The sequence below is a fragment of the Frankia sp. Mgl5 genome (assembly GCF_023242985.1).
Classification (GTDB): Bacteria; Actinomycetota; Actinomycetes; order Frankiales; family Frankiaceae; genus Parafrankia; species Parafrankia soli.
Genome location: NZ_JALKFY010000797.1, coordinates 1 through 41,299 on the forward strand (window position 1 = coordinate 1; position 41,299 = coordinate 41,299).

Annotated in this window: 33 protein-coding genes, 1 tRNA gene and 1 pseudogene; 14 read left to right on the plus strand and 21 right to left on the minus strand. The window is 71.9% G+C overall.

Annotation, left to right across the window (positions count from 1 at the left end; genetic code table 11):
• Positions 1-1,089 (plus strand): HNH endonuclease signature motif containing protein (locus MXD62_RS28040; RefSeq protein ID WP_248832392.1); only part of this gene is annotated, 1,089 nt, incomplete at its 5' end.
• Between the two features lie 20 nt (positions 1,090-1,109).
• Here MXD62_RS28040 and MXD62_RS28045 read toward each other — a convergent pair.
• Positions 1,110-1,415, minus strand: coding sequence for a DUF6221 family protein (locus MXD62_RS28045; protein WP_248832393.1), 306 nt, complete (start codon positions 1,413-1,415; stop codon positions 1,110-1,112).
• Positions 1,416-1,490: 75 nt separating this feature from the next.
• The gene (locus MXD62_RS28050) at positions 1,491-2,834 is read right to left on the minus strand and encodes a DUF1254 domain-containing protein (RefSeq protein ID WP_248832394.1); all 1,344 of its coding nucleotides are present in this window, start codon (positions 2,832-2,834) and stop codon (positions 1,491-1,493) included.
• A 376-nt stretch (positions 2,835-3,210) separates the two neighbouring features.
• Between MXD62_RS28050 and MXD62_RS28055 the strand changes: the two genes are divergently transcribed.
• Positions 3,211-4,431 carry an SfnB family sulfur acquisition oxidoreductase gene (locus tag MXD62_RS28055; RefSeq protein WP_248832395.1) on the plus strand — a complete coding sequence of 407 codons (1,221 nt, stop codon included), beginning with the start codon at positions 3,211-3,213 and terminating at the stop codon, positions 4,429-4,431.
• A 39-nt stretch (positions 4,432-4,470) separates the two neighbouring features.
• Here MXD62_RS28055 and MXD62_RS28060 read toward each other — a convergent pair whose 3' ends face one another.
• Genes MXD62_RS28060 through MXD62_RS28070 form a run of 3 tightly spaced genes read right to left on the minus strand, consistent with a single transcriptional unit; the run spans position 4,471 to position 9,148 of the window.
• Positions 4,471-4,875: a substrate-binding domain-containing protein gene (locus MXD62_RS28060; RefSeq protein WP_248832423.1), complete on the minus strand. Its 405-nt coding sequence runs from the start codon at positions 4,873-4,875 to the stop codon at positions 4,471-4,473.
• Positions 4,802-5,245 carry a hypothetical protein gene (locus MXD62_RS28065; protein ID WP_248832396.1) on the minus strand — a complete coding sequence of 148 codons (444 nt, stop codon included), beginning with the start codon at positions 5,243-5,245 and terminating at the stop codon, positions 4,802-4,804. The genes MXD62_RS28060 and MXD62_RS28065 overlap by 74 nt, the downstream gene beginning before the upstream one ends.
• Positions 5,246-5,290: 45 nt before the next feature.
• A complete protein-coding gene (locus MXD62_RS28070) occupies positions 5,291-9,148 on the minus strand; it encodes a DUF4062 domain-containing protein (RefSeq protein WP_308301341.1) in 3,858 nt (1,285 codons plus the stop codon).
• A gap of 104 nt (positions 9,149-9,252) precedes the next feature.
• Between MXD62_RS28070 and MXD62_RS28075 the strand changes: the two genes are divergently transcribed.
• Positions 9,253-9,756, plus strand: a complete 504-nt coding sequence (locus tag MXD62_RS28075; RefSeq protein WP_248832397.1) for a GNAT family N-acetyltransferase — start codon at positions 9,253-9,255, stop codon at positions 9,754-9,756.
• Positions 9,757-10,008: 252 nt separating this feature from the next.
• Entirely contained in the window at positions 10,009-10,929 is a 921-nt protein-coding gene (locus MXD62_RS28080; protein ID WP_248832398.1) for an alpha/beta hydrolase, read from the plus strand.
• A gap of 136 nt (positions 10,930-11,065) precedes the next feature.
• Here MXD62_RS28080 and MXD62_RS28085 read toward each other — a convergent pair whose 3' ends face one another.
• The 6 genes from MXD62_RS28085 to MXD62_RS28110 form a co-directional block, all read right to left on the minus strand.
• Positions 11,066-12,019 (minus strand): ABC transporter ATP-binding protein, encoded by a 954-nt coding sequence (locus MXD62_RS28085; RefSeq protein ID WP_248832399.1) that lies wholly within the window; start codon positions 12,017-12,019, stop codon positions 11,066-11,068.
• Positions 12,016-13,023 carry an ABC transporter ATP-binding protein gene (locus MXD62_RS28090; RefSeq protein ID WP_248832400.1) on the minus strand — a complete coding sequence of 336 codons (1,008 nt, stop codon included), beginning with the start codon at positions 13,021-13,023 and terminating at the stop codon, positions 12,016-12,018. Before MXD62_RS28090 ends, MXD62_RS28085 begins: the two co-directional genes overlap by 4 nt.
• Complete coding sequence (locus MXD62_RS28095; protein ID WP_248832401.1) at positions 13,020-13,916, minus strand: ABC transporter permease; 897 nt, start codon at positions 13,914-13,916, stop codon at positions 13,020-13,022. Before MXD62_RS28095 ends, MXD62_RS28090 begins: the two co-directional genes overlap by 4 nt.
• Positions 13,913-14,887 (minus strand): ABC transporter permease, encoded by a 975-nt coding sequence (locus MXD62_RS28100; RefSeq protein WP_248832402.1) that lies wholly within the window; start codon positions 14,885-14,887, stop codon positions 13,913-13,915. The genes MXD62_RS28095 and MXD62_RS28100 overlap by 4 nt, the downstream gene beginning before the upstream one ends.
• Positions 14,888-14,891: 4 nt before the next feature.
• Entirely contained in the window at positions 14,892-16,427 is a 1,536-nt protein-coding gene (locus MXD62_RS28105) for an ABC transporter substrate-binding protein (RefSeq protein ID WP_248832403.1), read from the minus strand.
• A gap of 133 nt (positions 16,428-16,560) precedes the next feature.
• Positions 16,561-17,721 (minus strand): LLM class flavin-dependent oxidoreductase, encoded by a 1,161-nt coding sequence (locus MXD62_RS28110; protein ID WP_248832404.1) that lies wholly within the window; start codon positions 17,719-17,721, stop codon positions 16,561-16,563.
• 167 nt (positions 17,722-17,888) lie between these two features.
• Here MXD62_RS28110 and MXD62_RS28115 point away from each other — a divergent pair, with 167 nt between their 5' ends.
• Positions 17,889-18,593: a TetR/AcrR family transcriptional regulator gene (locus MXD62_RS28115; protein ID WP_248832405.1), complete on the plus strand. Its 705-nt coding sequence runs from the start codon at positions 17,889-17,891 to the stop codon at positions 18,591-18,593.
• 72 nt (positions 18,594-18,665) lie between these two features.
• On the opposite strand, the gene MXD62_RS28120 is transcribed toward MXD62_RS28115, so the two are convergent.
• From MXD62_RS28120 to MXD62_RS28145, 6 genes are all read right to left on the minus strand, one after another.
• Positions 18,666-20,402: an ABC transporter ATP-binding protein gene (locus tag MXD62_RS28120; protein WP_248832406.1), complete on the minus strand. Its 1,737-nt coding sequence runs from the start codon at positions 20,400-20,402 to the stop codon at positions 18,666-18,668.
• A complete protein-coding gene (locus MXD62_RS28125) occupies positions 20,399-21,253 on the minus strand; it encodes an ABC transporter permease (protein WP_251082435.1) in 855 nt (284 codons plus the stop codon). Before MXD62_RS28125 ends, MXD62_RS28120 begins: the two co-directional genes overlap by 4 nt.
• The gene (locus tag MXD62_RS28130) at positions 21,250-22,200 is read right to left on the minus strand and encodes an ABC transporter permease (protein WP_248832408.1); all 951 of its coding nucleotides are present in this window, start codon (positions 22,198-22,200) and stop codon (positions 21,250-21,252) included. Before MXD62_RS28130 ends, MXD62_RS28125 begins: the two co-directional genes overlap by 4 nt.
• Positions 22,200-23,840 carry an ABC transporter substrate-binding protein gene (locus MXD62_RS28135; RefSeq protein WP_248832409.1) on the minus strand — a complete coding sequence of 547 codons (1,641 nt, stop codon included), beginning with the start codon at positions 23,838-23,840 and terminating at the stop codon, positions 22,200-22,202. The genes MXD62_RS28130 and MXD62_RS28135 overlap by 1 nt, the downstream gene beginning before the upstream one ends.
• 52 nt (positions 23,841-23,892) lie before the next feature.
• A complete protein-coding gene (locus tag MXD62_RS28140; protein ID WP_248832410.1) occupies positions 23,893-24,933 on the minus strand; it encodes an LLM class flavin-dependent oxidoreductase in 1,041 nt (346 codons plus the stop codon).
• A gap of 86 nt (positions 24,934-25,019) precedes the next feature.
• Positions 25,020-26,477 (minus strand): DHA2 family efflux MFS transporter permease subunit, encoded by a 1,458-nt coding sequence (locus MXD62_RS28145; RefSeq protein ID WP_248832411.1) that lies wholly within the window; start codon positions 26,475-26,477, stop codon positions 25,020-25,022.
• Positions 26,478-26,556: 79 nt separating this feature from the next.
• On the opposite strand from MXD62_RS28145, the gene MXD62_RS28150 reads away from it, so the two are divergent.
• The 3 genes from MXD62_RS28150 to MXD62_RS28160 all read left to right on the plus strand — a co-directional run bounded on the left by MXD62_RS28150 (position 26,557) and on the right by MXD62_RS28160 (position 30,937).
• Positions 26,557-27,261 carry a TetR/AcrR family transcriptional regulator gene (locus MXD62_RS28150; protein ID WP_248832412.1) on the plus strand — a complete coding sequence of 235 codons (705 nt, stop codon included), beginning with the start codon at positions 26,557-26,559 and terminating at the stop codon, positions 27,259-27,261.
• Positions 27,262-27,374: 113 nt separating this feature from the next.
• Positions 27,375-27,518, plus strand: a complete 144-nt coding sequence (locus MXD62_RS28155; protein WP_248832413.1) for a hypothetical protein — start codon at positions 27,375-27,377, stop codon at positions 27,516-27,518.
• A gap of 80 nt (positions 27,519-27,598) precedes the next feature.
• A complete protein-coding gene (locus MXD62_RS28160; RefSeq protein WP_248832414.1) occupies positions 27,599-30,937 on the plus strand; it encodes a DEAD/DEAH box helicase in 3,339 nt (1,112 codons plus the stop codon).
• Between the two features lie 25 nt (positions 30,938-30,962).
• On the opposite strand, the gene MXD62_RS28165 is transcribed toward MXD62_RS28160, so the two are convergent.
• A complete protein-coding gene (locus MXD62_RS28165; protein WP_368862461.1) occupies positions 30,963-32,225 on the minus strand; it encodes an acyl-CoA synthetase in 1,263 nt (420 codons plus the stop codon).
• 215 nt (positions 32,226-32,440) lie between these two features.
• On the opposite strand from MXD62_RS28165, the gene MXD62_RS28170 reads away from it, so the two are divergent.
• Together MXD62_RS28170 and MXD62_RS28175 are read left to right on the plus strand one after the other, a co-directional pair.
• A complete protein-coding gene (locus tag MXD62_RS28170; protein ID WP_248832416.1) occupies positions 32,441-32,977 on the plus strand; it encodes a flavin reductase family protein in 537 nt (178 codons plus the stop codon).
• A gap of 49 nt (positions 32,978-33,026) precedes the next feature.
• Positions 33,027-33,839: a GntR family transcriptional regulator gene (locus tag MXD62_RS28175; RefSeq protein WP_248832417.1), complete on the plus strand. Its 813-nt coding sequence runs from the start codon at positions 33,027-33,029 to the stop codon at positions 33,837-33,839.
• 76 nt (positions 33,840-33,915) lie between these two features.
• Here the strand turns inward: MXD62_RS28175 and MXD62_RS28180 are convergent, their stop codons facing one another.
• Complete coding sequence (locus MXD62_RS28180) at positions 33,916-35,298, minus strand: LLM class flavin-dependent oxidoreductase (protein ID WP_248832418.1); 1,383 nt, start codon at positions 35,296-35,298, stop codon at positions 33,916-33,918.
• A 405-nt stretch (positions 35,299-35,703) separates the two neighbouring features.
• Here MXD62_RS28180 and MXD62_RS28185 point away from each other — a divergent pair, with 405 nt between their 5' ends.
• The 3 genes and pseudogenes from MXD62_RS28185 to MXD62_RS41015 all read left to right on the plus strand — a co-directional run.
• Positions 35,704-37,212, plus strand: a complete 1,509-nt coding sequence (locus MXD62_RS28185) for an MmgE/PrpD family protein (RefSeq protein WP_248832419.1) — start codon at positions 35,704-35,706, stop codon at positions 37,210-37,212.
• 28 nt (positions 37,213-37,240) lie between these two features.
• Positions 37,241-38,134, plus strand: coding sequence for a methylisocitrate lyase (prpB, locus tag MXD62_RS28190; RefSeq protein WP_248832420.1), 894 nt, complete (start codon positions 37,241-37,243; stop codon positions 38,132-38,134).
• Positions 38,134-38,304, plus strand: a pseudogene (locus MXD62_RS41015) (citrate/2-methylcitrate synthase); the annotation flags it as partial. The gene prpB and the pseudogene MXD62_RS41015, both read left to right, overlap by 1 nt.
• Positions 38,305-38,341: 37 nt before the next feature.
• Here the strand turns inward: MXD62_RS41015 and MXD62_RS28195 are convergent.
• On the minus strand, positions 38,342-39,931 hold the full coding sequence (locus MXD62_RS28195) for a hypothetical protein (protein ID WP_248832421.1): 1,590 nt from the start codon (positions 39,929-39,931) through the stop codon (positions 38,342-38,344).
• Positions 39,932-40,006: 75 nt separating this feature from the next.
• On the opposite strand from MXD62_RS28195, the gene MXD62_RS28200 reads away from it, so the two are divergent.
• A tRNA-Phe gene (locus tag MXD62_RS28200) sits at positions 40,007-40,076 on the plus strand.
• Positions 40,077-40,175: 99 nt separating this feature from the next.
• Here MXD62_RS28200 and MXD62_RS28205 read toward each other — a convergent pair.
• On the minus strand, positions 40,176-41,299 hold a 1,124-nt coding region (locus tag MXD62_RS28205; RefSeq protein WP_248832422.1), incomplete at its 5' end, for an IS110 family transposase.

Genomic DNA, 41,299 nt, shown 5'->3' on the forward strand with positions numbered 1-41,299 from the left:
CTCGAACAACTCCCCACAGTGCGGGCGGCGTTCGCCGACGGAACGATCTCCTACTCGAAGGTCCGGGCGATCACCCGAATCGCCGACCCCACCACCGAGCTGCTCTGGCTCGAGCACGCCCTGCACTGCACCGCGAGCCAGCTGGAACGCCTCGTCCGCACCCTCCGGCAGGCCACCGCCGACCCGGCCGACCGTGCCAGGACGCAGGCGGCCCGGCGGGTCTCCTGGCGCACGGACGACGACGGCCTGCTGCACCTGACCGCGGTCCTGCCTCCCGACGAAGGCACCCAACTCATCACGGCACTCGACGCCGCCCGCGCCAGCCTCGACACCACCACCGGCACCAGCCAGTCGCCTCCCGCCAGGGACATCGCCGCCGCCCCACGGGACCGCCGCCGCGACGCCGACGCACTGCTCGCACTCGCCGAAGGATTCCTGCAACAGCCCGCTCCCGGGCTGACCTCACCCGCCCACACGATCACCGTGCACATCGACGCGGCAACCCTGCTCGACACCACACAGCCACACCCCCCACAGCCCGGGCCCGGGTCCCGTGCGGAGATCTCACCCGGAATCGGCCTGTCCCCCACAGCCCTGCGCCGACTCGGCTGCGACGGGCTGATCCGCACCCTGCTCACCGACACCCACGGCAACCCACTGCGGCTCGGCCGACGCCGCCGACTACCGAACCGGCAGCTCCGCGACGCCGTCCACGCCCGAGACAAGGGCACCTGCCAGTACCCGGGCTGCGCCCACACCCGATGGCTGCACATCCACCACCTCATCCCATGGATCGAGGGCGGCGGCACCGACATCGAAAACCTGACCCTCGTCTGCGGCGAACACCACCGCACCCTGCACGACGAGAACATCAAGCTCCGCAGAACCACCACCGGGCGGATCACCGCCCTGCTCCCCGACGGCCGCACGCTCGACCCGGCGCCGCCCACCAATCCAGGGCCCCGACCCGCCGAGGTCCTCACCGAGGCCACCCGGCACGTGGCACCAGAAACGATCGCCACCCGGAACGGCGGCCCGTTCCACCTCGACGACTCGATCCGCGCACTCCTGCGAGATCACGCCGCGTGACCGCCACCCATCCGCCTACCTCATCGGCCCGGGGTGATGCCGAGGGTTCGGGCCACAACGGACAAAGTCGGGCAGGGATATACGTCGAGGCAGGCGGCGCACTTCCCGTCGACGTCGTGGTGCAGCTCGGTGAGCTCGCGGGCGCCGCTGGTCCAGGGGAGGGTGCGTGCCGGGCTCCACTGGGCGATGTGCTCGGCGACCGCGGGCGCGACCCCGGTCATGCCCGCGACCTGCCGGGCGTTCCAGATGGACGCCCCGGGAACATCGCGAGCGGTCTGTTCGAGCTGATCCAGGCGGGCGAGAACATGGGCGCGCAGATCCGTCACGACAACGATCCTGCCGGGGGCCGAAGTCCGGGACGCCGGACCTTCGGCCCGTCGGTGGGATCCGCCGGGGAGCTGTCAGCCGGGGCGGCTCGCGGCCTTCCGTACCGCGGGCGGTGACCATGCTCCGCACAGGACCGCGGGGTCGGGTTCGTAGAGCCGCATCGTGACACCCAGCGGGCCGAGCGGGGCCGGCAGCCAGTTCGATTCCCGAGCGGATCCGGGGGACGCATGCTGGATATGGAGATCGAGCGATCCGTCAGCGTTGTACGTCAGCGGATCCCTGTCTCCGAGGGCGAACCGGTTGAGCCGGTTGGCCACCTGGAAGCCGTGTTCGTCGTACATCGTGATCGACCAGAACGCGGAGACCGGAGGGAGCTCGTCGCGCTCGAAGCGGAGCACGTAGTCGACGGATCCGTCGAGCGGGTCGCCGTCCGCGTCAGTGAGCAGCAGTGGGTAGACGGCTTCCTCCGCGGGGTTGGCGCCGAGACCGATCATCGCGACGGCGGCCCGTTTCATGTAGTAGTTGCCGTAGACGCCGATCGAGTCCGTGTTGGTCTGCCATCCGTTGGACACGGTCGCCATTGTCGAAACTCGCGCGGTCATCGCTTCCTGAGCGGTCCGGGGCACCGCCGCGATGGCATCCCGAACGGCCCGGCCCTGGCGGTTCGGGTCGAAGGACTCGCCGGGAACCAGGCCGAGCACGCGCATTCTCCGGATCTGTGACCAGTCCGTGACATGTGGCGGGTGAAGCTTCATCAGCTCTGCCGCGCGCCTGAAGAACTCCTCGCCGGTCATGGCGTTGATGACGTCCAGGGGCGGCGTCGTCATGTCGATGTCCGGGTCGACAGCCCGGGCGGTCGCGGCGATCGGAGCGCGCCCCCAGTCCGCGAGGTGGGAGAGCTGGAATCCGTCCTGCACCTTGTGGACGGCGTCGTAGTCGGCCTCGCCGTTGGTCTGCGTCCGGCCGATGATCCAGACGTGCGGAGTCGGCGCGTCGATGCGTCCCACGCCCGCCGGCAGGCGCCCGCTCCACCCGGCCGGCACCAGCGCCCAGTCCGCCGCGGCCGTGCCGCTGGAGCGCTTTCCGGGGGTGGCGAAGACATCCGTCCACATGTCGAGAACGGGCAACATGTAGTAGCGATCATCCGTGTCGGGTGCGGAGACCACCACCGGTCCTTCGGTCAGATCCACCCAGGCCGAGGAGTAGAGGGTGTCGAAGTTCGGCCGGACGACCATCCTGAAATCGGCGTCGGGAAACTCCCGGACATGTGCGAACTGGTTCATCGGGGCCCGGCCCGGCGCCGCTCCGGGCTCGACATTGGTGGCTTGGAGTCGGGTCAGCTCCATGGTCACGAGCGGATAGGCGAAAATGTACGCTTCGACTGCGATGGCAGCCACCTGATCCCGCTGTCCGGTCATGAGTTCCTCCCCATTCCGGCTGGCCACCAGACGATGACGGAACGATTCCCCGACGATCTGGGTATCAAGTCTTCCGGCGACGCCTGATCTTCGACATGCCCCTGGTCGCACGCGGGGCATGATCGTCCGCTGTCGGTGGGCACCGGGGCACCGGGGCACCGGGGCACCGGTGCAGCGGGGCAGCGGGGCAGCGGGGCAGCGGGGCAGCGGGGCAGCGGTGGGCGGATGTTGCGGGATCGCCGCTATTGGTGACATGATGCTGTCGTAAATTTTGTCGATCGGAATTAGGGGGATTGATGTATCCTGAGCGTTACGTGACTGACCGGGTCACGTTCGGGGGGCCGCTCCGGACCAGGGTGAACGGTGCCATGTCCCGATGACCGGCTCGTCAGCGGAGGCGACGGCCATCCCGGTGATCGGATCGGACGCGGAGGCGGTCGCCGCGGCACGGCGCTACGCGGAGTCGATCGCCGACACGGTGATCGAACGGGACCGGTCGGCCGCCGTGCCGGTCGAGGCCCTGGCGGCGCTGGACGCCAGCGGTCTGCTCGGCATCACAGTGCCGGCCGAGCACGGTGGCGCGGAGGTGTCACCAAGAACCCTCGCCGAGGTCATCCGCACGATCGCCGCGGTTGATCCGGCCATCGCGCAGATTCCGCAGGGGCACTTCCTGTTCGTCGACGTGCTGACGGTCTGGGGGACGGCGCCACAGCGGCGGCGGCTGTTCGCGGAGATCCTCGCCGGTGCCCGGCTCGGCAGCGGGCTGGCCGAGCGCGGTGGGCGGCACGCACAGGACCTCGGCACCAGGCTTCGCCCGGACGGCACCGGGCTGCGGCTCGACGGGACCAAGTACTACAGCACCGGGTCGATCACCGCGCGGTGGATCGGCGTCAGCGCGCTCGACGAGGCTGACCGCCTGGTGCTGGCGTTCGTCGAACGCGACGCCCCCGGAGTGTCGGTGGACGACGACTGGGACGTCATGGGCCAGCGCGCCACGGTGAGCGGCACGACGACCCTGCGGGCCGTACCGGTCGACCCTTCGCTGGTCATCCCGTACCACCGAGCCTTCGAGGTTCCCCAGCAGTTGGGGGCCCGGGCCCAACTCGTGCACGCCGCGATCCAGGTCGGGATCGCCGGCGGCGCCCTGCGGGACGCCGGTGAGTTCGTCCGCACCCGGGCCCGGCCGTTCTTCGAGGCCGCGCGTGGAGGCTGGGTCGATTCGGCGGCGCAGGATCCGCACACGATTCTGCGCTACGGCCGGCTGGCCACCCGGGTGCGGGCCGCGGAGGAGCTGCTGCGTTGGGCCGCCGACCGGTTGCACGAGGTCGGGCGATCCCCGCGGGACGTGCGGCAGGCCGCGGAAGGCTCGCTCGCGGTGGCCCAGGCGAAGGCGTTCGGCAGTGAGGTAGCCGCCGAGGTGGCCAGCGATCTGTTCGCGCTGTCCGGCGCCAGCGCCACCGACGAGCGCCACGATCTGAGCCGGCACTGGCGCAACGCCCGCACCCACGCCAGCCACGACCCGGTGGACTGGAAGTACCACCACGTCGGGAACTTCCTCCTCAACGACGTGCTGCCCCCCAACCACGGCCAGCTCTGAAGTGGCGACGTCCGGCAATCCCGGCCGGTCCGGAGTGCTTCAGCCAGCGGAGTACAGATGGATTGGTAGCAAGTTGTGTCGAGGGACGTCCTCACCACGTATGAGGCGTTCCATCAGATCGACCGCGCTCTCGGCCAGCCGCGTCGGCTCCTGCACGACCGTGGCCCGTAGCAGGCTGCCAGCGTCGATGAGGGCCCGTGCCTCGCGAGTGCCGTCGACTCCGACAATGGTGGTGATATGGCCGTCCGGTCCCGCCCGGGTGATGGTCATCGCGTCGAGAGCACCGAGGGCCATCTCATCGCTGGTGCAGAAAACGACGTCGACCGGCCGGGATGAGTCCGCGAACTCGGCGAGACGCCGCTGGACGATGTCACGGGCACGGCGGCGGGCGAACTCCCCGGTGTTGTCGACGACAACGTCGACATGACGGTACCGTTCCCGCAGGTCCGCGACGAACCTGTCCTGCCGACCGGTCTGCGTCCGGGATCTTCAGGACGAGATCGTAACCCCTTCGGTCGAGCGACCGCTCGATGTTTCGTAGCAGTTCCGCGAGCCAGTGTTTCTGACTGAACGCCGAGACCACCAGAAAGATCGTGCGCCGCGGCCGGGTAGCCGCCAAGGCCCGGAGGGTCATGATTACACTCCCGACCAGCACGATCAGCGAGCCGAGAAACAGCGCCAGCGGCACCTGCAGGCGGAAGATTTCAGTGTTCGCCAGGCGCGTGACGCCGCTGGTCACGGCCACGAGCGCCAACCCGCCAAGGACGGACGTCACCACCGCGAACGTAATCGGATTCCGGTTCGGATTGAGCATCGCCTCGCCGTGTCCCCCATCCCGCCCTGTCCCGGTCGAGCTGAACTACTGCTCTGACTCCCCGGGGCACCGAAAATCGATGACCTCACTGGATTGGACGGGTCCGGTCACATATGCCAACAGGTGCGTGCCGGCACCGCCGGCTGCCGCGAGAACGGTCCCGTCCGGATGCCAGGCAATCCAGAGCAGCGGGCCTGTCACACGCAGGGCGCAGCGGCACCGGCCGTCCGCGACGTCCCAGATTCTGATCATGCCGTCGCTGCCGGCTGTCGCGAGAACAGTACCGTCCGGAGAGAAGGCGCAGCATTCCACCCAGTGGGTGTGACCGGCGAGTGTGTGGATCACGCGGCCGGTGGCGACCTCCCACAGCCTCGCTGTGTGGTCGTCGCTGGTGGTGGCGAGAAGGGATCCGTCCGGGGAGAAGACGCACCCCATCGGAGCGTCCGTGTGCCCGTTCAGGACGGCGCTTTCGGTGCCGTCCGCGGCGTTCCAGAGCCGTACCGTCCCGTCGCTGCTGGTCGTGGCGATCAGCATTCCGTCCGGGGAGAAGGCACAGCAGTAGACCACGTCCTTGTGACCGATGAACACGACGCGCGGGTCACCGTCCGCGACGTTCCAGACCCGTGCCGTCCAGTCCTGGCCGCTGGTCGCGAGCATGGTTCCATCGGGGGAGAAGGCGCAGGTCCGGACCCAGCCGGTGTGGCCGGTCAGACGCGCCTTCTCCCGCCCGCCGGGAAGTTCCCACAGCCGGGCCGTGCCGTCGTTTCCGGTGGTGGCGAGCAGCGCGCCGTCGGGGGAGAAGGCACACCCCCTGATTCCTTCGGCGTGGCTGTCGAAGGAGGCGACCTCCACCTGGTCGGCGAGCCGTCGCAGCTGGACGGCGCCGTCGATCGTGGCGGTGGCGAGCAGGGAGCCGTCAGGCGAGAACGCGCACGTGGTCGCTCGGCTGGTCTGGCCGGTCAGCACTGCCCGCACCGAGGCGTCCGCGACGTTCCAGATCCGGACCGTCTGGTCGTGGCTGGTGGTGGCGAGCATGGTTCCGTCGGGGGAGAAGGCGCAGCCCCGCACCGAGCCGCCGTGCCCGGTGAGGACCGCCCGTTCGGTCGCGGCCGTGAGGTTCCAAAGCCGGGCTGTTCCGTCATACCCGGTGGTGGCCAGCAACCGCCCGTCCGGAGAGAAGGCACATCCCCAGACCCGGCTGGTGTGGGCGGCCAGCACCGCGGACACTCCGCCGTCAGCGATGTTCCAGATCCTGGCGGTCTGATCGTCGCTGACGGTCGCGAGCACGGTGCCGTCCGGGGAGAACACGCAGTCGCGGACGGCACCCTGATGGCCGTCCAGCACCCGGGCCGGGGAGCCGTCGGCGACGTTCCACAGCCTGACCGACCGGTCGCTGCCGACGGTGGCCAGCAGCCGTCCGCCCGGGGAGAAGGCACAGCCCCACACGTCACCGTCGTGCCCCGCAAGGGCCCGGAGCTCATGGCCGCCTGCTACCTCCCACAGCCGCACCGCGCCGTCCTGGCCGGTCGTGGCGAGCACGGTGCCGTCCGGGGAGAAGGCGCAGCCGGTCACGGGACCCGGATGGGCCAGCACCGAGCGCGCGCTGCCGTCGGCGAGGTCCCACAGCCGTACCGAGTGATCGGCGCTGGCCGTCGCGAGCAGGGTGTCGTCAGGGGAGAACGTGCACGCCCAGACGGCGCCGGTGTGCCCGGTGAACACCGCGCGAGGGGACGCCTCGGTGATGTTCCACAGCTGCACCGTGCCGTCGTCGCTGGCGGTGGCGAGCCGCCCGCCGCCGGCCGAGAACGCGCAGCTGTAGATGCCGCCCGCGTGGCCGGCGGCGGGCGGGCCCGGCCGGGTCGGGTCGGGCCGCTCGGGTGGCGGCCACGCGGGTTCGAGCCGTGGTAGCGGCAGCGTGGCGCGATAGCGCTCCAGCGCGGTGCCCAGGTCGGGCAGCCCGTGGAGCCTGCTGGCCAGGATCGCGCCGAGGGCCGTGGGCGGGTCGATCGGCCCCAGCAGGTGGTCGGAAAGCCGCAGCTGCGCGGCCAGCGCTACAGAAAGCGGAGTGGCCGCGAGGTCGAGGTCCGCCACGACGCCGACGGCGGATCCCATCCGCCGAGTCCGGGCCTCGACCCATCGCAGATCGGTGACGAGGGTCACGAGATCGTCGTGACGGCCGGCTTCGGCCAGGTGACGGGGCAGGAACCGCCACAGGTAGCCGAGGTCTTCAGGGAGTCGCCACCATGGAGTGCGGCCGTCCTCGGCCGGGCCGGGCAGCAGGCCCGCGGCCGCGTCGACCAGGCGGGCATGCGCCCCGGCCTGGTCGTCGACGTGCTGGCGCAGGTAGGCGCGGATCACATCGTGCAGGACCAGTCGCGGGCCGGGCGGGTCCAGCCGGTAGTCGGCGACCAGGCCGAGCCCGGTCAGGTTCTCGCAGACGGTGTCGAGCCGGCGGCCTGGCCAGAGCAGCGCGAGAACGTTCAACGGGATGTCGACGTCCTCGGGAAAGATCGCGAGGCTGAGGTAGCACTCACGGTCAGACGGCGCGGTCAGGCCCAGGCTCGCCTCCACGGTCGCCGCGACGGCCCGGGCGCGTTCTGAAGGCCGCGCCGGATCGAGTGCGGCAGGGCCGTGGGCGGCCAGCAGACGCAGGATCTCCTCGGCGGCGAGGCCGGGCTGTTGCCCGCGAGCCACCTTGCGGCGCAGTACGCCGTTGACGAGGTTCAACAGCACCGGCCAGCGGCCCGCCACCGTGGCCAGCCGATCCACCGCCCCGGCGGGCAGGCCACCGACCCCGTCGATGACCAGATTTCTCGCCTGCTCACCGGACATGACGTCCACCGTGATCCGAGGCCCGTCAGGGGGGAGCATCTCCGGGATCCGGGTGGTCACCAGGCGGGTGCACACGCGGCCGCCGATGCGGAACGGCCGAAGCTGCTGGCTCGCCCAGACGTCGTCGACGACCAGGAGCACCGGCTCCCGCTCGTCGAGCAGCCGACCGAGCTCGGCGCCGGCCGCGTTCGGATCGGAGATCGCCGGGCGGCTGCCGGTCAGAACGAAGGCCAGGTCGTTCACCCGCTCGGCGAGGCCGGCGCCGTCAACCTCCTGACCCAGCGTCACCCACAGCAGGCCGCCGGGGAACCGGCGGTCGATCTCCATCCGGTGGCACGCCCAGGTCGCCAAGGTCGTCTTGCCGAAGCCGCCGGCGCCCTGCAGCGCGGTGATCAGCCCGGCTTCGGTCGGCCCGGGTGCGTGCAGCGCCGCGATCAGCTGGTCACCCAGCTCCGGTCGCTCCACCATCCGGTCCAACGGCGGGGCCATCCAGGGCCGGCGCTGGGCGGTCGGCCCGCCGCCGGTTCCGGGCTCCCGGTGCCGCTGGGCGGTCTCGTCGCCTGCGGGCCGATGCCCGTGCCGTCGCAGCTCGTACAGCGCGTGGAGCACCGCCTCACCCAGCTCGTCGGGGGTGGCCACTGTCTTGACGATGACCTCCGCCTGACGGAGACGTTCGCGGAATCCGTCCACCGCGCTGCCGTCCCGGTCCACCAACGACCGCGGTACCGGTATCTCCTCGTCCAGCAGAAAGACCAGGCGCGGCAGCCCGGCCGCCGTGGCGGTATTGAACTCCAGCTCGGTGTACGACACACCGTCCGGCTCACCGGGCACCCGCGAGCCATAGCGGAACCCCACAACCGCCAGGTACACGTCGCATTTCCGGACCTGTTGTTGGCAGTACTCCGCCGGCGGCTGCCCGCGTGCGGCGAACTGCGCCATGTCGACCGGGCGCGCTTCGGCTCGTAACACCGCCTCGACCGCGGCCTGGACAAAGGACCGGTCCCGCGGGAACGCGGCCATATCAGAGGTATGGCTGATGAAGACGGTTCCCCTGCCGGCCACAACCCGCACGCTACTCCGGGAGCTGCCGCGGTTCGACAGATGGAAGGTGAAGAGTTCTACCAGCCGATCGGATTCAGTGTAGGGAGAGCCTCCGGGTCGATAGGTTGGTCGGCATGACGACGAGCGGCCTGCCGCGCGTCCGCGTCGCCCAGGCCGCCGACGCGGAGCAGATCGCGCGTCTGCTCCGGGCGTTCAACGCGGAGTACGACGAGCCGGCGCCCGAACAGGGCTGGCTCGCGGATCGGGTCGCGCTGTTGCTCGGCCAGGGCGCTACGGCCGTGCTGCTCCTCGAGGCGTCCGCGGACCGGGACGACGCGGACGGGCTCGCCCTGACACGGTTCCGGCCCTCGCTGTGGGACGACGCCGACGAGTGCTACCTGGCCGAGCTGTACGTCCGGCCCGCGCTGCGGGGTCGCGGGCTGGGCCGGATCCTGCTCACGGCGACGATGGAGCACGCGAGCCGGCGTGGGGCGACGTACATGGACCTGACGACGACCAACGCCGACACCGCCGCCGTCGCGCTGTACGAGAGCGTCGGCTTCGACCGCCACGAACGCCGCGGCCCGGGCACGGACTCGTACTACTTCGAAATAGATCTGCCCGGCCCTGACAGCTGAGGTGGCGCGCACGCGGGGAACCGCGCGGTACGCCATGGCACTCGGGCACCGTCGGCGCCACGTAAAAGGCTTTGTTCCAGTACGGCACATATGCTGTTCGCGATATGGTGGAAGTCCCGGCGAACAGGCTGTGTGCCGAGTCGGGACGGCGGTCGACATCGACGCTTGTCCCATTGCGGACGTCAGTTTATTCTGTCGCCGGGCCGGCCCATCCCCGATGCGGATCGAAAAGCAGAGACCGAGGAGCGCGGAATGACAAGGACGTCGACGCCGGCGCCGAATGCGGGAACCATCACCGACCTGGAGGCCGCGGTCAGGCAGGAGCGCGCCGGGCGGGTGGCGATTCATGCCGACGAGCTGCCGCCGATCCCGGGGCTCGCCATCACGGACCATCTCGTTCCCGGCTCCGATGACGACGTGAAGGTACGGGTGCGTGTTTACCGCCCCGAAGGCCGGTCGTCCCCGCTGCCGCTGGCCGTGTACATGCACGGGGGCGCCTTCGTGCTCGGCAGCCTCGACATGGTTCATCAGGGCGTCGCTCAACTGGCTCTCGGTACCGGGGCGGTGATCGTGTCGGTCGGGTACCGTCTCGCCCCCGAGCATCCTTTCCCCGCCGGCCTCAACGACTGCTACAGCGCCCTGCATTGGGCCTCGGCGCACGCCGAGGAGCTGGGTGCCGATCCGGCCCGGATCGGGCTGGCCGGGGTCAGCGCGGGTGCGACCCTGGCATTGGGGGTGGCCCTGCTGACCCGCGACCGCGGCGGGCCGGCGGTGCGTTTCCAGAGCGTGGTCATGCCCACTACGGACGACCGGCTGGAGACACCTTCCATGCGGGACGCCGTCGACACCCCGGTCTGGAACCGCCCGCTCGCCGTCCAGTGCTGGCGTCTCTACCTCGGCGAGGGCGTGACCGAGGCCGACCAGTATGCGGCTCCCGCCCGGGCCGACGACCTCACCGGGCTGCCCCCGACCTACCTCGCCGTCGGCGGCGAGGACCCGCTGCGCGATGAGGGGATCCTTTTCGCGCTGCGGCTCATGCAGGCGGGGGTGCCGGTTGATCTGCACGCCTACGCGGGCGCGGCGCACGGTTTCCGCGACCTGGACATCGACACCGCGCGGCGCGCCCAGGAGGAGCAGATCTGGGCCCTACGGCGCGGCCTGGCCGCCGACTGACCGGATGTCCTCGTCTCCTCTCAGGACGGGCAAAAACAGATCGCTAAGTGTCGACCGCTAAAAGCCCGCTAATTCCGTGATTCATCAGCGTGCTGCCGGAGGATAATCCTGCTCGCGTCCCACGATGACCGAGGTGTCAGTCCGGGTAGTGGCAGGCGACCTGGTGATCGGGCACGGCCATCCGCAGGGCCGGTTGCTCCGCCGCGCATCGGGGGCGGGCTCGGGGGCAGCGGGTGCGGAACCGGCAGCCGCTCGGTGGTCGCAGTGGGGAGGGGATCTCGCCGGGCTCCGGCCCGTCGGTCTCCTCCGCCGGGCCGTCGAGCGAGGGGACGGCCTCGAGCAGCATGCGGGTGTAGGGGTGCCGGGGCCGGGCGTAGAGATCGTCGGCCGGTGCCAGCTCGCAGATCCTGCCCAGGTACATGACCCCGACCCGGTCGCTGACCTGTCTGACGACGGCGAGGTCGTGGGCGATGAACAGGAGGCTGAGCCGGCGGTCCCTCCTGGTGTCCTCCAGGAGGTTGAGGATCTGTGCCTGCACCGAGACATCCAGTGCCGACACCGGCTCGTCGCAGACGAGCAGCGAGGGGGAGAGCACGAGGGCGCGGGCGAGCGCGACCCGCTGGCACTGGCCGCCGGACAGCTCGGCGGGCCGCCGCCGGGCGACGGCCGCCGGGTCGAGGCCGACGGCCGACAGGGCCTCCTCGACCAGCCGGTCCCAGGGGCGCGGGACCCGGTGGACCGCCAGGCCCTCGGCGACGATCTCGCCGACGGTGCGGCGGGGGCTCAGGGAGGACACCGGGTCCTGAAAGATCATCTGAAGGTGCGGGCGGACCCGGCGCAGCCGCCGTGCCGACAGCGCGGTCAGCTCCTGCCCGTCGAACTCGACGTGCCCGGAGCTCGGGTGGCGCAGCATCATCACGGCCCGGGCGGTCGACGACTTGCCGCAGCCGGACTCCCCGACGAGCCCGAGGGTCTCCCCGCGCCGGACGTCGAAGCTGACCCCGCTCACGGCCCGCACGGTCCCCCGTCCCGGCGCGCGGTACTCCACCACGAGGTCACGTACCCGCAGCAGGACGTCCGGTTCAGTCAACGTGGCTCCCGCGGGACGTCCGGGCCGGGCGGCGGGCTGTCGAGGGGATGGAAGCAGGCGACCGCGCGGTGCTCGCCGTCGCCCGCGGACCCGAGGATGGGGTCCTCCCGCCGGCAGCGCGCCTGGGCCCGGGGGCAGCGCGGCGCGAACCGGCAGCCGGGGCGGGGGTCCAGGGTCGCGGCGGGCCGGCCGGGGATCGTGGCCAGCCGGCTGTGGCCTGGCCGGTCCAGGCGGGGGATCGAGGCGAGCAGCGCGGCGGTGTAGGGGTGGTGCGGCGCGCGGATGACCGCCCGGGTCGGCCCGGTCTCCACGACCCGTCCCGCGTACATCACCAGGAGCCGTTCGGTCCGGCCGGCGACCAGCGCGAGGTCGTGGGTGATGAGAACCAGCCCCATGCCCGCACCGCGCCGCAGGCCGGCGAGCAGGTCGAGGATCTGGCGCTGGACGGTGACGTCCAGGGCGGTGGTCGGCTCGTCGGCCAGCAGCACCCGCGGTCCGCAGGCGATGGCGAGCGCGACGCAGGCCCGCTGGCGCATCCCGCCGGACAGCTCGTGCGGGTAGCTGCGGGCACGCCGTGCGGGGTCGGGTATGCCGACCCGGCGGAGCAGATCGACGGCCTCCTCGCGCGCGGGACGGCGGTCCATTCCACGGCGCAGCCGCAGCGTCTCGGTGAGCTGCCGCCCGACCCGCGTCACCGGGTTCAGGGACGTCGCCGAGTCCTGGAACACCATCGCGATGCCGGAGCCGAGCACCTCTCGCAGTTCCTCGGGGCCGGCGGTGAGCAGGTCGCGGCCGGCGAACCACACCGAGCCGGTCGTGCGGGCGGTCGGCGGGGCCAGGCCCATCAGCGTGCGAGCCAGCATCGACTTGCCCGAGCCGGACTCGCCCACGATGCCGAGGGCCTCACCGGGGGCGAGCGCGAAGGAGACCCCGTCGACGGCGCGCAGCCGGCCGGCCGGCACCGGCAGCGTGGTGGTGACGTCCCGTGCGGTCAGCAGCGTCATCGCAGTCCCGAGACGCGGGTGTCGAAGCGGCGGCGGGCCCGGTCACCGACGATCGTGAACGCGGCCACGGTCAGGAACACGCAGCTGGCGGGGACGAAGACCAGGAACGGCTCGCCCTGCAGGTACGGTCGACCATCGTTGATCATTCCGCCCCAGCTCGGGGACGGCGGGGGCACGCCGAGGCCCAGGAAGCTCAGCGACGCCTCGGCCACGACCGCGAACGCCAGGTACACGAAGGCGAACGGCGCCACCCGCAGGACGACCTCCGGCAGCAGCTCGCGGCGCAGGATGCGGCCCGGTCCCGCGCCCAGCGCCCGCGCCGCCTCCACGTGCGGGCGGTCGACGAACGCAAGCGTGTTCGCGCGGGCCAGCCGGGCGAAGCTCGGTATCCCCACGAGTGCGAGGCCGAGGACGACGGTGCCGGTGCCGCGCCGTCCGACGGAGGCGACCGCCAGCAGCAGCACCAGGGCGGGCACCGCCAGCAGGGCGTCGAGGACCAGGCTGATCGCGGTGTCCAGCCAGCGCCGGAAGAAGCCGGCGGCGAGCCCGGCCATCAGCCCGGCGCCCATCGCCAGCGCGGTCGATCCCACCCCGACGATGAGCGATTCCCGCGCGCCGTGGACCACCCGGGACGCCGCACTGCGGCCGATGGCGTCGGTGCCCAGGAACTCCGGGGCCCAGCCGGGTGGCGTCCGCGCGTCGAGGCCGGGGACGATCGCCCCGTACGGGCGCAGCGGCAGCACGTCGGCGAGCGCCGCGGCGGCCACGACCAGGGTGATCCAGGCGAGGGCGAGAACGAGGGAGACGCCCCCGCCGGAGCCGGCCGGTCCGAAGGTGTCCGGGCCGGCGTCGGTCGTGGTCGTGCTGGTGACGTCCGTGCTGGTTACGGTCATGCGGGCCGCACCCGGACCCTGGGGTCGAGGTAGCCGTAGAGGACGTCGGTGACGGCGGTGGCCACGCAGTACACGACCGCCATGAACATCACGACCCCCTGGACCACCGGCACGTCCTTCGCGACGACGCTGGTGACGACGAGCTGGCCGATCCCGGGCAGTGCGAAGAGGACCTCCACGACCACCGCCCCGCTGATCAGCTGCCCGACGCTGAGCCCGGTCAGGGTGACCAGGGAGAACGACGAGGGCCGCAGCGCGTGCCGGAACAGGATGCGGCGGACGGGCAGCCCCCGGGAGCGGGCGGTGAGGATGAAGTCCTCCTGGAGGGTGGCGATCATGTCCGCGCGCAGCATCCGCGAGTAGGTGGGCACCAGAGCGAGGGCCAGCGTGGTCACCGGCAGGACGGCGTGCCGCAGGTTCTCGCCCAGACCGTCCGCGGGCGCCACCCAGCCGGTGGCGGGCAGCCCGCCGACCTGCAGCGCGAGCAGGTAGACCAGGAACAGCGCCAGCACGAACGGCGGGGTCGAGATCAGCGCGGAGGAGACCATCGACCAGGAGCGGTCCGCCCAGCCGTCCGCCCGGTGCGCGGTGAGCACCCCGACCGGCACCGAGATGACCAGTGCCACGGCGAGGGCGAGCGGCACCAGCTCGCCGGTCACCTTCATCCGCTGCCCCACCGAGGTGAGGACGGGCTCGCCGGTCAGGTACGAGGTGCCGAAGTCGCCGCGCACCACCCCGCTCATCCAGTGCCAGTAGCGGGTGGCGAACGGGTCGTCGAGGTGGAACGTCCGGTGGACGGCGGAGATCTGGTCGGCGCTCGCCTGATCGCCCAGGAGGGCGAAGGCGGGGTCGCCGGGGGTCAGCTCGAGCAGCAGCGAGACCCCCAGGCCGACCAGGAGCAGCACCGCGGCGGCCCGCAGCAGTCTCGGCACGACCAGCCGGACGGTGGTGCCGCCGCGGTGCTCGCTCATCGGATCACCCCGCCCCGGTCAGCCGGGTGATGTCGAGCACGCCGTCGTTGATGATCGGGAGCTTCCCCTCGCCGAAGGCCGTCGCGGAGTGGAGGTACTGGCCGGGCAGGCGGTAGAGCGGGCCGGCGAGTGGCAGCTCGTCCGCGAGGATCCGCTGCGCGGTCTCGTACGCCCGAACGCGGACGGCGGTGTCCCGGGACTGCTGCCCCTCGCGCAGCGCGGCGTCGAGGTCCGGGTTCGAGAACTTGCCGTAGTTGTTCGGGCCGCCGGTGCCCAGGTTCAGGGCCAGCTGCGGGTAGGGGTCCACGAAGCGCGGGGTGCCGGTGAGCGTGGCCTGGAAGCCGCCCTGGAGCACGGGCAGCGTCTGGGCCATCGCGTCGACCTTCACGCTGACGTTCCGGAAGCCTCCGAGGGTGGACTGCACCCACTCGGCGACGTTGCTGAAGTTCAGCGGCGAGACGATGGTGAACTGGACCGGCCTGCCCGCGGCCGCCAGCTCGTCGAACAGTGCCTGGGCCTTCGCCCGGTCCGGGCGGGGCAGCGGCACGTCGCTGTGCAGCGGCGAGTCCTCGCGCAGGAACGTGGACGGGACGTTGGCGGTTCCGTCGAACAGGGCCTTGTTCAGTGCCTGCGCATCGAGGGCGTAGGCGACGGCCCGGCGGGCCCGGATGTCGTCGAAGGGAGCCTTGGTGACGTTGAACAGCAGGTTGAGCCCGCCGTCGCTGAACGCCTTCTCGTTGACCAGCCCCGCCTCGGACGCGGTGATGCCGGTGCGTAGGTTCGCGGAGAAGGCGATGTCCGCGCCCCCCGCGAGCAGGGTGTTGTAGCGCTGCGTCTCGTCCGGGACGGACCTGACGACGATCGTGTCGTAGTGCGCCTGGACCGACGAGGCCGGGTTGCGGACCAGCGTCAGGTGGTCGTTGCGCAGCCACTCCTTGGCGGTGAACGCCCCGGCTCCGACCGGCGCGGTCTTGAACCCGTCGCCCTTGGCGCGCAGCGCGGTGGGGGAGCCGACGAAGGTCAGCGGGGTCTGCGCGACCAGCCGGGGGAACTGGCCGTCGGCCTCCTTCAGCGTGATCCGCAGGGTCGTCGGGTCCACGACGGTGAACGACTCGATCCGCTGCGCGATCTTGGCGCTGGGCGACTTGCGGGCGGGATCGGCCAGCAGGCTCCAGTTGTCCCGGACCGCGGCGGCGTCCAGCGGGGTGCCGTCGCTGAACCGCAGCCCCTCGTGCAGCCGCAGTGTCCAGGTCAGCGAGTCGTCGGAGTCGAGGGAGGTGGCCAGGCGGTAGTCCAGTTCGGCCGCCGGGGTGAGCGCGACCAGGGCGTCGAACACGGCGAGGCGCTCGATCGACCCGGAGATCATCTGCAGCCCGAACCCGCTGTCGGTGGACAGGTCGAGCGGTTCGGTGGGCCACAGGACGGTGAGAGTCCCGCCTTGCGTCGCCGGCGCGGTCCCGTCGGCGGCGGTGGAGCCTCCGCAGGCCGCGAGCTGGCTGACGGCCAGCGCGGCCAGCACGGCCGCCGCGGCGGTCCGCAACCGTCGGGCGGACGAGGATGATCGGAGGGGTCTTGGCGGGCGTCCGCGTCTCATGGTTCGACTGCTCCGGGTGGCTCTGGGTGCTCTGGGTGATCTGGTCGGGGCGCGGGGCGCGTGGCCTGGCGGGCGGGGCTCAGTCGGCTCGCGGGAGCCGCCATTCCTCGGCGAGCAGCTCGTAGGAGCGCAGCCGGTCGGCCTGGTCGAAGGTCGTGGTCGTCACCAGCAGCTCGTCGGCGTCGAAGCGGTCGCGCACCTCGCGCAGCCCGGCGGCGACGTGCTGGGGCGTCCCGACCAGCCGGGCTCGACCCAGGTCGGCGACCAGCTCGCGGTCCGCCGGCTCCCACCGGAACGCGGACGCCTCCTCGGGCGTGGGGAAGACGGTCGGCTCGCCGACGCGGTTGGCCAGGCTCCACCGGTCGTGGCCGACCGCCGCCCGCCGGGCGGACTCGTCGTCCGGCCCGACCACCACATCCGCCGTGACGATCACATAGGGGCGGGCCAGGGTCTCCGACGCGCGGAACGCCTTCCGGTAGGCCGCGACCGAGTCCGCCGTGGTGGACGGGCTCGCGTGGTAGTTCGTCGCGTAGGGCAGGCCCAGCCGGCCGGCGACCTCCGCGCTCTCACCGGCGGTGCGCCCGAGGATCCAGACCGCGACATCGGCCCGGCGGCCGGGGACGGCGTGGACCCGCAGGTCACCGGCGCGGCGGGTGCCGTCGAGCAGGGCCACGACCTCGACCACCTGGTCGAGGTAGTCGGGGCTGTTGAGTGGATTGAGCGGCAGCAGCAGCCGGTGCAGGGCGAACAGATCCGAGCCACGCAGCCGGGGGTACGGCGGGGCGGGCTCCGCGGGCTCTGCGGGCTCGGTCGGCTCCGCCTGCGCGCTGCCGGTGCTCGCCCCGCCGTCGCCGGCGGGCGCCGGGGGATGCCAGCCGGCGCGGCCCAGGCCCAGGTCGAGCCGGCCCGGGTGGAGCGCGTCGAGCAGGCCCCACTCCTCCGCGACGGACAGCGCGGTGCGGTGGCCCAGCTGCAGGGAGCCGGAGCCGACACGGACGCGGGTGGTGGCGTCGGCCACCAGTGCGGTCAGCAGGGTCGACGAGAGCCCGGCCGTGCTCGGGTTCACGTGGTGCTCGGTGACCCAGTACCGGTGGTAGCCGAGCCGGTCGGTGTGCCGGGCCAGGCCGAGGCTGTTGCGCAGCGCGTCCGCGACGCTCTCGCCCGCACTGACGGGGACGAGGTCGAGCACGCCCAGTGGCACGTCGTTCGCGGGCCGGGGTTGGGGGTCCGTACCAGTCACGGGAGTCAACCTCGCTACAGAAGGATGAACTGCTCAGTGCAGTAGAACTTATCCTCTATACCCATCGACTTGGTGGTAAATGCCAAGGTTGGAGGGCTGTGGCCGTGCGCCGGCCCGGTCCGTCGGGGCCGGGCGGCCCGCCGCCGTCGTCCGCGTAGGGTGGGCCGGTGCGCAGTGCGAAGGTCGCGAAGCCGGCTGCAGCGGCGGAGACGGCTGGAAGCGTCGGCACACGGGGCAGGATCGACAAGCGGCAGGCGATCCTGGACGCCGCCTTCGCCGTCTTCGCGCGCGAGGGTTACGCGCAGGCGAGCATTGACATGATCGCCTCCGAGGCCGGCGTGGCGAAGCCGACGATCTACAACCATCTCGGCGGCAAGGAGAACCTGTTCCGGCACGCGATGGCGGCCGCGGCGGACAGGACCACAGCCAAGACCCTTGCCGTCGTCAGCCGGCTCACCGCCGACGTGGCCGACCTGCCCACGGCGTTCACCGACGTCGGTCGCGCGCTGCTGGAGTGCTACTGCGCCGCTGATTCCTGGGCGCTGCGCCGCCTGCTGCACGCCGAGATCGTCCGGTTCCCGGACCTGTTCGACATGATCGGCGCCAACGGGCCGAACCAGGTGGGGGAGGCGTTCGCGGACCGGCTGGCCCGGCTCGCGCTCGCCGGCCGGCTGCGGCTGGCCGACCCGGTCGAGGCGGCCGAGCAGTTCCTCGCGCTGCTCACCGGCCCGGTCGCGCACCGTTCCGCGCTGGGCACCCGCCCGTTCGACGACACCCAGATCCAGCACACCGCGCGGGCCGCGACCGCCACCTTCCTGCGTGCCTTCGCCGCCGCGGCGCCGGCCGAGGTGCCGCCGGCCGAGGCCCCGTAGCGAGACGTCCCGCCGGGTGCGCCAGGTGCGCCGATAGAGGATGATCGCTCCCTGTTGGCCGGGGCTGAAGCGTCAGCCGGTTCCGAAGCGCGCGCGGTACGCCCGCCCCGCCTCGCCGGGAACGGCGGAGAGCAGCTCCTGGGTGTACCGATGGCGCGGGTCGGTGAACACCTGCTCCACCGGGCCGGTCTCGACGATCCGGCCGTCCTTCATCACCAGCACCCGGGCGCAGACCTCCCGCACCACGGCCAGGTCGTGCGAGATGAACAGGGTGGCCAGTCCCAGCGAGTCGCTCAGCTCCCGGAACAGGGCCAGCACCTGTGCCTGCACCGAGACGTCCAGCGCGGAGACGGGCTCGTCGCACACGAGCAGCCGCGGCCTGGTCGCCAGCGCGCGGGCGATGGCCACCCGCTGCCGCTGCCCCCCGGACAGCGCCAGCGGGCGGCGGTCCAGGTGGACGTCGGACAGCCCGACCTGCTCGAGCAGGGTCAGGGCCCGCGCGCGTCTGTCCCGGCGCTCCACCCCGGCCGCCTCCAGCCCCTCACCGACGATGCGGGCCACCGTCCAGCGCGGGTCGAAGGCGCTCAGCGGATCCTGGGGGACGAGCTGGAGCAGGTGCCGCCGGGCTCGCCGCTCCCGCTCGGGCACACCGCTCCACGGCTGCCCGCCCAGCCGGACCTCCCCGGCGTCGGCGTCGGCGAGGCCGAGCACCAGGCCGGCCAGGGTGGACTTCCCGGAGCCCGACTCGCCCACCAGCCCGAGCGTCTCGCCGGCCCGCAGAGTGAACGAGACATCGTCGACGGCTGTGCGCCGGCTGCCCCGGGGCCCGCGGAAGTGCTTGGTGACACCGGCGACCGCCAGCAGCGGCGCCGCCTCCGCTACGGCGCCCTCTGACGCGGCGCCGAGGCCGGTGGACGTCCTGTCGGTCGCGGGGACGGGGTCGGTCGGCCGCCGGCGGCCGGGGCCGGCGTCCAGCAGCGCGATCGTGTAGGGATGCTGGGGGCGGGCCAGGATCTCGGCGGCCGGCCCGGCCTCGACGACGACCCCTTCGCGCATCACCGCGACCTCGTCGGCCAGCGCCTCGACCACCGCCAGGTCGTGACTGATCAGCAGCAGCCCGGTGCCGTCCGCCTTGAGCTGCCCGAGCAGGCCGAGGATGCGGGCCTGCACCGAGGCGTCAAGCGCGGTGGTCGGCTCGTCGGCGATGAGCGCGCCGGGCCCGGCGGCCAGCGCGGAGGCGATCAGCGCCCGCTGGCGCAGCCCGCCGGAGAGCTGGTGGACGTAGCTGCGCGCCCGCTCGGCCGGGTCGGGTACGCCGACCCGTTCCAGCAGCGCGTGCACGGCCGGTTCGACCTGCCGCCGGGGGCGCAGCCGGTGCGCCAGGATCGGCTCGGCGACCTCCCGGCCGATCGGGCGGAGCGGGTCGAGGGCGACCAACGCGTCCTGGGACACCAGACCGATGCGCCGGCCGCGGACCTTCAGCCAGTCCCGCGGCCGGAAGTCGAGGGTGTCCGCGCCGTCGATGCGCAGCCGGCGGGCGGTGACGGTGGCGGTCGGCCCGGCCAGGCCCAGCAGCGCGCGGGCCAGCGCGCTCTTGCCGGACCCGGACTCCCCGACGAGGGCCAGGCAGCGGCCCGCTACCAGGGTGAGCGAGACGTCGCGGACGGCGTGCACCTCCCCGGGGCCGGAGCCGAACCGCACGCCGAGGCCGTCCACCTCGACCAGCGCGGCCGGCTCCGGCGGCTGCGGTACCGCCGCCGGGGGCGAGAGCAGCTCGGGGGCCCCGCCGGCGCCCGTCGTGGACGTCAAGACCAGACCCGCCCTTCTGACCTGGCCTGCACGTGGCGGCCGAGCACGGTGACCGCGAGGACCACGGCGACCAGCAGCAGGCCGGGGAACACCGCGATCCACCAGTCCTGCCCCAGGTAGTCCTGGCCCTCGGTGAGCATCGCCCCCCACTCGGGGCTGGGAGGCTGGGCGCCGAGGCCGAGGTAGCTCAGCGCCGACGCCGAGGCGATGGCGATGCCGAGGGTGACGGTGGCGAAGACCAGCAGCGGCGCCAGGGTGTTCGGCAGCACGTGCCGGGCGGCGACCCGCCACCGGTGCACGCCCAGCCCGACCGCCGCGCTCACGTACCCGGAGCGGCGGACGACCAGCGCCTGGCCGCGGATCACCCGGGCGAAGCCGGGCACGCCGCTGACGGCGACGGCCAGCGTGACGCCGACCACGCCCTTGCCGGTGATCATCACGACGATCAGCGCGAGCAGCAGCGGGGGCAGCGCCAGCATCACGTCGGTGGTTCGCATGAGCAGCGCGTCGATGAACCGGCCGCCCAGCGCGGCGGCCAGCCCCCAGACGGTCGCGATCGCCACGCCGATGCCGGTGGCGACGACGCCGATGGTCAGCGAGTAGCGGGTTCCGTGCACGACCCGGGCGAAGACGTCCCGGCCGAGCTGGTCGGTGCCGAACCAGTGGTCGCCGCCCGGCGCCTGCAGGGTGGTGAGCAGGTCGCCGTCGGTGGGCCCGGTGCCGGTGAACAGCGACGGCCAGACCGCCGCCACGAGGAACAGCAGCAGGACGAGCGCGGCGATCGCCACTCCCGGGCGCGGTCGGCCCGGCCGGCCAGGTCGGCCCGGGATGCGGGGCGTGGGGACTCTCATACCGTGGCCACCCCTGTCCGCTTGCGCAGCCGCGGGTCGACCACCGCGTACAGCACGTCCAGCAGGGCGCTGACGGCGACGAACACCACCGCCGACAGCGCGACCACCCCCTGCACGACCGGGAAGTCCCGGTCGGCGACCGCCTGCAGCGTCACCCGTCCGATGCCGGAGCGGGCGAAGACGTTCTCCGTGATCACGGCACCGCCGAGCAGCGTGCCGACGAACCAGCCCGACAGGGTCAGGGCGGGCAGGGCCGCGTGCCGCAGCGCGTGCCGCGCGCGCACCACGTGTTCGGCACTGCCGCGAGCCCGCGCGGTCAGCACGAAGGGCGCCTCCAGGGCGGAGAGCAGTCCCTCGCGCAGCACCTGGATGAGCACCGCCGCGATCGGCAGCGCGAGTGTCACCACCGGCAGGATCAGCGAACGCGGGTCACCGGTGTCGGCCACCGGGAACCAGCCGAGGTGGAACGAGAAGACGGTGAGCAGGAGGATCCCCAGCCAGAACTGGGGAGTGGAGACGACCACCAGCTCCAGCAGCGAGCTGATCCGGCGCGGCCAGCGAGCCCGCCCGGAGGTCAGCAGCGTCACGACTACCGCGAGCACCACCGCGGAGAACATCGCCCACCCGGCGAGCTCGACGGTCGCGCCCGCCTGGTCGGTGATCACTGTCCAGACCGGCTGCTGGAGCTGGTAGGAGTCGCCGAGGCGACCGGTGGCCAGCCGTCCCATGTGGTCCAGGTACTGCACGAACAGCGAGTCGTCCAGGCCGTATTCGGCCCGGAGCTGGGCACGCTGTTCCGGCCCGACCAGCGCGTGTGTTCCGATGATCGCGTTGACCGGATCCCCGGGTATGAGCTGGAGCACCACGAACGCGGTGGTGACCGCGCCCCAGATGACCAGGACGGCGCCGAGCAGGCGGACCGCCACGGGACGGATGGCTGGGTGCATCAGTCGGCCTGCACCCAGGCGGGGTAGAACTCGGGCCAGGTGGCGATGCTCAGCCGCAGGTCGTGCACCTTCTTGTTGACCCCGACGGTCGCGTTCTTCACGTACGCCGGGACGACGACGGCCTGGTCGATCGTCCACTTCTGGACCTGGGAGTAGTACGTCGCCCGCTCCTTCGGGTCCTGCTCGGCCTGGGCCGCCTTCAGCCACTCGTCGACCTGGGGGTCGGCGACGAGGGCGAAGTTGTGGCCGCCGCCCACGGAGGTCTCGGTGGACAGGAAGAACGAGCTCAGGATGTCCCCGTCGGGGCGGGCCCAGGCCAGCTCGACGGTGTCGTACTTCCCGCCGTCCAGCAGGCCGGAGATCTCGGCGGCGTCCGTCGAGGCGTGCAGGTCGAGGAAGAAGCCGATCTTCTTCAGCTCGGCCTGGGCCGCCTGGGAGAAGACGGTCGCCTCGCCGTAGATCGGCGCGAAGACGGTCAGCCGCCTGCCGTCCCTGGTGCGGTAGCCCTCGGCGTCGCGCCCAGTCCAGCCGGCCTCGTCGAGCAGCTGCCCGGCCAGCTTCGGGTCGTACGGCCAGGTCTTCTCCAGCGACGGGTCGTAGCTGTTCGGCGTGGTCGGGGACAGCGGGCTCCACGCCCGCTCGGTGGTGCCCTGGAACACCGACTTCACGATGGTGTCCAGGTCGAGGCCGCGCTGGAACGCCTTGCGCACCCGGACGTCGGAGAACAGCTCACTCCTGGTGTTGAGGTAGAAGGCGTCGACGGCGCCCGGCACCTGCCTGCTGATCGTGGTCAGCCGCGGGTTCTTGCTGACCGAGGCGATCTGGTTGGCCGGGATGTCGGCGGCGCCGTCCACCTGGCCGGAGCTGAGGGCGCCGACCCGGGTGGCGTCCTCGGTGAGGAACCGGATCGTGACCGAGTCCAGCCGGGCGGGGCCGCTGTGCCCGGCGCTCTTCGGTGCCCAGTCGTAGTCGGCGTACCGGGTGTAGGTGCGCTGCTGGCCGCGGGTGTAGGCGTCGGCCCTGAACGGCCCCGACCCGATCGAGTCGGTGCCCGAGCACAGCTTCTCGGAGCCGGCCTTCAGCGACGCCGGTGAGGCGATGCCGAGGAAGGTGGTGCTGACGACCTGCAGCAACGGCGCGTAGGGACGGCTGAACGAGACCTGGATCTCCTGCGGGCCGGTGACCTTCACGCCCTCGTACGGCCCGAGCAGCCCGGCGGCGTACTGCGACTCGGTGTCCTTGGCCACGATGTGGTCGAAGTTCGCCTTGACCGCCTCAGCGTCGAGCTTGGCGCCGTCGTGGAAGGTGACGTCGTCGCGCAGCTCGAAGGTGTAGGCGCGGCCGTCGTCGCTGATCTTCCAGGACTTCGCCAGCCACGGCTCGAACGAGCCGTCGGGCGTCTGGTAGACGAGCGAGTCGAACACCGGGCGCTGCGTGAACGCGGTGACGTCCTGGGCGCTGGCATGGGGGTCCCAGCAGTCCGGCTCCTGCCGGGCGGCGTAGGTGACGCTTCCGCCAGCGCGTGGCTGGGCGTCCGCGGTGTCGCTCCCGCCGCCGTCGGATCCGCAGGCCGCGGTGGCCAGGGCGACGGCGAGGGCCGCGAACAGCCCTGCTCTTCGTGCCGTTCGGCGCGATGGCATTCAGGTACTCCGTACACGGTATGGATAGGGATCACCACCCTGGTGGGGGGTTCTAAAGCCGCGCTGAAATCCCTGGCTCGGTGGCTGGACTCACCGCCGTGGCCGCGCTCGCGAGCAGCTCGAAGGACCGCAGGCGGTCGGCCTGGTCGGGCACCACGGTGAGCGCCATGAGCTCGTCCGCGCCGGTGGCCTCGACCAGCCCGGCCAGCCTCCGGCGCACCGTGTCCACGCCGCCGATGGCCTGGGGGGCCGCGAGGTCCTCGAGGAAGGCCCGCTCGGCCTGGTTGTAGGCGTGCGCGCGCTCGGTGTCGGCGGAGGGGAACGCGTCGAAGCTGCCGATGGTGCGCATCCAGATCTTGCCGAGCAGGTAGGGGGCGGCGGCCCGTGCCGCGGCCTGGTCGCTGTCGGCGACCGTCGCTATCACGCTGATCAGCGCGTACGGTCGGTCGAGCTGGGGCGAGGGGCGGAACGCCGCCCGGTAGTGGCGCAGCGCCGCCGTGCTCGCGTGTGGGTTGATGTGGTGGGCGAAGGCGTAGGGGAGGCCGAGGGCGGCGGCGAGCCCGGCGCTGGCCGGGCTGGAACCGAGCAGCCACAGCTCCGGCCGGCTGTCGGCGGCGGGCACCGCGAGCACCCAGCTGCCCGGGTCGGTGGGGGCGAAGTAGCCCGAGAGCTCCCGCAGCTGGCCCTCGAAGTGCTCGTCGCCGCCGGGCGTGCGGCGCAGCGCCCGGGCGGTGGTCGGATCGGTTCCGGGCGCCCGGCCCAGCCCGAGGTCGACGCGGCCCGGGAAGAGCGCCTCCAGCGTGCCGAACTGCTCGGCGACGACGAGCGGGGCGTGGTTGGGCAGCAGCACCCCGCCCGAGCCGACCCGCAGCGTGCTGGTCGCGGCGGCGATCCTGCCGGCGAGCACGGCCGGCGTCGAGGTGGCCAGGCTGGGGGTGTTGTGGTGCTCGGCGACCCAGTACCGGTGGTAGCCGAGTTCCTCCACCCGGGGCGCGAGCGCGACGGTGTCGCGCAGTGCCTGGGTGGCGCTGCCGCCCTCGAAGACGGGCGCGACGTCGAGGACGGACAGGGGCGGGCCGGCGGGGCGTGTCATCGGATCCTCCGGGAGGGCCGCGCCGCCGGAGTCGGCGGTCGGCGGGTCGGCACGAGCCGTGCGTGCGTGCTTGGGGCGGGGCGGGCTCAGACCGAGTTGGGTACCGGCTCCGCGGGGGCGGCCGGGAACGCCTCGGGGGCCGGCGCCGGGCGGCCGGGCAGCAGGAAGCCGGCCGAGAACACCACGAGGCCGGCGGCGACCGGCCACCAGAAGGCGTTCCCGAACGAGTCGGGTGTCGGGGCCGCGTGCGCCCCGCCGCCCTGCAGGATCAGGGCGACGACGGCCACGCCCAGCGACGCGCCGATCTGGTTGAGGATGAACACCGCGCCGGTCGCCCCGGCGACCGACGTCATCGGGACGGTGCGGTAGACCGAGCCCATCGTCGGCGCGCCGACCAGCCCGAGCCCGAAACCGATGACGAGCTGGGCGGGAGTCAGCACGGCCTGGGAGGTGCCCGCCCCGGACTGGGTGAACACCAGGGCCCCCGCCGTGACCAGCAGTGCGCCGGTGGGCACCAGCAGCCGGGCGCCGATGCGGTCGGCGAGGTTGCCGGCCAGCGGCATGCCGATCATGGCGCCGACGCCCAGCGGGGCCAGCAGCAGGCCGGACTCCAGTACCGAGTGGTCGTGTACCTGCTGGTAGTAGAGCGGCAGCAGGAACAGCAGCGCGAACAGGCCGCCGCCGACGAGGAACATGATGGTCACGCTGGCGCTGAAGCCCTTGCTGGCGAACAGCCGCAGGTCGAGCAGCGGTGTGCCGGCGGTGCGCAGCGCGTGCGCGGCGTAGCCGGCGAACAGCGCGGCACCGAGGACCAGACCGATCACGACCTGGGCGCTGCCGAAGCCGTCCCGCCCGGCCTGGGAGAGCGCGAAGACCACCGCGGCGAAACCAGGGCACAGCAGGGCCACGCCGAGGGCGTCGAGGGGCACCGGTGTGCCGTCCCGTGGCGGGTCGGCGGGCAGCACCACGACGGCGAGCACGATCGCGGCGAGCGCGAACGGGATGTTCACCAGGAACATCCACTCCCAGGAGAAGTTCTCCAGCAGCACGCCGCCGACGATCGGGCCGAGCACCGGCCCGAGCGTGATCGGGATCGAGAGCAGGCCCATAACCCGCCCGATGCGGGCCGGGCCGGCCGCGCCGGCCACCACGGTCATCATGATCGGGTCGACCATGCCGCCGCCGAGCCCCTGCAGGACCCGGAAGGCGATCAGGCTCTCCACGTTCCAGGCCACCGCGCACAGCGCCGAGCCGGCGAGGAACAGCGACAGGCCGAGCAGCCACATCCGCCGCGAGCCGAAGCGCGCCATCGCCCAGCCTGCCAGCGGGATGGCGAGCGCGACCGCCAGCAGGTAGCCGGTGGTCACCCACTCGATCGTGGCGAGCGAGGCCTCGAACTCCGCGCCGAGCGTGCTGATCCCGACGTTGACGATCGTCGCGTCCAGGTAGGACATCATCCCGCCGAGCACCATCACCCCGACGAGGATCAGCAGGGCGGAATCAAGCCGAGGGGGGCTGTCCTCCGCCGTGTCCGTTCCTACCATCGAACCCTCCTTGAAACAGATCTTAAGTAAAAGTGAACTACTCGTTTCAATGTGATGGGTCGCACGGTAGCATGCGGGCATGGGTGTGGGCGAGACCGCCGGCGCGGCCGGAACTCCGGCGGAACGGGACGGGCCGGAGCTGGGCCGGCCGGAACCGGGCCGGTCAGATCGGGGCCGGCTGGACAAACGGCGCGCGATCGTGGAGGCCGCGCTGCGCGTCTTCTCCCGGCACGGGTACACCGAGGCGACGATCGACATGATCGCCACCGAGGCGGGGGTGGCGAAGCCGACGATCTACAACCATCTGGGGTCGAAGGAGAACCTGTTCCGGTACGTCATGACGACGACCGCGGCGCTGTCCAACGCGAAGGCGCTCGAGGTGCTCGAGGGCTTCCCCCAGGACGCCGGCGGGCTCCGCGGCGGGCTGGAGAACGTCGCGACACGGCTCGTCGACTGCTACTGCGACGAGCGGTCCGAGGCGGTGCGCCGGCTGCTCTACGCCGAGGCGCTGCGCTTCCCCGACCTGTACGACGCCGTGCGCGCCAGCGGGGCCGACCAGTTCGTGGAGGTGCTGGCGGGGCGGCTCGCCAGGCTCGCCCACGCGGGTCTGCTGCGCATCGACGACCCGATGCGCGGGGCGAACCAGTTCATCTCGCTCGTCTACGAGGAGCTGCCGGTGCGGAGCATCCCGGGCGCCCGGCCACTGCGGCCCCGCGAGGTCGACGAAATCGTCCGCGCCGGTGTCGACACCTTCCTGCGTGCCTTCGGCGTCGCGCCCGCCTGATCCCGGCGTCTCGCCTTACCCACGCGGTTTCACCGATGTGCGCGCCGCGTGGCCGCGGGACATTGAAGACCTCCCCTCCCGGACTCGTTTCCTGCTGCCTGCACGAGGTGTCGATGCGATACGAACTGCTCGGGCCCCTGCGCGTGTCGAACAGCCGGGAGAGTCACCTGCTGAGCGCACCGAAGATGGAGACCACCCTGGTCATGGATCTGTGGGGAGACCGGCCTCCCCGGCGGGCGGCGGCCGCTATCCACTGACTTCCCACTCCGGACATCAGCGTGGTCTCCGCCAGAACGAGGCGGCAGGTCCCCGACCGGCGGCTGTTAGCTTCTCCTTCATGCTTCCCGCGGCGTTGCGCAGCATCGATGACCACCATCTGCGGGCAGCTGTGGGTGACGTCACCTACCGGCGAGGCGCGCAGTACGCCCGGCAGGGCGCGGTGAGCGAGCTGTCGTGGGAGCCGGTGGCCCAGGTGCTTCAGGGTCGGGTCGAAGGTAGCCATGGCGAGCGGTACCGGACCACTGTCTCCCTGACCGGCCGGGCCCGTTCGGGTGCCTGGCGGTTCAGCCACGGCGAGTGCAGCTGCCCGGTGGGCGTCAGCTGCAAACACGCCGTGGCACTCGTGCTGACGGCGGCGCAGACCGCCGCACGCGACCCGAAACCGGGCAGCCGGGGCCGTCGCGCGGCCGCCGCGCCGGCGACCTGGGCGTCATCGTTGTCGGCCCTGCTCGGTGACCGGCCGGCTGATGACGAACCACGGGGGGCGACGCCGCTCGCCCTCGAGCTGACACTGTCCGCGGAGCCGGCAGTGGGCCGGTCAACGTCCGGCGGGCCGTCCCTGCGTGTCCTCGCGCGCGTGGTGAAGCCCGGGAAGAACGGCTGGGTCGGCGGGCCCGCCTGGTCGAAGCTGAGCGCACCTCACGGGCCGTACCAGCGGGATGACTATCTCGTGGCGCACCTGCGGGTCCTGCGGGAGATGTATGCCGTCTACCGGTCCGGGGACGAGGGCTCGCTGTACCGCCACTACTCGCACCGGGACGACAAGCACATCGACCTCAGCGCGTTCACGAGCCCACGGCTGTGGCCGCTGCTCGACGAGGCCGCCGCGGTCGGTCTCCAACTGGTGCACGGGCGCAAACGCCTCGGGAACATCGAGCCGTACGGTTCCGCGGAACTGTGTCTGGACGTCACCTCCGACCCGGCGTCGGCGGCGCTCACCGTCCGGCCGCTGCTGCGCCTGGCCGGCTCGGACGCCGCCGTCGCACCGTTCGCGTTCATCGGCGGTCACGGCGTCGTCGGTATCGACCGGGCGGAGATCAAGGTCACGGACCAGCATGCGGACTGGCGCATCCGGCTGGCCCGGTTGACCGCCTTCGTGCCGCCGGCACTGGTCCGGATGGCCGTCGAGAACCGGGGCCTGGAGATCCCGGCCGCGCAGCGGTCGCGGTTCGTCCGCGAGTTCTACCCCGGCCTGAGTCAGTTGGCCACGATCGTCTCCTCCGACGGTTCCTTCGAACCGCCGGTGATCGCGCCGCCTGTTCTCGTCGCCCGGGCGGACTACGGCCCCGACCACACCGTCGAGATCAACTGGGAATGGGACTACGCGGTCGGCGACACCCGGTTGCGGGCACCGCTGCACGGCGACGCGACCGACACCGGGTACCGGGACAGGACCAGCGAGGCCGAGATCCTGACCGGTCTGGACCTGCCGCTCGACGCCGCTCGGCTGCTGTCGTTCGGTGAGGCGGGCGTGCCGGTCTCCTCCGTCCGCCTCCGCGGTGTCGAGACGATGCGGTTCACGACGGAGCTGCTGCCGCTGCTGGATGCCCGGGACGGGGTCGCCGTCGAGGTTGGCGGGCGTCCCGCCGCCTATCGCGAGGTCGGCGACTCGCTGCGCATCGAGGTCTCGACCGACGAGGTGCCGAACGAACACGACTGGTTCGATCTGGGGGTCGCCATCACCCTGGACGGGCACCAGGTTCCGTTCTCGATCGTCTTTCTCGCGCTCAGCCGGGGTGAATCGCACCTCCTGCTCGACGACGGAGCGTATTTCAGCCTGGACAAGCCGGAACTGCGGGTGCTGCGCCAGCTGATCGAGGAGGCCCGGGCGCTGCAGGACGCCCCGGGTGGGCCGCTGCGTATCAGCCGCTTCCAGGCCGGGCTGTGGGAGGAACTGGCCGGCCTCGGCGTGGTCGTCCGCCAGGCCGCGGCGTGGCGCCGGCAGGTGGCGGGCCTGCTGGCCCTCGGTTCGGCCGGGGCGAAGGAGCCCCCGGACACGCTGCGGGCCAGCCTGCGGCCCTACCAGGCCGACGGCTACCGGTGGCTGAGCTTCCTGTGGGACTGCCAGCTCGGAGGGATCCTCGCGGACGACATGGGCCTGGGGAAGACCCTGCAGTCGCTCGCGCTGATCTGCCATGCCCGCCAGGCCGACCCGGCGCTCGCACCGTTCCTCATTGTCGCGCCGACGAGCGTCGTGTCGAACTGGGTCGCCGAGGCGGTTCGGTTCGCACCCGCGCTGCGGGTCGTCGCCGTCACCGACACACTGCGGCGCCGGGGCCAGACCCTCGACGAGATCATCGACGCCGCCGATGTGGTCGTGACGTCGTACACGCTCTTCCGGATCGACGAGGAGGCGTATTCCGGCGCCACCTGGGCCGGGCTGATCCTCGACGAGGCGCAGATCGTCAAGAACAGTCAGTCGAAGGCGTACCAGTGCGCGAGACTGTTGCCCACGCCGTTCAAGCTGGCGGTCACGGGAACACCGTTGGAGAACAACGTGATGGAGCTGTGGTCGCTGCTGTCGATCACTGCTCCGGGGCTGTTCCCGAACCGGTCACGGTTCCAGGACTATTACGCCCGCCCGATCGAGAAGCAGGGTGACACCGACCGCCTGGCGCAGTTGCGGCGCAGAATCCGTCCGTTGATCCTGCGCCGTACCAAGGAATGGGTCGCACCCGAGCTCCCGGCCAAGCAGGAGCAGGTCCTCGAGATCGAGCTGCATCCCCGCCACCGCAAGGTCTACCAGACCCGGCTGCAGCGCGAACGGCAGAAGGTCCTGGGCCTGATCGACGACATGAACCGTAACCGTTTCACGATCCTGCGGTCGCTCACGACACTGCGGCAGCTCAGTCTTCACGCCGGGCTGGTCGATGACACGCATGACGATCTTCCCAGCGCCAAGATCGACATTCTTCTTGAACAGCTGCGGGACGTCATTGACGGTGGGCACCGCGCGCTCGTCTTCAGCCAGTTCACCCGGTTCCTCGGCAGGGTGCGGGACTCCCTTGCCGCGGCCGGCATCGAGCACTGCTATCTCGACGGCACCACCCGCAACCGTTCGACGGTCGTGCGCCGGTTCAAGGAAGGGGCGGCGCCGGTCTTCCTGATCAGTCTCAAGGCGGGCGGATACGGCCTGAACCTGACCGAGGCGGACTACTGTTTCCTACTCGACCCGTGGTGGAACCCCGCCACCGAGGCACAGGCCGTGGACCGAACACACCGCATAGGCCAGACACGCAACGTCATGGCCTATCGACTCGTGGCCAAGGACACGATCGAGGAGAAGGTGATGGCGCTGCAGGCACGTAAGGCCGAACTGTTCACCAGCGTCATGGACGACGGCGAGTTCGTCGATTCGACCCTGGACGCCGACGACATCCGCCAGCTGCTGTCCTGAGCCGCCGGGCAGCCCTCCACGGTGCTCAGGTGAGCAGTTTCTTCTTCTGCACCTTGCCCATCTGGTTGCGTGGCAGTTCGGTGGCGAAGCGGATCTCGCGTGGGCGCTTGTGTGGTGCCAGGGCGGTGGCGACGTGGTCGATCAGCGTCGTGGCGTCGATTGTCTCGTGCGCGACGACGACGGCCACGATGCGCTGGCCGAGGTCGTCGTCGGGCACGCCGATGACCGCGGCCTCGGCGACGGACGGGTGGGCCAGCAGCGCGTTCTCGACTTCGCCGGCTCCGATTTTGTAGCCACCGGACTTGATGAGGTCGGTGCTCTGCCGTCCGACGATGCGCAGCTGCCCGTCCGGCTCGAAGACGCCGAGGTCTCCGGTCGAGAACCAGCTGTCGGAGGTCAGCGCCGCCGCGGTCGCGGCCGGGTTGCCCAGGTAGCCGGTGAACACGTTCGGGCCGCGTACCTCGACCGGTCCGAACTCCTCGTCACCGGTGACCCGGACCTCGACGCCGCCCAGCGGCGCACCCACCAGGCCCGGGCGGCGGTCACCGTCGGCCCGCGCGGCGGTGTTGATGAGGGTCTCGGTGAGCCCGTAACGCTCGGCGACCCGGTGACCGGCCAGCGCGGCGAACCGGTCGAACACCGGGACGGGCAGCGCCGCCGAGCCCGACACGAGCAGCCGGGCGGACGCGAACGCCTCGGGCTCGGGCACCCGGGACCACATGGTCGGCACGGCGAAGTACAGCGTCCCGCCCGGCACCGGCGCGAACCGCGCCGCGTGGTGCAGCGCGGACCCGATCCGCAGCGGGCCCAGCGTCCCGAGCACGAGGCCGTGTACGTGGAACAGCGGCAGCGCGTGCCCGAGCACATCGTCCGGTGACCAGGCCCACGCGTCGGCCAGCGCGTCGATGTTGGACGTGACCGCGCGCCGGGGGATCACCGCGCCCTTCGGGGGCCCGGTGGTCCCGGAGGTGTAGATGACCAGTGCGGGTGCGTCGTCATCAGCCGGCTCGGTTGGCAGCGCGCCGCGCTCGGTGAGATCCACGTCGTCGAGCAGCAGGTCGGGGTCGCTGTCGGCCAGGACGTACGCCCGTTCGGCGGCGCCGGCCTGCGGGTTGACCGTGACCACGGTGACGCCGGCCTCCATCGCCCCGGCGATCGCGACAACGGTTTCCAGGGTCGGGGTGGCCACCACCGCGATCCGGCGCAGCCCCCGCACCCGTTCGGCGACGGCGCCCACCGCGCCGGCCAGATCATCGCCCGCGAGCGTGGCGCCCGACATCCGGACCACGGCCCGGCCTTGACGCAATGCAGTCAGCACCCTCGCATTGTCGGGCCCGCCACCCGGTTCGGTCGACGGAACAGTCGAGTCCCGTCTTGACACCTGATATATCAAAGTGTCAGAGTTGAGCTGGAAGGACGTCATCCGCCCGGCACGCCCCTTTACCGGGTGTCTCCGGTGGGGCGGTGGCCGCAGGCGCATCACTGACCGAGAGGTGGACCAGGATGGGCCGGCGGCCAGACACAGCCACGACCAGCGTGCGCGCGACCGCGTCCGCGGCGTCCGACGACGACCGTCGGTTCCGCGACGCCATGGCCTCGTTCCCCAGCGGCGTCACGATCGTGACGACCGCCGACGACGCCGGTCGGTGGTGGGGCTTCACGGCGAGCTCGTTCTGCTCGGTGTCCATGAATCCGCCGCTCGTCCTTGTCTGTCTCGCGACGTCCGCCCAGTGCCACCCCGCGTTCGAGGCGGCGCGGCGGTTCATCGTGCACGTGATGCCCCCGGAACACGCCGACCTCGCGGTGCGGTTCGCGACGCGCGGCGCGGACAAGTTCGCGGACGCGGGCTTCCGCCCCGACGAACGCGGCCTCCCCGTGCTCGACCGGGCGTGCGTGACGCTGGACTGTGCCGCCCACGCGATCCAACCGGCGGGTGACCACTCGATCCTGCTCGGCCGGGTCGAGCGGACCCAGGTCGGCGAGGACCGTCCCGCCGTCTACTTCCGCCGCCGGTTCCACCTGCTCGGGGACGCCACCTGAGCCACTTGACGGCGCGGCTGTTCTGCTCTTCTGATATACGCTGGTCGGCGTGGCGACGCCCGGATACCTCGGCCCGCGCGACGGTATGCCCGGCTCGGATGAATGGGCGGGGGCTGGAGCGGGCCCGGCGGCGGTAGCCGACGCCGGGCAGGGCCGGCCCCGCCGGCTCCGGCTGGGCGCCACCGCCCGGGACAGAGTGGCCGACGTGCTCCGCGACGAGATCATGAGTGGCCGCCTCGGCCCGGGGGCCCGCATCGATCTGGACGAGACCGCCGCGTGGCTGGGCACGAGCCGCACTCCCGTCCGCGAGGCGTGCCTGGCGCTCCAGTTCGAGGGTCTGGTCCGCGTCGCCCCCCGCAGCGGGGTGACGGTGATCGGTCTGCGCCAGCGCGACGTCGAGGACAACTTCGCCCTCATCGCCATGCTCTCCGGCGCGGCCGCGGCCTGGGCCGCGGAACGGATCTCCGAAGCCCACCTGGCCGAGCTCCGGCGCCTGGCGGCCGACGTCCGATCGGCGGTCGAGACCGGCGGCGACCTGCGGACGGCGAACTTCCTGTTCCACCGGGCCGTCAACCAGGCCAGCGACTCGGTGCGCCTGATCGCGCTCATCCGCCAGACCGGGCGGATCATCCCGTGGTCGTTCTTCGACCTCGTCCCGGAGCAGGTGGGCTGCGCCCTGCGCGAGCACGACGACATCGTCGACGCCATCGCCGCCCACAACGGTGCCCGCGCGCGCCGGGTGTCGGAGGAGCATGTGGTCAGCGCCGGCCGGCTCCTCGTCGCGCGGGTGTTCGGCCCCGGGCCGGTCGGGGCCGGATCGACAGCCGCCGGTCCGGCGGCGGGCGCCGGCGCCGGCGGCTGACGGGCGATCGCGGCCCTCGCCGCACATCAGATCCAGCCTGGGATCCTGGGGACCCACTTCCGCGCGGCCGGTCCGTTCAGGGTCGGACGTCGCCGCTGACCGACGAGGTGAAGCTGCTGGCGGGCCGTGCCAGGCCCAGGTTCTCGCGCAGGGTCGAGCCGGTGTAGCGGGAGCGGAACAGTCCGCGGCGGCGCAGCTCGGGCACCACCAGCCGGACGAAGTCCTCGAACGCGCCGGGGAAGTGGGTGGCCGCGAGGACGAAACCGTCGCAGGAGTAGGTCTCGAACCAGTCCTGCATCTGGTCGGCGATCTGTGCGCCGGTGCCGACGAAGCGCGGGCCCTGCAGCAGGGTGGCGCGGTGGTTCGCCAGCGTCCGCAGTGTCATCCTGCCGCCGCCGAGGTGCTTCTTCACGCCCTGGACGAGACCGCGGATGCCGGAGACGGAGTTGATGAGCTCGTCGGTGATCTCGTCGTCGAGTGAGTAACCCGAGAAGTCGTGGTTGGTGAGTTCGGAGAGCAGCGTCAGCGACGCCATCGGGTGGACGAGCTCGTCGCGGAAGATGTTCTCCTTCTCCCTGGCGATCGTCTCGGTCTCGCCGACGATGGCGTACGCCATCGGGAGCATCCGGACGGCGTCGGCGGACCGGCCCTCGGCTGTGACGAGTTCCTTCTGGCTGCGGTAGTGCTCGGCGGCGACGCTCTGGCTCGGGTCGGCGGTGAAGATCAGGTCGGCCCACCTGGCGGCGAACTGCTGGCCGCGGCCCGACTGGCCGGCCTGGATGATGGGCAGCCGGCCCTGCGGCGGGCGCGGGACGGTGAGTGGTCCCTGCACGTGGAAGTACTTGCCGTGGTGGTTGAGTTCGTGGACCTTGCCCGGGTCGGCGAAGACGCCGGACTCTCGGTCCATCACCAGGCTGTCGTCCTCCCAGGAGTCCCAGAGTCGGGTGACGACGTCGATGAACTCCTCGGCGCGGTCATAGCGCTCGTCGTGACCGAGGTGTTGGTCGACCCCGAAGTTGCGGGCCTCGGAGTCGTTCACCGAGGTGACGACGTTCCAGGCCGCCCGCCCGCCGCTGAGGTGGTCCAGCGTCGCGAAGGTCCGCGCGACGTGGAACGGCGGGTAGTACGTCGTGGAGTAGGTCGCTCCGAGGCCCAGGTGCGACGTCGCGGCCGCGACGGCGCCCAGCACCGCGGTCAGATCGAGCTTGACCGGGCGGGCGCCGTAGCGGACGGCGTCGGCGGGAGACGCGTTGTAGATCGACGGCATCGCCAGGCGGTCGTCGAAGAACATCAGGTCGAACGTGCCCTCCTCGAGCACCCGCGCTATCCGCTGGTAGTAGCGGAGGTCGAGGAAGTCGTGCGCCGAGCTCGGGTACCGCCACGACCCCGAGTACACCGACACGTTCGAAGCCTGCATGAACGCGACCAGGGTGAGCTGGTCCTCGCGCCTTGGCGACACGGATGCCCCTCTCGCAGTTGATATATCAGGTTCTCGCCATTAGACGCTTGGCGCGCGGCGAGGTCAACCGGATCGGAGCAGTGTGGTCGGGCGGGAGCGCTCGGTGGCGGTAGGCCGGCGCCGGCGACCGGGAGGTCGATCCCGGAGGCGGCGAGGAGGCCGACGATGGTCTTCCTGGCCGCCGCCTGCTCGACCATGCTGGTGAAGAAGGTGAAAGGTGAACAGCCCGGCCAGCGCTGGGCCAGCTCCCGGAACTGCTGGCCGGCATCAGCTTCGAACACACCGACACCCGTCCATCGGGCACCGGCGGGTAGCCGTGTCGGCTGCGCATGGTCGACGTTGTCCTGTTCGGCAGGAACCTCTCCATCCCGGTTCGGCGGACACCTCGGAAGAAGGAGCGAACGCATGATCGACCACAAGGTCCGCGTGTACCGGAGCGCCGAGCGGCTGGCCCGCGAGGACCAGCTCGCCTGGAAGATCGCCGCGGTCGCCACCGACCCGGTCGAGGTCACCGACGACGTGACCGACATGGTGATCAACCGGGTCATCGACAACGCCGGGGTGGCCGCCGCGTCGCTGACCCGAAAGCCGGTGGCCGCCGCCCGCGACCAGGCGCTGCGGCACATCCCCGCCCCCGGGCGTGACGGCGCTACCGTGTTCGGCACGCCGGCCGGCGTCCGCGTCTCCCCGGAGTGGGCAGCCTGGGCCAACGGCGTCGCCGTGCGCGAGCTGGACTTCCACGACACCTACCTGGCGGCGGACTACTCCCACCCCGGGGACAACATCCCGCCGGTGCTGGCCGTCGCCCAGCACCTGGGGTTGGACGGCGCCGCCCTGCTGCGCGGGATCGCCACCGGCTACGAGATCCAGGTCGCACTCGTCCGCGGGATCTGCCTGCACCGGCACAGGATCGACCACATCGCGCACCTCGGCCCGTCCGCCGCCGCCGGCATCGGCGCCCTGCTAGGTCTGCCGACCGAGACCGTCCACCAGGCTGTCCAGCAGGCCCTGCACACGACCACAACGACCCGGCAGTCGCGCAAGGGCGAGATCTCGAGCTGGAAGGCGTACGCACCGGCGTTCGCCGGCAAGCTCGCCGTCGAGGCGGTGGACCGGGCCATGCGCGGTGAGGGCGCGCCGTCACCGGCCTACGAGGGTGAGGACGGGTTCATCGCCTGGCTGCTCGACGGGCCCGGCGGGCAGTACGTCGTCTCGCTGCCCGCGGCCGGGGAGGCCAAGCGGGGGATCCTCGAGACCTACACCAAGGAGCACTCCGCCGAGTACCAGAGCCAGGCGCTGATCGACCTGGCCCGCCGCCTCGGCCCGCGGATCGGGGACTTCGCCCGGGTCCGCTCCATCGTGATCCACACCAGCCATCACACCCACCACGTGATCGGCTCCGGGGCGAACGACCCGCAGAAGTACGACCCGAAGGCCAGCCGGGAGACCCTCGACCACTCGATTCCCTACATCTTCGCGGTCGCGTTGCAGGACGGCGACTGGCACCACGAGCGCTCCTACGCCCCCGAGCGGGCGGCGCGGCCGGACACCGTCGCCCTCTGGCGGAAGATCACCACACTGGAGGACAAGGAGTGGACGCGGCGTTACCACGCCACCGACCCCAGCGAGAAGGCGTTCGGGGGACGGGTCGTCGTCGAGCTCGACGACGACACCGTGCTCACCGACGAGATCGCCGTCGCCGACGCGCATCCGCTCGGCGCCCGTCCGTTCGCCCGGGACGAGTACGTCGGCAAGTTCCGCCGGCTCGCCGAGGGCGTCATCCCCGGCCCCGAGCAGGACAGGTTCCTCGACACCGCCGCCCGCCTGCCCGAACTGACCCCGGGCGAACTCGCCGGCCTCACCCTCACTCCCGAGCCCGCACTCACCACCGGTGGCACCCAGGGGATCTTCTGACCGCCCGGATTTCGGAAAGGAACCCGCAGTGCTGCACGCGAAGAAGCCGGCCCATTCCCGTCGCGCCGCGTTCCGGGAGGCGCTGCGTTCCGGTCGCCTGCTGCGTTTCCCCGGCGCGTTCAACCCGCTGACCGCTGTTCTCATCACCGAGCTCGGCTTCGACGGCGTCTACGTCTCCGGCGCGGCGCTCTCCGCCGATCTCGCCCTGCCCGACATCGGTCTGACCACGTTGACCGAGGTCGCCGGGCGGGCCGGACAGATTGCCCGGGTCACCGACCTGCCGGCCCTCGTGGACGCCGACACCGGCTTCGGCGAGCCGATGAACGTCGCCCGCACCGTCCAGATCCTCGAGGACGCCGGGCTCGCCGGCTGCCACCTCGAGGACCAGGTCAACCCGAAGCGGTGCGGTCATCTCGATGGCAAGTCCGTGGTGAGCACCGAGGAGATGGTCCGCCGGATCCACGCCGCGGTCACCGCCCGCCGTGACGACAACTTCGTCATCTGCGCCCGCACCGACGCCCGCGCCGGCGAGGGCCTGGACGCCGCCACCAAGCGCGCCCGCGCCTACGCCGACGCCGGCGCGGACATGATCTTCCCGGAGGCGATGGCTGACCTCGCCGAGTTCGAGGCGATGCGCAGCGCGGTCGACGTGCCGATCCTGGCGAACATGACCGAGTTCGGGAAAAGCGAGCTTCTCACCACCGCGGCGCTGGAATCCGCCGGCGTGAACCTCGTCATCTACCCGGTCACCCTGCTGCGCCTCGCGATGGGCGCCGTCGAGGACGGGCTGCGCCAGCTCCTGGCGGACGGCACACAGGCCGGTCTCGTCGACCGGATGCAGACCCGCTCCCGCCTCTACGAGCTCCTCGACTACCCCGCCTACAACACCTTCGACACCGACACCTTCAACTTTCGGATCTGAACATTCCGATTTTCACCCCGATCTTCGTCATGTCGCGGATCACCGGGTGGACGGCGCACATCATCGAGCAGCTCGCCGCCTCGTCGGCTGACCCGGCCGGACAGGGACCACCGCGAGCATTGCTGATCATGGTGTTCCGTGGAACACCATGCCGTCCGTCGACTTCCTGAAGGACGTCGTCGAGCGCCAGGCGCCGCCTGAGGCTCGTCAGTCGGCGGTTTCGAGACCAGCGTGGAACCGCAGCAGTCGGGCCCTGTGTTCGCCGAGGACCGGGCGGGTGCGTTCGATCAGGCTGTCGAGCTCGGCGGCGCGGTCGCGGCTCGGCGCGTGGTACGTGGTGGCGGCTTCGTTGTCGAGCCACGCTGTCAGGTCGGCCTGTGCGTTGGCCCGCAGCCGTTCGTAGGCGTCGTCGAGCAGGCGCAGGTTGACGGCCATCCGCTGCCAGGCGTCGTCCCCGGTGGTCAGCAGCCGGTAGCCGGCGAACCGCACATGCGGGGCGTTGCCCGCGGCGAGCAGCGCCTCCAGCACCGGCCGCTCAACGGCGCCGGACTCGCGGCGCAGAGTCGCCACCGCCTGGCGGGTGACCGCGGCGGAGTCGTCGCGCAGCATCGGCACCAGCTCTGCCGTCCGCGTGACGCCGAGGCGACGCAGCGCCCGGATCGCCTCCACCCGGCCGCGGGCACGCGGATGCGACAGCCACCGGGCGACGACGTCGGCGTCGTCCGCCGCGCCGGTCTCCCCGAGCCCCGCGATCGCCCCCGGCTCCGGTGCCTGGGCTGCGGCGAGCCGGCGGTAGCGCTCGGCCGGGTCCGAACCGGCACGGCGCAGCGCCGCCTGGGCGGTTTCGCGCACGAGTGGATGCCGATCGGCTAGCGCCGCCTCGGCCACGGCACTGTCACCGCGCGCGATCAGGGCCTGGAGTGCCTCGGCGCGCACCTGGGCGGTGCGGCTGGCCAGCATCGCGTGCAACTGCGCCGGATCGGCCGTGGCCCGGACCGCGGCCTGGGCGCACATCGTCCGGATCGGCAGGTCGCCGTCCCTGACCGCCGCCGTTGTCAGCTGGTCCAGGCTCAGCTGGTCAGTGGCGATCGCCGCCCGGTAGGCGGCCCGCCGGGTCGCGCGATCCCGCGCCGACAGCAGCGGCTGGAGTTGCCGCGCCGGCAGGTCCCGCAGGATCTGATCGACGCGCTGCGCGAGCCAGGTGCCCTCACGCCGTCCGCGTAACGCGAACGCCAGCTCCGCCAGCGTGGTCAGCGCCGGCCCGTCCGGCAGTGCTGGCCAGCCCTCGACGGCCGTCCGTGCCTGGTGCCGAACCTCGGCCACCCAGTCGCAGGCGCGAAGCGCGAGTACCGCGGCCGCGGCCGGGTGCGTCCGGTCCGCCAGGCGGACGGCTGCCGCCTCGCGGATCCGCCCGTTGTGGTGGCACCCCGCCACCACCAGGCGCAGCTCGTCCACCTCGCCGTCGGCCAGGTCCGCCGCGAGGCGCCGCGACCAGTGCGACGTGGACCACCACCGCTGCCGCAACGCCGTGTCCACCGCCAGCCACCACGGCGCCGCGGCCGTGCCCAGCGCGTCCAGAACCGCCTGGCGCAGGGCCGGGTCGCCGTCGCGGGCCACGGTCAGCAGCGCGCCCGCGAACTCCGTCGGGCCGACGCCCGGGTCGGTGCCACCGGCCGCGGCAGCAACCCGCCCGGCCGTCACAAGCCCTGAAAGGTGATCGCGCTCGCCGGCCTCCTCGGCGGTGACGGCGGTGCGGTGCAGCCACCGTCGCAGCCGTTTCCTCACCGTCGCGGCCACGGGCGCACCTCCTCAAGGAATACGAACCATCATGATCGCGATCATTCTGTTCTGTCGCGGACGAGTCGGCGAGTAGGGGTCGAGCGGCGACCCGATCGTCCGCCTGAAAAGCGGAAGGTCGGCGGTTCGACCCCGCCCCTGCCCACCGCCTCTGACCAGGCCTTTTGTCTCTCCATTGAGATCGATTCTGCCGTTTGAAGATCGTTATGTGGCAACGGGTGTAGACGTCCCTTGGTTTTATCTGTCAAGCGGCGGCGGTCTGGGTGGTGTCGGTGAGGGCTGGCCAGGCGGTGGTTTCGTCGTAGGTCGTCTGGTGGCGTAGGCAGCCGTGGAGGATGGCGACGTGCCGGTTCGCGAGAGCGCGTAGCGCCTGGTGGTGGGTCATGCCGCGGGTGCGGTGGTTGTCGTAGTAGGCCCGTGCGCCGGGTGAGGCTTTCAGCGCGGCGAATGCCTGGGTTGCCAGTGTGTCGCGGAGGCGGCTGTTGACCGCGACCCGGGCCAGGACGACACGGCGTTTGCCGGAGGCGCGGGTGATCGGTGAGGTGCCGGCGTAGTTGCGGCGGGCGCGGGCGGTCTCGTATCGGTTCGGGTCGTCGCCGAACTCGCCGAGGGCCCGCGCGGCCAGGACCGGCCCGAATCCGGGCAGGGACAGGTAGATCCGGGCGTGGGGGTGCTGGTGGAGGCGTGTGGTCATCTCGGCCTCGACCCGGTCGATCTGCGCGACGAGGGTCGTCAGGACCGCGACGACGGCGGTGACGGTGTGCCCGTAGGCCTGCGCGATCTCGGCGGGTGCGGTGAGCTGCTCCCCGCGTAGCGCGGTACGGATCTCTTCCGCGCGGGTGTCGGCGCGGCGTTGCCGGCCGGCCCTGCGGAGCAGGGCGGCGATCCGGGTTGTGGTCAGCGCGCGGCCGGCGGTCGGGGTCGGGGCGGCGGCCAGGACGGCGAGGGCGTCACGGCTTGCGAGGTCGTCGAACGCGGCGAGGGCGGCCGGGTGGAACTCCCGCAGGGTCGAACGCAGCAGGTTCGCGTGCCGTTGCCGTGCCCAGGCCAGGTTCTGATGGGTACGGGCCAGGACTTTCACCGCTTCGGCGAGGTCGCTGTCCGCGGCGACGGTGCGGTGGTGATGCCGGTCGGTGCGGACCAGGTCCGCCAGTACTCTCGCGTCTCCAGGGTCGCTTTTCGCCCGGGAGGTGACGTGCCGTTCGCGGTACCGGGCGGCGGAGAGCGGGTTGATCGCATAGACCTGGTAGCCGGTCGCGACCAGGGCACCGACCCACGGCCCGCGGTCGCACTGACGCCCCTGTGTTGTCAAGTGGCCGCAGTGGCCGCGGTGGCCGGTGGGCTGGTGCGCGGGATGGCGTTGTAGAT

Bases quoted from the DNA above. Each gene is read 5' to 3' on its own strand.
- MXD62_RS28050 (WP_248832394.1), bottom strand. From the start codon at position 2,834: ATGACCGGACAGCGGGATCAGGTGGCTGCCATCGCAGTCGAAGCGTAC.
- MXD62_RS28055 (WP_248832395.1), top strand. From the start codon at position 3,211: ATGACCGGCTCGTCAGCGGAGGCGACGGCCATCCCGGTGATCGGATCG.
- MXD62_RS28065 (WP_248832396.1), bottom strand. From the start codon at position 5,245: ATGCTCAATCCGAACCGGAATCCGATTACGTTCGCGGTGGTGACGTCC.
- MXD62_RS28075 (WP_248832397.1), top strand. From the start codon at position 9,253: ATGACGACGAGCGGCCTGCCGCGCGTCCGCGTCGCCCAGGCCGCCGAC.
- MXD62_RS28080 (WP_248832398.1), top strand. From the start codon at position 10,009: ATGACAAGGACGTCGACGCCGGCGCCGAATGCGGGAACCATCACCGAC.
- MXD62_RS28090 (WP_248832400.1), bottom strand. From the start codon at position 13,023: ATGACGCTGCTGACCGCACGGGACGTCACCACCACGCTGCCGGTGCCG.
- MXD62_RS28095 (WP_248832401.1), bottom strand. From the start codon at position 13,916: ATGACCGTAACCAGCACGGACGTCACCAGCACGACCACGACCGACGCC.
- MXD62_RS28100 (WP_248832402.1), bottom strand. From the start codon at position 14,887: ATGAGCGAGCACCGCGGCGGCACCACCGTCCGGCTGGTCGTGCCGAGA.
- MXD62_RS28125 (WP_251082435.1), bottom strand. From the start codon at position 21,253: ATGAGAGTCCCCACGCCCCGCATCCCGGGCCGACCTGGCCGGCCGGGC.
- MXD62_RS28130 (WP_248832408.1), bottom strand. From the start codon at position 22,200: ATGCACCCAGCCATCCGTCCCGTGGCGGTCCGCCTGCTCGGCGCCGTC.
- MXD62_RS28135 (WP_248832409.1), bottom strand. From the start codon at position 23,840: ATGCCATCGCGCCGAACGGCACGAAGAGCAGGGCTGTTCGCGGCCCTC.
- MXD62_RS28140 (WP_248832410.1), bottom strand. From the start codon at position 24,933: ATGACACGCCCCGCCGGCCCGCCCCTGTCCGTCCTCGACGTCGCGCCC.
- MXD62_RS28145 (WP_248832411.1), bottom strand. From the start codon at position 26,477: ATGGTAGGAACGGACACGGCGGAGGACAGCCCCCCTCGGCTTGATTCC.
- MXD62_RS28150 (WP_248832412.1), top strand. From the start codon at position 26,557: ATGGGTGTGGGCGAGACCGCCGGCGCGGCCGGAACTCCGGCGGAACGG.
- MXD62_RS28155 (WP_248832413.1), top strand. From the start codon at position 27,375: ATGCGATACGAACTGCTCGGGCCCCTGCGCGTGTCGAACAGCCGGGAG.
- MXD62_RS28160 (WP_248832414.1), top strand. From the start codon at position 27,599: ATGCTTCCCGCGGCGTTGCGCAGCATCGATGACCACCATCTGCGGGCA.
- MXD62_RS28170 (WP_248832416.1), top strand. From the start codon at position 32,441: ATGGGCCGGCGGCCAGACACAGCCACGACCAGCGTGCGCGCGACCGCG.
- MXD62_RS28185 (WP_248832419.1), top strand. From the start codon at position 35,704: ATGATCGACCACAAGGTCCGCGTGTACCGGAGCGCCGAGCGGCTGGCC.